The sequence below is a fragment of the uncultured Marivirga sp. genome, from assembly GCF_963974845.1.
In the GTDB taxonomy this organism is placed as follows: Bacteria; Bacteroidota; Bacteroidia; order Cytophagales; family Cyclobacteriaceae; genus Marivirga; species Marivirga harenae.
Map to the genome: position 1 here is coordinate 173,015 of NZ_CAXBEQ010000006.1, position 57,671 is coordinate 230,685.

54 protein-coding genes (2 of these 54 running past the window's edge) are annotated in these 57,671 nt (G+C 35.8%); 25 read left to right on the plus strand and 29 right to left on the minus strand.

Annotated elements, in window-relative coordinates; translation table 11 throughout:
• The 4 genes from AAC601_RS14400 to AAC601_RS14415 form a co-directional block, all read right to left on the minus strand.
• On the minus strand, positions 1–2,689 hold the beginning of the coding sequence (locus tag AAC601_RS14400; protein ID WP_340153657.1) for a choice-of-anchor D domain-containing protein. 4,553 nt of this gene lie to the left of the window's left edge; the window shows 2,689 of its 7,242 coding nt (coding positions 1–2,689); the start codon lies at positions 2,687–2,689; its stop codon lies off the left edge, out of view.
• 664 nt (positions 2,690–3,353) lie between these two features.
• Positions 3,354–4,013, minus strand: a complete 660-nt coding sequence (gene nth / locus AAC601_RS14405) for an endonuclease III (protein WP_303271544.1) — start codon at positions 4,011–4,013, stop codon at positions 3,354–3,356.
• A 3-nt stretch (positions 4,014–4,016) separates the two neighbouring features.
• Positions 4,017–4,256 (minus strand): hypothetical protein, encoded by a 240-nt coding sequence (locus tag AAC601_RS14410; RefSeq protein ID WP_303271545.1) that lies wholly within the window; start codon positions 4,254–4,256, stop codon positions 4,017–4,019.
• Entirely contained in the window at positions 4,234–4,836 is a 603-nt protein-coding gene (locus tag AAC601_RS14415) for a sigma-70 family RNA polymerase sigma factor (RefSeq protein ID WP_303271546.1), read from the minus strand. The genes AAC601_RS14410 and AAC601_RS14415 overlap by 23 nt, the downstream gene beginning before the upstream one ends.
• Before the next feature lie 370 nt (positions 4,837–5,206).
• On the opposite strand from AAC601_RS14415, the gene AAC601_RS14420 reads away from it, so the two are divergent.
• The 4 genes from AAC601_RS14420 to AAC601_RS14435 all read left to right on the plus strand — a co-directional run bounded on the left by AAC601_RS14420 (position 5,207) and on the right by AAC601_RS14435 (position 10,517).
• A complete protein-coding gene (locus AAC601_RS14420; protein ID WP_303271547.1) occupies positions 5,207–5,785 on the plus strand; it encodes an ECF-type sigma factor in 579 nt (192 codons plus the stop codon).
• Positions 5,786–5,791: 6 nt separating this feature from the next.
• Positions 5,792–8,293: a serine/threonine-protein kinase gene (locus AAC601_RS14425; RefSeq protein WP_340153658.1), complete on the plus strand. Its 2,502-nt coding sequence runs from the start codon at positions 5,792–5,794 to the stop codon at positions 8,291–8,293.
• Between the two features lie 83 nt (positions 8,294–8,376).
• The gene (crtD, locus tag AAC601_RS14430; protein WP_303271549.1) at positions 8,377–9,840 is read left to right on the plus strand and encodes a 1-hydroxycarotenoid 3,4-desaturase CrtD; all 1,464 of its coding nucleotides are present in this window, start codon (positions 8,377–8,379) and stop codon (positions 9,838–9,840) included.
• On the plus strand, positions 9,840–10,517 hold the full coding sequence (locus AAC601_RS14435; protein ID WP_303271551.1) for a carotenoid biosynthesis protein: 678 nt from the start codon (positions 9,840–9,842) through the stop codon (positions 10,515–10,517). Before crtD ends, AAC601_RS14435 begins: the two co-directional genes overlap by 1 nt.
• Positions 10,518–10,552: 35 nt before the next feature.
• Here AAC601_RS14435 and AAC601_RS14440 read toward each other — a convergent pair whose 3' ends face one another.
• Positions 10,553–10,780, minus strand: a complete 228-nt coding sequence (locus tag AAC601_RS14440; RefSeq protein ID WP_303271552.1) for a hypothetical protein — start codon at positions 10,778–10,780, stop codon at positions 10,553–10,555.
• A 266-nt stretch (positions 10,781–11,046) separates the two neighbouring features.
• On the opposite strand from AAC601_RS14440, the gene AAC601_RS14445 reads away from it, so the two are divergent.
• A complete protein-coding gene (locus AAC601_RS14445; RefSeq protein WP_303271553.1) occupies positions 11,047–12,825 on the plus strand; it encodes a chloride channel protein in 1,779 nt (592 codons plus the stop codon).
• A gap of 476 nt (positions 12,826–13,301) precedes the next feature.
• Here AAC601_RS14445 and AAC601_RS14450 read toward each other — a convergent pair whose 3' ends face one another.
• From AAC601_RS14450 to AAC601_RS14465, 4 genes are read right to left on the minus strand one after another with little or no spacing between them, the layout of a single operon-like run.
• Complete coding sequence (locus tag AAC601_RS14450; RefSeq protein WP_303271554.1) at positions 13,302–14,369, minus strand: S41 family peptidase; 1,068 nt, start codon at positions 14,367–14,369, stop codon at positions 13,302–13,304.
• A complete protein-coding gene (locus AAC601_RS14455) occupies positions 14,366–15,181 on the minus strand; it encodes a hypothetical protein (RefSeq protein WP_303271555.1) in 816 nt (271 codons plus the stop codon). The genes AAC601_RS14450 and AAC601_RS14455 overlap by 4 nt, the downstream gene beginning before the upstream one ends.
• Complete coding sequence (gene lysA / locus AAC601_RS14460) at positions 15,174–16,382, minus strand: diaminopimelate decarboxylase (protein ID WP_303271556.1); 1,209 nt, start codon at positions 16,380–16,382, stop codon at positions 15,174–15,176. Before lysA ends, AAC601_RS14455 begins: the two co-directional genes overlap by 8 nt.
• Positions 16,383–16,423: 41 nt before the next feature.
• On the minus strand, positions 16,424–18,454 hold the full coding sequence (locus AAC601_RS14465; RefSeq protein ID WP_303271557.1) for a cation:proton antiporter: 2,031 nt from the start codon (positions 18,452–18,454) through the stop codon (positions 16,424–16,426).
• Between the two features lie 234 nt (positions 18,455–18,688).
• Here AAC601_RS14465 and AAC601_RS14470 point away from each other — a divergent pair, with 234 nt between their 5' ends.
• The 5 genes from AAC601_RS14470 to AAC601_RS14490 all read left to right on the plus strand — a co-directional run bounded on the left by AAC601_RS14470 (position 18,689) and on the right by AAC601_RS14490 (position 23,909).
• The gene (locus tag AAC601_RS14470; RefSeq protein ID WP_303271558.1) at positions 18,689–21,076 is read left to right on the plus strand and encodes a TonB-dependent receptor; all 2,388 of its coding nucleotides are present in this window, start codon (positions 18,689–18,691) and stop codon (positions 21,074–21,076) included.
• 179 nt (positions 21,077–21,255) lie between these two features.
• Entirely contained in the window at positions 21,256–21,390 is a 135-nt protein-coding gene (locus AAC601_RS14475) for a hypothetical protein (protein WP_303271559.1), read from the plus strand.
• A gap of 8 nt (positions 21,391–21,398) precedes the next feature.
• Complete coding sequence (locus AAC601_RS14480) at positions 21,399–22,400, plus strand: histidine kinase (protein WP_303271560.1); 1,002 nt, start codon at positions 21,399–21,401, stop codon at positions 22,398–22,400.
• A 97-nt stretch (positions 22,401–22,497) separates the two neighbouring features.
• On the plus strand, positions 22,498–23,157 hold the full coding sequence (locus AAC601_RS14485) for a hypothetical protein (RefSeq protein ID WP_303271561.1): 660 nt from the start codon (positions 22,498–22,500) through the stop codon (positions 23,155–23,157).
• Entirely contained in the window at positions 23,154–23,909 is a 756-nt protein-coding gene (locus AAC601_RS14490) for a LytTR family DNA-binding domain-containing protein (RefSeq protein ID WP_303271562.1), read from the plus strand. The genes AAC601_RS14485 and AAC601_RS14490 overlap by 4 nt, the downstream gene beginning before the upstream one ends.
• A 39-nt stretch (positions 23,910–23,948) precedes the next feature.
• Here the strand turns inward: AAC601_RS14490 and AAC601_RS14495 are convergent, their stop codons facing one another.
• A complete protein-coding gene (locus AAC601_RS14495; RefSeq protein ID WP_303271563.1) occupies positions 23,949–24,707 on the minus strand; it encodes an SDR family NAD(P)-dependent oxidoreductase in 759 nt (252 codons plus the stop codon).
• Between the two features lie 195 nt (positions 24,708–24,902).
• On the opposite strand from AAC601_RS14495, the gene AAC601_RS14500 reads away from it, so the two are divergent.
• Both AAC601_RS14500 and AAC601_RS14505 read left to right on the plus strand, forming a co-directional pair.
• The gene (locus AAC601_RS14500) at positions 24,903–26,549 is read left to right on the plus strand and encodes a pseudouridine synthase (RefSeq protein ID WP_303271564.1); all 1,647 of its coding nucleotides are present in this window, start codon (positions 24,903–24,905) and stop codon (positions 26,547–26,549) included.
• Between the two features lie 55 nt (positions 26,550–26,604).
• Positions 26,605–27,063: a DUF6438 domain-containing protein gene (locus AAC601_RS14505; protein WP_303271565.1), complete on the plus strand. Its 459-nt coding sequence runs from the start codon at positions 26,605–26,607 to the stop codon at positions 27,061–27,063.
• On the opposite strand, the gene AAC601_RS14510 is transcribed toward AAC601_RS14505, so the two are convergent.
• Positions 27,064–27,585, minus strand: a complete 522-nt coding sequence (locus tag AAC601_RS14510) for a hypothetical protein (protein ID WP_303271566.1) — start codon at positions 27,583–27,585, stop codon at positions 27,064–27,066.
• Positions 27,578–28,114, minus strand: coding sequence for a helix-turn-helix transcriptional regulator (locus tag AAC601_RS14515; protein WP_303271567.1), 537 nt, complete (start codon positions 28,112–28,114; stop codon positions 27,578–27,580). The genes AAC601_RS14510 and AAC601_RS14515 overlap by 8 nt, the downstream gene beginning before the upstream one ends.
• A 113-nt stretch (positions 28,115–28,227) precedes the next feature.
• Here AAC601_RS14515 and AAC601_RS14520 point away from each other — a divergent pair, with 113 nt between their 5' ends.
• From AAC601_RS14520 to AAC601_RS14535, 4 genes are all read left to right on the plus strand, one after another.
• Positions 28,228–28,485 carry a YtxH domain-containing protein gene (locus AAC601_RS14520; protein ID WP_303271568.1) on the plus strand — a complete coding sequence of 86 codons (258 nt, stop codon included), beginning with the start codon at positions 28,228–28,230 and terminating at the stop codon, positions 28,483–28,485.
• Between the two features lie 59 nt (positions 28,486–28,544).
• Positions 28,545–29,036 carry a DNA starvation/stationary phase protection protein gene (locus AAC601_RS14525; protein ID WP_303271569.1) on the plus strand — a complete coding sequence of 164 codons (492 nt, stop codon included), beginning with the start codon at positions 28,545–28,547 and terminating at the stop codon, positions 29,034–29,036.
• A 157-nt stretch (positions 29,037–29,193) separates the two neighbouring features.
• Complete coding sequence (locus tag AAC601_RS14530) at positions 29,194–29,970, plus strand: UDP-2,3-diacylglucosamine diphosphatase (protein ID WP_303271570.1); 777 nt, start codon at positions 29,194–29,196, stop codon at positions 29,968–29,970.
• A gap of 17 nt (positions 29,971–29,987) precedes the next feature.
• Positions 29,988–30,380: a hypothetical protein gene (locus AAC601_RS14535; protein WP_303271571.1), complete on the plus strand. Its 393-nt coding sequence runs from the start codon at positions 29,988–29,990 to the stop codon at positions 30,378–30,380.
• Between the two features lie 86 nt (positions 30,381–30,466).
• Here AAC601_RS14535 and gcvP read toward each other — a convergent pair whose 3' ends face one another.
• Positions 30,467–33,379, minus strand: coding sequence for an aminomethyl-transferring glycine dehydrogenase (gene gcvP, locus AAC601_RS14540; RefSeq protein WP_303271572.1), 2,913 nt, complete (start codon positions 33,377–33,379; stop codon positions 30,467–30,469).
• A 136-nt stretch (positions 33,380–33,515) separates the two neighbouring features.
• Between gcvP and AAC601_RS14545 the strand changes: the two genes are divergently transcribed.
• The 3 genes from AAC601_RS14545 to AAC601_RS14555 all read left to right on the plus strand — a co-directional run bounded on the left by AAC601_RS14545 (position 33,516) and on the right by AAC601_RS14555 (position 36,237).
• Positions 33,516–34,976: a M28 family peptidase gene (locus AAC601_RS14545; RefSeq protein ID WP_303271573.1), complete on the plus strand. Its 1,461-nt coding sequence runs from the start codon at positions 33,516–33,518 to the stop codon at positions 34,974–34,976.
• Positions 34,977–34,983: 7 nt separating this feature from the next.
• Positions 34,984–35,184 carry a hypothetical protein gene (locus tag AAC601_RS14550; protein ID WP_303271574.1) on the plus strand — a complete coding sequence of 67 codons (201 nt, stop codon included), beginning with the start codon at positions 34,984–34,986 and terminating at the stop codon, positions 35,182–35,184.
• A 255-nt stretch (positions 35,185–35,439) separates the two neighbouring features.
• Positions 35,440–36,237: an FkbM family methyltransferase gene (locus tag AAC601_RS14555; RefSeq protein ID WP_303271575.1), complete on the plus strand. Its 798-nt coding sequence runs from the start codon at positions 35,440–35,442 to the stop codon at positions 36,235–36,237.
• Between the two features lie 564 nt (positions 36,238–36,801).
• Here AAC601_RS14555 and AAC601_RS14560 read toward each other — a convergent pair.
• The 13 genes from AAC601_RS14560 to AAC601_RS14620 all read right to left on the minus strand — a co-directional run bounded on the left by AAC601_RS14560 (position 36,802) and on the right by AAC601_RS14620 (position 48,831).
• Positions 36,802–37,311, minus strand: a complete 510-nt coding sequence (locus tag AAC601_RS14560) for a hypothetical protein (RefSeq protein ID WP_303271576.1) — start codon at positions 37,309–37,311, stop codon at positions 36,802–36,804.
• A 32-nt stretch (positions 37,312–37,343) separates the two neighbouring features.
• Positions 37,344–37,844 (minus strand): hypothetical protein, encoded by a 501-nt coding sequence (locus tag AAC601_RS14565; protein ID WP_303271577.1) that lies wholly within the window; start codon positions 37,842–37,844, stop codon positions 37,344–37,346.
• Positions 37,826–38,626, minus strand: a complete 801-nt coding sequence (locus tag AAC601_RS14570) for an inositol monophosphatase family protein (RefSeq protein ID WP_303271578.1) — start codon at positions 38,624–38,626, stop codon at positions 37,826–37,828. The genes AAC601_RS14565 and AAC601_RS14570 overlap by 19 nt, the downstream gene beginning before the upstream one ends.
• Complete coding sequence (locus tag AAC601_RS14575; RefSeq protein WP_303271579.1) at positions 38,626–39,789, minus strand: DUF4105 domain-containing protein; 1,164 nt, start codon at positions 39,787–39,789, stop codon at positions 38,626–38,628. Before AAC601_RS14575 ends, AAC601_RS14570 begins: the two co-directional genes overlap by 1 nt.
• Positions 39,786–40,469: a 16S rRNA (cytidine(1402)-2'-O)-methyltransferase gene (rsmI, locus tag AAC601_RS14580; RefSeq protein ID WP_303271580.1), complete on the minus strand. Its 684-nt coding sequence runs from the start codon at positions 40,467–40,469 to the stop codon at positions 39,786–39,788. The genes AAC601_RS14575 and rsmI overlap by 4 nt, the downstream gene beginning before the upstream one ends.
• 20 nt (positions 40,470–40,489) lie before the next feature.
• Positions 40,490–40,738: a 4a-hydroxytetrahydrobiopterin dehydratase gene (locus AAC601_RS14585; protein WP_303272093.1), complete on the minus strand. Its 249-nt coding sequence runs from the start codon at positions 40,736–40,738 to the stop codon at positions 40,490–40,492.
• Positions 40,739–40,778: 40 nt separating this feature from the next.
• A complete protein-coding gene (locus AAC601_RS14590; RefSeq protein ID WP_303271581.1) occupies positions 40,779–41,045 on the minus strand; it encodes a DUF493 domain-containing protein in 267 nt (88 codons plus the stop codon).
• Between the two features lie 70 nt (positions 41,046–41,115).
• Positions 41,116–43,227: a SurA N-terminal domain-containing protein gene (locus tag AAC601_RS14595; protein WP_303271582.1), complete on the minus strand. Its 2,112-nt coding sequence runs from the start codon at positions 43,225–43,227 to the stop codon at positions 41,116–41,118.
• A gap of 77 nt (positions 43,228–43,304) precedes the next feature.
• On the minus strand, positions 43,305–44,579 hold the full coding sequence (locus AAC601_RS14600) for a hemolysin family protein (RefSeq protein WP_303271583.1): 1,275 nt from the start codon (positions 44,577–44,579) through the stop codon (positions 43,305–43,307).
• A gap of 199 nt (positions 44,580–44,778) precedes the next feature.
• On the minus strand, positions 44,779–45,447 hold the full coding sequence (gene lptC, locus AAC601_RS14605; protein WP_303271584.1) for an LPS export ABC transporter periplasmic protein LptC: 669 nt from the start codon (positions 45,445–45,447) through the stop codon (positions 44,779–44,781).
• Positions 45,448–45,515: 68 nt separating this feature from the next.
• The gene (locus tag AAC601_RS14610; protein ID WP_303271585.1) at positions 45,516–46,820 is read right to left on the minus strand and encodes a hypothetical protein; all 1,305 of its coding nucleotides are present in this window, start codon (positions 46,818–46,820) and stop codon (positions 45,516–45,518) included.
• Positions 46,821–46,832: 12 nt separating this feature from the next.
• Positions 46,833–48,053 (minus strand): hypothetical protein, encoded by a 1,221-nt coding sequence (locus tag AAC601_RS14615; protein ID WP_303271586.1) that lies wholly within the window; start codon positions 48,051–48,053, stop codon positions 46,833–46,835.
• A 61-nt stretch (positions 48,054–48,114) separates the two neighbouring features.
• The gene (locus AAC601_RS14620) at positions 48,115–48,831 is read right to left on the minus strand and encodes a type III pantothenate kinase (RefSeq protein ID WP_303271587.1); all 717 of its coding nucleotides are present in this window, start codon (positions 48,829–48,831) and stop codon (positions 48,115–48,117) included.
• 36 nt (positions 48,832–48,867) lie between these two features.
• Between AAC601_RS14620 and AAC601_RS14625 the strand changes: the two genes are divergently transcribed.
• From AAC601_RS14625 to AAC601_RS14635, 3 genes are all read left to right on the plus strand, one after another.
• Complete coding sequence (locus AAC601_RS14625) at positions 48,868–49,950, plus strand: anhydro-N-acetylmuramic acid kinase (RefSeq protein WP_303271588.1); 1,083 nt, start codon at positions 48,868–48,870, stop codon at positions 49,948–49,950.
• Between the two features lie 85 nt (positions 49,951–50,035).
• A complete protein-coding gene (locus tag AAC601_RS14630) occupies positions 50,036–51,262 on the plus strand; it encodes a Glu/Leu/Phe/Val dehydrogenase dimerization domain-containing protein (protein ID WP_303271589.1) in 1,227 nt (408 codons plus the stop codon).
• 76 nt (positions 51,263–51,338) lie between these two features.
• Complete coding sequence (locus tag AAC601_RS14635; RefSeq protein ID WP_340153659.1) at positions 51,339–52,829, plus strand: sodium:proton antiporter; 1,491 nt, start codon at positions 51,339–51,341, stop codon at positions 52,827–52,829.
• Positions 52,830–52,886: 57 nt separating this feature from the next.
• On the opposite strand, the gene hemE is transcribed toward AAC601_RS14635, so the two are convergent.
• Positions 52,887–53,918 (minus strand): uroporphyrinogen decarboxylase, encoded by a 1,032-nt coding sequence (hemE, locus tag AAC601_RS14640; RefSeq protein ID WP_303271591.1) that lies wholly within the window; start codon positions 53,916–53,918, stop codon positions 52,887–52,889.
• A 98-nt stretch (positions 53,919–54,016) separates the two neighbouring features.
• On the opposite strand from hemE, the gene sdaAA reads away from it, so the two are divergent.
• The gene (gene sdaAA, locus AAC601_RS14645) at positions 54,017–54,925 is read left to right on the plus strand and encodes an L-serine ammonia-lyase, iron-sulfur-dependent, subunit alpha (RefSeq protein WP_303271592.1); all 909 of its coding nucleotides are present in this window, start codon (positions 54,017–54,019) and stop codon (positions 54,923–54,925) included.
• A gap of 5 nt (positions 54,926–54,930) precedes the next feature.
• Here the strand turns inward: sdaAA and AAC601_RS14650 are convergent, their stop codons facing one another.
• Together AAC601_RS14650 and upp are read right to left on the minus strand one after the other, a co-directional pair.
• Entirely contained in the window at positions 54,931–55,887 is a 957-nt protein-coding gene (locus AAC601_RS14650; protein WP_303271593.1) for a calcium/sodium antiporter, read from the minus strand.
• 3 nt (positions 55,888–55,890) lie between these two features.
• Positions 55,891–56,541 (minus strand): uracil phosphoribosyltransferase, encoded by a 651-nt coding sequence (gene upp, locus AAC601_RS14655; protein WP_340153660.1) that lies wholly within the window; start codon positions 56,539–56,541, stop codon positions 55,891–55,893.
• A 133-nt stretch (positions 56,542–56,674) separates the two neighbouring features.
• Here upp and AAC601_RS14660 point away from each other — a divergent pair, with 133 nt between their 5' ends.
• The gene (locus tag AAC601_RS14660; RefSeq protein ID WP_340153661.1) at positions 56,675–57,595 is read left to right on the plus strand and encodes a M20/M25/M40 family metallo-hydrolase; all 921 of its coding nucleotides are present in this window, start codon (positions 56,675–56,677) and stop codon (positions 57,593–57,595) included.
• 1 nt (position 57,596) lies between these two features.
• On the plus strand, positions 57,597–57,671 hold the start of the coding sequence (gene hpt, locus AAC601_RS14665) for a hypoxanthine phosphoribosyltransferase (protein ID WP_303271596.1). Its footprint extends 453 nt past the window's final position; only the first 75 of its 528 coding nucleotides appear in the window; the start codon lies at positions 57,597–57,599; its stop codon lies off the right edge, out of view.

The window sequence follows — 57,671 nt, forward strand, 5'->3', positions numbered from 1 at the left end:
TCAAAACTTTAGCTTTGATACCTGCTGATTTTTCCTCCGATCCGGCTGTGTTTCCTACGCCATAGAGGCTCATATCCAAATCAGCTATCTTAATGGAGCTGGTATTTGCAGCAGGAGTGAAGGTTGTTCCACTTAATGCAGTACTAAACTCTAAAGTGCTTTCTCCACTGTTTGAAATAGTAAAGATTTCTGTGGCTGTTGCTGGGTCATCAACGGCAACATCAATTGCAGCAGTGATTTGATCAGGATTTACAGAAATAACTGCTGGCTGTACTACGGACAAACTAACTGGCACTTCAACAACAGCATTTTCAGTGTCATTGCTGTTGATTGTGATTGTTGCAGTGTAATCGCCCGGTAATAAGGATCTGGCATCAAATCTTACTTCAGCAGTTAATGAAGAACCAAATGGTACAATTCCTTCAAGAGGAGTTACCGTAATAAATGGACTGTTGGCATCACCATCAATAATTTCAAAGTTATCGATGTCGATTGAACTTCCTATTGTTTCCATTGCAGAGAGAACAACGACTTGCTCAATTTCTCCTGCAAATCCCTGACCGGAAAATACCATTTCATCATCGAAGTAAACAGAGAATGTAAAATCCTCTTTGTCTACAACAATTCTTAGATCAAAATATCCTTCCGGAATTTCTGCATCCACAGATACAAAATCTGGATTCACTAAAGCACTAATGGTTCCGTCCCCATTAAATCGAAGACGGGTAACTACTGATCCAGCAGCCGGTGATTGAGGAATGATTTCCCAGGTAACACCTTCTCCTTGAATATTTACTCTTGAAGAATACACCATGAACGCTTCGTCTCCTGGAACTACAGTAGGAGATATTGCCAATACAGATCCTGGCCTGTCAGCACCAAGACCATCAGAAATACCTCTAAAATGTAAATTTCCTTCAAACGGATTGCTGTCAGATATTACCCAATTATTTTCAAATTGACTTACCCATCCATTTTTTCCATTAACATCCCCTAAAGTGAAATCTTCAAAGTCGGTAGAGTACAAGCTTGTGATGATTTTGGTGTACTGATTGCTTTCAGTTTTTAAAAGAGCACTTTTACTACTCCCCTCTGTATAGGGATAAGAAGCAGAAATAAAACCATCTTTGTCAATGGCATTTTTGGTTTTCTTTACATTAGATGTGAATTGATCTAAAGAGTCACCATCAACTGAAATATTAAATGTTAAATCGGCATTTCCAGTATTAGTAATCATTAACTCTTCAGATCTCACTTTAAACTGTTCTATTACTTCAGTGAAAGCGGTAGGGGAAAGCTCAATAATAGGTGATTCTGTCCCATCTAAAACTCTTATTTCGACAGGGATACTGATCAATGCCGAAGAATTGATCACATCAATAAGAATAGTATCACTATAAATACCAGCCTGTATATTGGTAGCATTAAATTTAATTTCAAATGATTCTTCTCCCGATGCTTGGATACTTAGGGAAGAAGGGTTAATAGAATTAATTAAAGGAATGGACTGAGCAGAACTTATAGAAATATCTAAAGCAGAGTCTGCCAGATTGGTTAAAGTGATGGTAGCAAAAAGGGAATCATTGACATTCAGTTCTTCCGTGATCGAATTAATATTAGACACAACAGGAGAAGCCTCAGCCTCATTTATTTGCCATCCCATATCTTTAAATAGGCCTCTTGTAATATCTCCTATGTCAAAGTTAGATTCAGCAGATCCTACTTGAGGTGTCATTAAAGAATTCAGATCTCCTGCAGGGAATGCAGCCTCATCCCAATGTGCAATACTGGAACCACCTTGAAAATTAGCAGGTGCGTAAAGTTCAGGTCGCTGTCCATTTAAAGCAGACACAGCAAAATTACCACCCATGAAAATATCTCCTCCTGTAAAAGCATCTCCTACTTCAGTGGAAGGGTCTGGAAAATCCAGCAGTAGATTACCATCTCCATCTTCGATGAATAGTCCGTAAACCGCTGGGTTTCCGTTGGACCGTAAAGACCCAACGCCTCCACTAAATGAACGAACCGTTGTGAATCCTAAACCATGTCCGGCTTCGTGCAAAGCGACAGTAACGAAATCATATTGACCCGCGGGCGTATTTCCATCTAATCCAAAATACCAAGGTATTCCGTTTCCTAAATTTACAATGAGATCGAAATCTTCATCTGGAAATAATACTTCTCCTGCTAAAGCATTGGCCAATGCAGCCGGATATAGTGTGTTTTGCTCGGGGGCACCTGGGAAGTTTAGAACATTGTAGGCAGGTCCTGCTGACGCTAAAACACCAGTGCCTAAATTAGCAAACTCTGCATATATTTTGATAGGCACTGACGACACAATTTGAGTAGCCCAGATGTCAAGTGCATATTCGAAAGCTGCCATTGCATCAGGATTAGCTTGTGCTCCTGGTCCAAAGGTAATTTCAAATTCAGCCGTGGCATTATTCTGTGCAATCCGTTGAAATTCTCCACTGGATTCCGGTATGTTGATTCTAGTAAACATATCCTGATCTTTTGCCGGACATATAATGGGTTCGGCAGGGCGCTTTTCAGCTCCTTGTGCTACTAAGGATTCGGCAGTCCAAAGCGACAGAAAAAGCAATAAAATGCTTGTAATAAATAGTCGATTTTTTACGGTAAATTTGTGACCGGTGCTGAAGATTTGGTGAATGTAGTGATTTTCTCTCATGGCTATTTGGGGTTAGTTTTAAATAGTTGATCGATGAAATTAGGTTTAATGACCTGAAAATCAAAACAAAACGATTAAAATAAACTGTTTATCGAAAAAATAAACTTAATATTTAGTCCTTATGAAATTTGATTTTTCCACTACAAATATCCTCTGATGTCTGATATCAGTATGTAATATATAATGATATATAGAAAAATTATGTATGAAATATTTTTATATTAAATGGTCGGATTTGTCTTGAGTTGCTATTAATAATTGATGATTGGAAAATCTATTTTAGATTAATTTGACCTCTAGTTTATGGAAGGAAGTTTTGGTTGTCATATTGAATTGTATGTCTATTTTTTAGCAGCTTTTTTCATTAGTGGTATAAAAAGAGATCTCCAAAATTTCACATGATCACTTTCCCACCTAAATTGTATGTCATTTTTCTGTAGTCGCTTTGATTTTGTTTTCAGGATCAATTATGGCGGATGGATGGGAATTATCTTATATGAAAGAACTAGGCTAAGGCTTTGCTAATGTATTATATAAAAAACGTAGTAGATCTAACTCCTCATTTTTGGAGGTATTACTGAATTTGGAATCAGCAATTTTGAATTATAGGGGAAAGTAGAGAGTCTAATACCAAGTATTTCAAAAATGGCTTTTTGAGGCATCTTTAGAGTTGTTTTTCCAAAGGCTTATTTTTCTCAAAATACCTACAAATATGTGTGATTTTGCATTCTTCACATTTAGGCCTTCTCGCTACACAAACATATCTACCATGCAAAATCAACCAATGATGGGCTACATGCACGTATTCAGAGGGAATGTGTTTGATTAAAGTTTTTTCAACTTCCAGAGGTGTTTTCGCATTTTGATTGACCAAGCCCAGTCTTTTGGAAACACGAAAAACATGGGTGTCCACAGCCATGGCAGGCTGATTGTAGATAACGGAAGCAATCACGTTGGCTGTTTTTCTGCCTACGCCTGGCATTTTTTGCAAATCATCTATGGATTCCGGCACTACAGAATCAAAATCCTCTACTAATATTTTAGCCATGCCCAGTAAATGCTTGGTTTTATTATTCATGAAGGAGATGCTTTTGATGTAGGGTAATACCTCATCAAAATGAGAATTGGCTAAATGCTCTGGCGTGGGAAAGGCTTCAAAAAGGGCTGGCGTGACAATATTCACTCTTTTATCTGTGCATTGGGCGGATAAAATAACAGCCACAAGCAGCTGGTACGGATTTTCATAATGTAATTCCGTCTCTGCTTGTGGCTGATTTTTAGAAAAATAATCTAAAAAAGCTTCGTAGCGTTCTTTTCTTGTCATTTGCTATTCCTTTACAGGATGCAAATTAACAGCTTTTGAGTATTCTAAAATACTGTTGATGGTTTTTTCTGAAGGGTTCATCAATCCCCCGTCCATTTGCTTTCTCAGCCAAAGGAGTTCATGGTATTGTTCTAAAAGTTCCATGTCCTCACTTAAGGCCAGTTCGATTTGCCGATTTTCGTCCGGCTCTGTTTCTGAATAAACATATCGGATTAAATCGTCATGAGTAAAAATTTTGGTCATAGGCTATATTATATTGTTGCATCTTTTTCCTCAAATTAATGAGGGCATAGCGCATTCGACCTAATGCAGTATTGATGCTCACTCCGGTTTGATCCGAAATTTCCTTAAAGCTCATGTCCATATAATGGCGCATGATCAGCACTTGCTTTTGTGCTTCAGGTAATTCCGCTATCAATTTGCGAAGCGATTTATGCACATCTTTCTTCATTTGAATGTCCTCAAAATTGCCTTCAGCAAATTCGAGGGTTTCGAATACACTATTTCCATCATCCATAACGATGGTAGGGTATCTTTTATTTTTCCGGAACCTATCAATTGCTAAATTATGTGCAATTCTCAAAATCCAGGGCAAAAATTTACCTTCCTCGTTATAACGACCAGATTTCAAAGTTCGTATAGCCTTAATGAAAACTTCTTGCATTAGATCCTCAGCTACATAATGATCTTTAACAATCATGTAGATAGTAGTGAAAATTCTTGACTTGTGGCGGTTTACTAATTCTTCAAACGCTACTTCATTACCATTGATATACTGACCGACCAATTGGCTGTCGTCCAGCATTGTTTTTTGATTATTCATCTTAAAACACCTTGTTTAGTTTGGTAAAAGTTTATTCTATAGCGTCAAAATTTAGAGGTAAAACATTCTTTTATAGCTTCGAAAGTATTCAAATGATTTTAAATCACAAAAATATTTTTCGATTTATTTTATAGTGACAGGAGAAATGTAAAAAAGGTTGGAATTAGTAAAATAAACTTTTTTCTTCCTCGTTTAATTGCATTTTTTTTTACCTGATTTTAAAAAGTAATTTTTTCAAAATATCATTTTTTTAAAGTATTTAAAAGAAATGTATATTGAGTCAGTTTCCTTAAGCTTTTTTAATAAATCTTTATTTTATCTTAAAAAATAGTAGATTTATACAGTTTTGTTAGTATATTTATCGAATATTATGGTAAATCACGGAGAGATAACACAGTTACTGGTTCAAGTAAATCAAGGGGATATCAATGCCTATAATAAGATATTTCCTGTTATTTACAGCGAACTACGTCATATTGCCCACAGGATTCGATTTCAGTATTTCGGGATAGAGACTTTGAATACCACTGCGATAGTGCACGAAGCTTACCTGAAAATAATAAATTCAGAAGCCAGCTGGAATAGTCGGGCGCATTTCTATGGCGTGGCCGGAAAGGCAATGAGACATATTTTGCTAAATGCAGCTCGAAGAAAGAATGCTATTAAACGTGGACGGGATGCACAACACATTTGCTTTGAAGAGTGGGAAGAAAAGATTAACTTATCAGATGATTGTTCAGATGAATTGTTGAAATTGGATGAAGTATTGAATGAACTCGAAAAGAAAGACAGCAAGCATGTGAAAATAGTGGAGTGTAGGTTTTTTGCCAATATGACTATTGAAGAAACAGCAACAGTACTTGACGTATCACCATCCACTGTTAAAAGAAATTGGCAGGTAATAAAAGCCTGGATATATAGTCAGATCCAAGCTAAGAAAACGGCTTAACTTGAAATGGGATATTCTTGGAGTGAATTGGAAGATATCTTCCAAAATGCATTGAAAATGCCTGCTTCAGAGCGGGAAATTTATGTAAAAAATCATGCTAATGATAATCAGCGATTGGAGCAAACCGTCCTGATGATGCTAAGAGATGCAGAAAATGCAGATCAATATTTTGATAAACTTCAGAAAGGTATAGCTGACGGCTTAGAGGAGAAACAGGAAGATATTTATCAAGCTGGTGATAAAATTGATAAATATAAGATTATCGAACCCATAGGCCGAGGTGGTATGGGACAGGTTTTTTTAGCCGAAAGAAATGACCGTCAATTTGAACAAAAAGTTGCTATTAAATGCTTCTCTGCTGATGAGGTCAAAGATAATTTCTTCGAGAATTTCCGAAATGAACAGCAATTTTTAGCCAATCTTAATCATGCTGCTATTGCTCACATTTTAGATGGCGGGGTTACTGATGAAGGCATCCATTATATCATTATGGAATATGTCGATGGCTTACCTGTTAATGAATACCTAAAATCATCTTCTTTAAACACAGGTGAAAGACTTCAACTTTTTATTAAAATATGTGATGCTATTAATTATGCTCATAATAGGCTGATTCTACATTTAGATATAAAACCATCAAATATTTTAATTAATGAAGAAGGACATGTTAAGCTATTAGACTTTGGGATTGCCCAAAAGATTGGCAATAGACTGCAAAAACAGGTGCAAAAAGCTACACCCTTTTATGCGGCTCCTGAGCAGCTTAAATTGGGAGACATCACGATAGCAACTGATATCTTTCAGTTAGGAATTTTATTACATATTATTATTTCCGCTGAAAATCCGTTAAAGCCTAGTGAAGATAATCCTTATGATCGCAAGGTCAAACTATCACAATCCATTGATCAGGAATTGCTAGCTATCATTAATGTTTGTTTAAGTGAGTCCTCCGAATGTCGATATGTTTCAGTCTCTGCTTTAATAGAGGATGTCAAGAATTACCTGAATAAGTTTCCGGTTAAGGTTTATTCTAAGAAATGGTCTTATCGGGCCAAAAAGTTTACTGACAGAAATAAGATTAAAATTACACTTTCTGCCTTATTAGTTATATCGTTGCTATCGGGGCTTATTATTTCTTCTTATCAGTCTAAGATAGCACAAGAAAACGAACAAAAAGCGCTTAAAACAAGCGAATTTCTATTGGATATTTTTAGAAATGCTGACCCCGTTCAAACAGAGGGAGGGTTGACTGTAAAAGATATTTTAGATAATAGTAGCAAGAGTGTTGAGTTGAAGTTTGACGACAAAGAATTTAAGCTTGATCTCTATGATAGGTTAATAAATATTTATACCAATGTTTACCTATGGAACGATTCTAAGAAACTTGCGGAAAAAGTTTTAAGAGATTACAAAGATATCAATACAAAAAGTAAATTGAATATTATGAGTACCCTTGCCGGCAATTATCGTGAATTGTCGGAGTATCAAAAGGCAGATTCAGTTTTTGGATTGTTACTGTCGAAAATTCAGGACCCAAAAGAAAATTTACCATTAGATTTTAAAATAGAAAATATCTTAGCCCTTGCAAAGTCGCAGCAAATTCAAGGTAAATATGATTCTGCTCTGCATTTTATCCATCAAGCAAATAGTTTGATAAATGACGATATGTTTGATAAGGATAAAGCTGATATATTCAATCATTATGCATCTGTCTATAAAGATTTATCGAAATTAGATACAGCGGCCTTTTATCAAAAAAATGCAATCCGTATTTTAGAGGCGCACCATACACCTGAGCACCAAACTGCACTTGCTGTTTACTACAATAATCAGGGAAATTTATTTAAAGATATGTCTCTGTATGATTCAGCAATTGCTTCCTTTGAACATTCCCTAAGTCTCAAAAGAAAAATAGCTTCGAAAGCAAATCTTGACATAGCAATTACCTATAGTAATTTAGGAGGGGTACATTACAAGAAGAAGAATTATGACAGCGCCTCTTCTTACCTGAACAGAGCAATAGAAATCTTTAGTACTCAGTTAGAACCGAGTAATAATTTTATAATATCCACACGATATAGTTTAGCGAATATATATTATAATCAAAGGAACTTTCAAAAGGCGTTATTTGAATACCAGGAAGTACTAGCAGCAGATACTGCAAATTTCGGCTTGGATCATCCCTATATCGCGGATGATTATATTTCCTTATCAAATTGTTATATAGGTTTGAAGCAGATGGATAAGGCATTTGGGTTGCTCAAAAAAGCGGAAGGTATTATTGAGGCTAAATTTGATAAGAGTCATCAGAAGACTTCTTATTTATACAATAAATTCGGGCAGTTTTATGAGGAGCAGAAAAATTACGCTATGGCTCAAATGTATTTTCAGGAATCGTATACTTTAGCCGAACAGTATTTGGGAGAGGATCATCGCTATACTAAGCTGTACAAAAAAGATGTCGAGCGAATTACTAAGCTAATGATTGGTAAAATTGAAAATCTTTAAATTAAGTCTACATGTTTTAAGTGTGTTTTTAAAACTTTTGTTCTACAAAGACATTTACTTGTAATAATAAATTTGATTCAAGTATGAAAGCAGTTATTGTTGGTGCTGGAATAGGTGGGTTAGCCACCTCAATTCGGTTAGCAAAAAAGGGGTATGAGGTAGAAGTCTTTGAGCAGAACAACTATCTTGGCGGAAAGCTATCAGTCTTTGAACAAGAGGGGTTTCGATTTGATGCTGGTCCTTCTTTGTTTACCTTACCAGAGTTAGTTGATGATTTGGTTGCGTTACAAAGCGAGGAAAGCACTATTAAGTTTCCCTACAAAAAACTAGATGAATCTTGCAGGTATTTTTGGGAAGACGGGAAGCGACTTACTGCCTATACAAGTCCTAAGAAATTTGCATTAGAAGTTGAGCAAGTCTTAGGGGTACCCGTAAAAGTAGTAACAGATTATATCAAAAATGCTGAGTTTAAATATGAAAAATCAGCCAAGATATTCTTAGAAAAATCTTTACATAAGCGCTCAACATTTCTCTCGAAAGAGATCCTGCCGGCATTACTAAGCATATATAAGTTTGGCTTGTTTGAGAGTATGAATCAAGTGAATGAATCCAAATTAAAGCATCCGAAATTGGTTCAGTTATTCAATAGATTTGCAACCTATAATGGCTCAAGTCCTTATCAGGCGCCTGGTATCTTGACTTCTATTGCTAATTTGGAATTAAATAGAGGTACTTTTTATCCTGAAAATGGAATGTATCAGATAACGCATACACTTGCTCAGGTGGCGGAAAGCTTAGGCGTAAAAATCCATTTTAATGCGGGTGTTGAGAAAATTCTTGTTGAAAATAAAGTAGCCAAAGGAATTGTAGTCAATGGAAAGATAAGTTCTGCAGACTTGGTGGTGAGTAATATGGACATTTACCCTACCTACAAAAAGCTGCTAAGTGATCAAAAACAACCTGAAAATATCCTGAATCAGGAAAGAAGTAGTTCTGCTTTAATTTTTTATTGGGGTATTGAAAAGGAATTTGGAGAGCTTGGTCTGCACAATATTTTCTTTAGTGATGATTATCATCAGGAATTCCACAATATTTTCAAGACGAAGACGATAGCTCCCGACCCTACTATTTATGTCAACATAACTTCCAAACATACTCCTTCTGATGCCCCAGACGGAATGGAGAATTGGTTTGTCATGGTGAACGTACCTTCCAACAGTGGACAAGATTGGGATCAATTGATCCCTGAGATCAAGAAGTCAGTCTTGAAAAAACTCAAAAGAATGCTAGGCATTGATATAGCTCAGTACATTAAAACGGAAAGTATTCTTGAGCCGCGAACAATAGAAAGTAAAACCTCTTCTTATCAAGGAGCCTTATATGGAAGCAGTTCTAATAATCGATATTCTGCCTTTTTGCGACATCCTAATTTTCATCCCAAAATAAAAGGACTATATTTTTCTGGTGGAAGTGTACATCCGGGTGGAGGAATTCCATTATGTTTGCTGTCAGCTAAGATAATTGATGATTTAAGTCCTTCAGTTTGATGAAAAAAGCAGTTTTAAGTGTGGTAGCAAATTTGAAATCCAAACCGATAGTTGGGATTATTATAATTTCTGCCTTCTATTTTTTTGGGGTAATCGGAATTCTGTCTGCTAACAGAGAGTGGTTTGTTGAGAAAACGGCCTTTAACTTATCCTTGTCTTTTGTAGTACTTATCATGTATCAGAATCACTACAAGTTTTCTTTAATTTGGGCTTTTGTATTTTGTTATGTGGTTGGCTTCTTAGCAGAATACCTAGGAGTTAACTTTGGATTGATATTCGGTGATTACTATTACCCTAAAACCTTGGGGCCACAATTAGGTGGTGTGCCCGTGATAATCGGTATCAATTGGTTTCTCATAACTTTTTGCGTAGCATCATTAATATTTCCCCTTAAAACTAATGTATTCTTAAAAATATTATTAGCCACTATTACAACAGTCATAATTGACGTTCTAATTGAACCTGTAGCTATGGAATTGAATTTTTGGAATTGGGAAAATAATGAGGTGCCGTTACAGAATTACGTAGGATGGGCGATAGTTTCGTTCTTAATTTTCAGTTTTTATTTCCTCATTAAGATTCCACTAAGGAATAAAATGTCTATCGTCTTATTATTTTGGCAGGTGGTCTTTTTTGTGGTTTTAAATCTGTTTTTAGTAAAAAATTATTGGGCATAAAAAAACCAGCTTCAGGGCTGGCTTTATTTGTTGATTCAAGCAGAATTTTGAACATAATGTTTCTCTTCTCTCAATTCGAAATATTCCTCAAACAGAGATTTTGAGATTAATTTACTTTCTGTTCCTGAGCCCCATTTAGCATTTAATTCAAATAAGCCGTTGTACGCTCTCCCTTCATAATTCTCACCCACTTTAAAACCTCTCAAACCGGTTTTTTGGTCAGGTAATTTATTACAAACAAAATTTATTCTATACCTATCCATGTCTAAAAGTTTTTGTAAAACTATGTACTAAAGACCAAGATGCGTGCCAAAAGGTTGGGATTTGTAAAAAAAATATCGACCAAATGCCGAATTTTTAGGATGAGTGGCCTAACTACAAATATAGGATACTTAAATTTCAATGAACTACTGGGAATTGATTTCATTAAGTAGTCAAAATCGTTAAGTATTTTAAAATATGCCCAAAATGTAGGAAATAACATATATTTCAATCTTGTATAGCTTGATATTTATTTACCTTTGCACGCATGAATTTTAAAGGCCTTTTGCTTAAGTTTCTCATTTGGCGCGTAAAGCATGTCAGCACCACCAACTTTGTAATCATTACAAGTGGTGTGATTGGGATTATAGCTGGATTAGCAGCTGTAACACTTAAGGAAAGTGTGCATATTCTTCAAAATTTCTTGACCCGGGATTTTCAACAGGAATTTGGAAATTATTTGTACTTAAGTTACCCGCTTGTGGGGATTGTTTTGACGCTCCTTTTATCAAAGTATATTCTTAAAGAAAAGCTAGGGCATGGAATAACTGATATTCTTTATTCGATTTCCAAGAAGTCAAGTATTGTAAAGCGGACCAAAACATTTTCAAGAATGCTGACAAGTACTTTGACTGTAGGATTTGGGGGATCTGTGGGCTTAGAGGCACCTATTGTAGTGACAGGATCTGCTATTGGGTCTAATATTGGTAGATTAGTTCATTTGAATTATAAGCAGCGAACACTTTTGATTGGCTGTGGCTCCGCGGGTGCAATATCAGCTATATTTAATTCGCCTATTGCCGGTGTCATCTTTAGCATTGAAGTAATTTTGGCAGAGGTGACAATTAGTTCATTCATCCCGCTTTTAATTGCTTCCGTTTGTGGAGCCTTGGTTTCTTTAACTTTATTAGGTGATGATGTTTTATTCTCATTCAATCTGACTGATGAATTTATTGCGGCTGACACCCCCTTTTATATTTTTTTAGGGATTTTTACGGGGATGGTAGCCCTCTATTTTACAAAAGTTGTTGGTAAAGTGGAAGGCTTGATTAAGAATGTAAAAGGTGATTTAAATAGGGCGATTTTGGGTGGTGTTGCTTTAGGTTTTTTGATTTTTATACTTCCACCCTTATATGGTGAGGGGTATGATACTATAACTAAGCTATTGGATGGTAATGCTCAAAGCATTCTGAACAATAGCTTATTTTTTGATGAGGTGGAATCATTCTTTCTATTGGTTTTATTTGCGGCAGGAATTATATTAGTAAAGCCTGTAGCCACAGCTCTGACCATTGGTTCAGGTGGAAGTGGAGGGATATTTGCCCCTTCTTTGTTCTTAGGGGGGGTAACTGGATTTTTATTTGCTTATTTGATTAATAAACTAGGAATTACAGACCCAATCAGTTTGAGCAATTTTACTCTAGTTGGAATGAGTGGAGTAATGAGTGGAGTTTTGCATGCCCCACTAACAGCTATTTTCCTGATTGCAGAAATTACTAGTGGTTATACCTTATTTGTTCCGTTAATGATTGTTTCCGCAATCTCATACAGTACAATCTCGTATTTTGAAAAATATTCGATGTACACCAAACCATTAGTAGAAAAGGGAGATTTGATTTATCATGATAAGGATAGACAGGTTTTAAGTTTGATAGATTTGAAAAAAGTCATTGAAACAGATCTCTTAACTATAGACCCAGATGCCACCCTGGGAGAATTGGTAGATTTAGTAAGGTTCTCTAAAAGAAATATTTTTCCTGTGGTTAATAAGGATCGGGAATTAATGGGGATTGTTACTTTGGATGATATTCGTGAGATTATGTTTGATGAGGAATCTCGAAAAAATATTATTGTTAATACCCTAATGCACAGCCCACCTACCTTTGTTACCGGAAAGGAAAGTATGCGTTCTGTAATGATGAAGTTTGAAAAAACAGGTGCTTGGAACTTACCTGTACTGGAAGATGGCCAGTATGAAGGATTCGTTTCTAAATCTAGAATTTTCAATGCCTACCGTAAAAAGTTGATTAGACAACAGATAGAATAGTTTGCGAAAATAAAATATTACATCTATTAATAGGATAGTTGTTGAACCCTGTTTATTTCGGTAAGTTGTTGACTTTCTGGTGCTTGTCCACAATTTCCAGATTATTAATTTTATTGTAATAACCATAAAGCCAGGCAGTTATAGATTTAATGTGGATAAATGTGGATAACTTGTCTAATTTGTGGATAAAAAAACAAAAGATAATTTGAATCTTATTTTTGTTAAAAATTAGATGAATTTTAGGCTCTTAATGTAAGGTTTAATATAAATTAATATTGTTATAACATTTCTAATTTACATTAAACAAAAACTAACTGATCAGAAATACTTAAGTTAATATTACCTCATTTTTTACTGTATGAATTAAATGTTTACTTTAAGTTAACTAAATTTAAATTCGAATGTGTGGAAGTTTAGTTTGATTTAAGTAGTAAAGTCAAATTCAGTAGTCAGGGCGAATATTGGAAAAGTACATTTTACTGATTTTTGATATAATCGATGGCTTCTTCAATTAACCTATCTGTACCATTATTGAAATCAGTGGAATCCAACGCAATGGCAATGTCTGGCTGAACACCAAATTCAATGTTGTTTCCATTTGCATCAATTGTTTTAGTTGAAGAAAACCTGTATCTCCAGCCATTCGGAAGTTCATTATTGATGGGGAGTCCTCCGCCTCCGCCAGTTCGATCTCCCATCAAGGTTACATTGGGTAAAAAGCTCATCATACTAGCGAAAAAATTTGCAGAACTATAACTACTTCTATTGATCAATACCACAATGGGTTTATTGAATTTATAGTCTTCATCTCCATCAAATTCTAAAAATTTTTCTTCCGCCTTGGTGAAATCGTCATGTCCAGGCCCATTTTTATAAAACCAATCTGCAATTTTAATGCGCTCATTTGCAAATCTATTAGCAATAGTAAATGCATTACTAATACTACCACCACCATTATTTCTGATATCAATGATTAGACCTGCTACAGGCCCCTCTAAACTGTTGATTTGGAAACTGCCTTCTCTTTCGTTGATTAGGAATTTGAGTACTAAATAATCCATCAGTGAGGTACTAACATTGCTGGAAAAACTTTCATAGTACATATATCCTACCGAATCAATAATAGTATTGTGAATTGGTCCTGAAATCTGATAATCTTTACTAGGCACTAGGTAGTTTCTTTCAATAACATCAAAATTGAAATTGGTCGGATATTCTAAATACCAATCCCAGTTGCGTGAAACATCAATTCCTGCAGAAATATTTACATGACCATCTTCCAAAATAAACAGCATATCAGCCAAAATATTAAAGAGTTCAATACTGTTCCTGGCATTTATTGCTTTTGGTCTAAATACATCCTTTGCTGAATCCCAGTCAATATTTTTATCGGAAAAAAAGGAGTATTTTTCATCAACGGTTTGCCATAAGTGGTCAAATACTTTTGCATTTTCTGGTTCAGGATCTTCTTCCATAAAGAGCCTTTCACAAGAATAAAGACTAGCTGAGATTACGAGCAATATGGCGAAGAGACTTTGTTTCATATCTTAAAGAAAGTGCTGATTAGTATAGAATGTTCGCCTGTTCTAATCCGATTTTGTGAATTGTAGCTTTCGTAGCTCCAAAAATAATCTAGTCTTAATCCATTTCCATTTTTTAGCGGGTAATATAAATAATATTGAGCCGACCATTTAAAGTAACTACCCAAGCTGATGATTTCACCACCTTTCACATAGTCAAAAAACTCAACTTCCTCCTTATTGACGGAAGCTGGAAAGCGAGTTGAGGCAAATAGTGGACGAGTGGCATATGTAATCAATGGCGTGCTAGTGAATAATCCTAATTCTAAAGTTCTGCTCCAAAGATTGAATGGTCTTGCTATCATTACAGCAGGAGCCGCTGAAAATCTGGTTTCAATATGCTGACTATTGTTCGTAAAGCTTAGATGTTGCCTTAAGGCCCATTTAGCAGACAGATCAATTCCTGGTCTGATTTTTAGTTTTTTGTTTTCAAGATTAGGTGGTTTCCAATATTGCTGAAAATGGCCTTCAAGCCTGAATGTGTACATTTCTGCATTACTGATGCTACTTGAGGGATTATTGAAATCAAATTTTGCTCTGGATGTATTGATGATTCTTTCTTTTTCGTGAAAATGACCGAGAATAACTGCACCCCCAATACCCTTGTAAAGTAAGGGTGAAATACCTTCATCAATTACATTTACATAACTCCCCCCAATTCCTGTTATGAAGTGAGTTTGCTTTTTAAAACCAATGGCTTTTTGTCCTTGTCCCAAACTAGGAAAGCCAAGTGCAAAAACCGTTAGAAAAAATCCTACAATATATAGCTTATTCAAAGTCAACTATTACTTGGTTTCTTAATAAGTCATCCAAAGATTCTCTTTTTCTGATCAACTGATCCTTACCATCATATACCATTACTTCGGCAGGTCGATAGCGTGAATTATAGTTGGAAGCCATTGAAAATCCATATGCCCCTGCATTTTTGATGGCAATAATGTCTCCTTGCTTTACTTCTGAAAGCCTTCTGTCGGTTCCAAATGTATCAGTTTCACAAATATAACCCACTACCGTGTACACTCTCTGCGTATCGGATGGATTAGAAATATTTTCAATTTGGTGATAAGCATCGTACATCATTGGTCGCAATAAATGGTTCATGCCAGTGTCCAAGCCTACAAAAACTGTTGCTGGAGTTGTTTTGATTACATTTACTTTTGATAGAAAGTATCCTGCTTCTGAAACTAAGAATTTCCCAGGTTCAAACCATAGTTCTAAATCCTTTCCTCTTTTTTTGCAAAACTCTTTAAATCTCTTACTTACTTCTTTTCCTAGTTCTTCTATATCAGTGGTGATATCCCCATCTTTATATGCTACTTTAAAACCACTTCCAAAATCGATAAAGTCAATATTAGGGAAGTCTTCTGCAGCCTCAAAAATTAAGTCAGTACCTCTTAAAAACACCTCTGAATCAAGAATATCGGATCCAGTATGAATATGTAAACCTATAACATTGATATTATAATTCTCAATTACTCTTAGCAAATGGCGCATTTGTAGAATAGAGATGCCGAACTTAGAATCAATATGTCCAGTAGAGATTTTTGAATTTCCACCAGCCATGATGTGTGGGTTTAATCTGATACAAACAGGCACACTGTTGTGGTAACGATGACCAAATTGCTCTAATATCGCGATATTATCGATGTTGATCATCAAACCGAGATCAACTGCTTCTACTATTTCATCAATGGAAACACAGTTTGGCGTATAAAGTATATCCTTAGGCTCAAACCCTGCTTTCAAACCCAGATAAGCTTCTTGAATGGAAACAACATCAAGTCCTGTTCCATGTTTTTTCATCCACTTCAAAACAGAAACGTTGCTCAAAGCCTTAGTGGCATATTTCAATTTCAAATTAATACCAGCAAAGGCATCGTTTAATCTTTTAATTTGAGACGCTATTTTATCTGCATCATAAACATATAATGGTGTGCCGTATTTTTTGGCGAGTGATGTTAAAACTGTATTCTCCACTGAGTATTCTTAATTAAATTGTTGATTTTCACTAATTCTTATCAAATGCTGATTTTTTCGTAAAATTGTTCCAAATCTTCGGGTTTACCAAATACAAAAATTGTATCTCCTTTTCTTGGAGTAGTTTCAGGTCCAATTTGGGTGGTTAAGTTCCCATCTCTTTTCAAACCTATCACTGTAACACCAAATTTATGACGAATGTTAGTTTCCGCAATCGGTTTGTCTGTAATTTCACTATGATCTTTTTCAATTTCATAGCAAGCTGTTGTTAAATTAGGAAATTCTTCAGTTAATTTTTGCATCGGTGACCTTTTTAGAACTCCTCTAAGCATTTCATAATTGTCTGCCCGTACATTTCTCACAAATTCTTTGATTTTCTTCTGCGGAATAAAGTATTGATTTAATACTCTTGTAAAAATCTCCACAGAAGTTTCGAATTCTTCCGGAATGACTTCATCTGCTCCTAATCGCAGATTTTCTTCTGTTTCAGTTATAAATCTGGTTCTCACAATAATATGGATAGTATTACTAATGGACCGTATTTGGGTGACAATCCGCTTAGTAGCTAGCGGGTCGGAAATAGCGATTACCACTACTTTGGCTTTGTATACTCCCAAACCTTTTAGTACCTCTGGTTGAATTGCATCACCATAATGGATAGGTTCACCCAGCGCTTTATATTTTTTGATGGTATCGGGATTCATTTCACATATAACATATGGAATGCCCGCACTTTTAGCGGCCTTAGCTACATTTTGTCCATTAAGTCCAAAGCCTATAATCACAATATGCTTATCCAGTTGTTCTTCTGGTATTTCATTGATTTCCTCGGGAGTGTCAGGAAAGGAAAAAAACATTCTCTGTGTTTTATTCCCTATTTTCGAAGCGAGCTTACTAGAAGCCAATTTATCAGCGAGCTTCGGGGAAATACTCATCATAAATGGAGTAATGCCCATCGTAAACAATGATACAGATAGAAAGTATTGGTAGGTAAGGTCTGAAATCACGGCATAAGTGATACCAACTGTTGATAGAATAAAAGCAAATTCACCTACTTGAAATATTGAAAAACCTATCCGATAGGAAGTCCTGCCCGGGTATCCTAGAAATGCTCCTGCTAAGGTGGCAATTAATGATTTTCCAATAACAGTAGCTACCATTAATCCCACAATAATAATGAAGTGGTCTGCCACGAAGAAAATATCCAAAAGCATCCCAATTGAGACAAAGAAAAATGAAGTAAACAACTCATGGAATGGTAAAATATTGCTTGCTGCTTGGTGGCTATATTCAGATTCAGAAACAATCAATCCCGCCAAGAATGCACCCAAAGCAAGTGAAAGACCTAGTGCTGCACTTAACCAAGCTATTGAAAAACATATTAAGACAATCACCAGAATGAAAAGCTCTTTACTTCTCGTTTTTGCAATTTGGTAGAATAACCACGGGACAATGTAACGTGCACTAACGAGAACAAAGGCAATTAGTAGAGCAGCTTTTAGTACCATCATCAGTATTTCCATCCATATATTTTGAGATTCTCCTGCCAATAGCGGTGTAAATAGCATCATGGGTACAACTATGATGTCTTGAAAGATCAGAATGGCTAGGATAGTTTTTCCGTGAGGCGTAGTGGTTTCTCCTTTGTCCTGTATGATTTTCAATACAATGGCAGTACTACTTAAGGAAAACAAAAAGCCTAGGAAAATAGCTGCACTTAAATCAAAATTAGTATTTAATGCAATCAGCATAACTAGTAAAATAGTCCCGACTACTTGCACCGTACCCCCGATGAAAACAGCCCTTTTAATGGAAATTAAACTCTTTATAGAGAATTCAATACCAATGATGAAAAGTAAAAGGATTACTCCAATTTCGGCAAAGACTTTTACCCCTTCAGTTGCCTCTATTAACTGAAAACCGTACGGGCCAGCAATTATACCGGTTATCAAGAAACCGATAATAGGTGGGACCTTCAATTTTCTAAAAAGCAGAATTACAAAAATTGAAAGTCCTAAAATGATGACAATGTCACTTAAGATCGGGATATCTACGCTTGCGGCTAAAATCATTAGGTATTTTATTAAGCTTCAAAAATAAACATATATACTAAACTTTTTAGGTGATTAGTCAACTCAATTGGGAAATCTTTTAATTTACCTGATTGACTGGGTAATGACATGAAAATTCAATTGCTATTTTTACTAGTTCATCCTTAATTTTTTCGCGTTGGGTAGGTTTTATTATTTTGAAAACCGGATTGACCCTTTATTTGCCTTCATAAATCAACAGAAATTATGCAAGCCATGAGAAAGTTTGTAATAACAATTCTACTATCGATGGCAGTATCCATCGGAATTTCCCAAGAAAAAGAAAGGGAAGTCACGTATACGCAAAATGTTAGAGGTATAATCGTAGACAAAGTGACCCAATCACCTTTACCGGGGGCCAGCGTCAAGATTGTGAACAGCGACCCATTGAAAGGAGCGACAGCTGATGTAAACGGACAATTTTTATTAGAAGATGTGGAAATTGGTAGAGTCAGCTTGGAGGTTTCCTATATTGGATATGAAACCATTGCAATTAATCAATTACAAGTTAATACAGGCAAAGAATTAGTCTTGAATATTGAATTACAAGAGAATATTGAAGAATTATCGGAAGTGACTGTTAAAGCCAACCAGAACCCACAAAATGCTTCTAACGATCTGGCATTGGTCAGCGCCCGAGGATTTGATATGGAAGAAACAAACAGATATGCTGGGGCTAGAAATGACCCTGCTAGAATGGCTCAAAACTTTGCAGGAGTTAGTGGAGCCAATGATTCAAGAAATGATATTGTCATCAGGGGAAACTCTCCCAGTGGTGTTTTATGGAGATTAGAAGGAGTTGACATCCCTAATCCCAACCATTTTGGAGCATTAGGCACCACCGGTGGCCCCGTAAGTATTTTAAATAATAACCTTTTGGCCAAGAGTGATTTTATGACTAGTGTCTTTCCATCCGAATATGGAAATGCTACTGCAGGGGTGTTTGATTTGAAAATGAGGAAAGGGAATTCTTTTAAAAGGGAGCATATTTTTCAAGTGGGCTTCAATGGGTTTGAACTAGGTACTGAAGGTCCAATAGGCACGGAAGGGGGTGCTTCTTATTTACTGAACTACAGGTACTCAACTTTAGCGTTGATGGATGAAGTTGGATTATCTCCTGGCACGGGAAATGCAGTGCCTTATTATCAAGATTTTTCAGCTAAAATAGACGTGCCTACTAAAAAGCTAGGAAAGTTCAGCCTATTCGCCATTGGTGGCAAAAGCAATATAGATTTAGTAGGGACAGAAACAGACACCACCGAAACAGATTTGTATTCTGATATCTCTCAAAACATCTATAATTCAGCCAAAATGGGGGTGATAGGGCTTTCCAATACTCAATATTACAATAATGACACTTATGGCATTTTCACTCTTTCAGCGGACTATACCTTTACCGGTAATATAGTAGATTCCTTAAGCACTGAAAACCGAATTCCTCAGCCATTCTACAGGAGCAATTATGGATTGACTAAATATCGGGCGCAATACCATTTTCATCAGAAAGTCAATGCCAAGCATAATTATGTCACTGGTTTTAATTATGATGTTTATTCATTCAACTTGCAGGACAGTATTTATAGAGCTTCAACTGATGATTTTAGAAATTTACGAGATGAACAAGGAGTTTCAGGCTTGGCGCAGGGCTTCTTTCAATGGCAATATAGGATAACTGAAAAACTGGATGCTACGGCTGGCTTACATTACCAGTATTTCGCCTTCAATGGCTCACAACAAATAGAACCACGACTAGGGGTAAACTATCAGCTTAATAAGCAAAACAGCTTGAAGTTTGGTTATGGATTGCATAGTCAGCTTCAAGTAATGCCCATCTATTTCTTAGAAACTCAACAAGCTGGAAATGGAAAAATCAGAACGAATGAAAATCTGGATTTTACAAAATCACATCATTTTGTAGCTGGGTTTAATCATCTATTTACGAGAGATTTCAAGTTAAGCACAGAGGTATACTACCAACACTTATACGATGTTGCAGTGGAAAGGAGAAGTAGCTCTTTCTCAATGCTCAATGCAGGAGCTGATTTTGGCGTTCCGAATGTCGATAGCTTGGTTAATACAGGTATCGGCACAAATTATGGTTTCGAATTGACAATGGAAAAAAGCTTTAGCAATAATTATTATTTCCTTGCCACGGCTTCCATCTTTGAATCAAAATATCAGGGCAGTGACGGTAAATGGCGAAATACTGCCTTTAATAGCCAATACGTGCTGAATGGTCTATTAGGAAGAGAATTTGAATTAGGTTCTAAGAACAGAGTTTTGGCCATAGATCTTAAAAGTACCTATGCTGGAGGACAATATGTAACGCCAATAGATTTGGAAGCTTCGAGACTAGCTAAAGAAATGGTATTAGATAGTAAAAATGCATATTCAGTAAAAAATCCGGACTATTTCAGAACGGATTTTAAAATAAGTTTTAGGATGAACAGTAAAAAATTAACCCATGAATGGGCCTTGGATATTCAAAATGTATTTAATACCCAAAACCTTTTCCGAAGAACTTACAATCCTGAAACAGAACAAATAGTGAAAAACAATCAATTAGGGATATACCCTATCCCGCAATATAGGTTGACATTTTAAACAGGACACAAAACTTTTCCAAAGTTTTACCTAGTGAAAGATGAAGGATTATTTTAAATAGTTGGAAATCTGTCAATTATCAACTTTGGAAAAGTTATACAATAAAGTAATACTGAAGTCAGATTTTTAAACAATAATCAAATTACAAATTGTCAAAACTTCAAAATTTAGAAGAAATCATGAGAAAGAAATGGAATAATCTCAGCAAATTAGAAGCAACAATTTTTAAGATTCTCATTGTGTTGGTGTTAGGTTTATTCATTTTTACAATGGGTGTAGAAGCAGGAAATACAATTTATAAAGCCATTAATTAAGGTTGAAAATGATAATAAAGGAGCCATACGATCGATATTTAATGATGCTCGGGTTAGCAACTGTTTTGACAGTTACTAATCCTAAAGGCCCTTTTTTGACTGTTTTTTTTATCACCTTAGCCTTTACTTTTGCCTATTGGGAAGGCAATTATCATATCGTGAGCTGGGTAAGAATCAAATTTCCAGCGCTAAAAGACACCAAAAAGAGGATATTCACTCAAGTTGGCTGGTCATTTCTATATACCATCGGAATAGCTAGCTTCTTGGTACTCATGTTGCATTTTTTAGGATTTGTGCCTTATAGCAAACAATATCATTTTTATAATATCGCATTAGGCTTGGGAATTACCATCATAATTTCAATCATTTATGAAACCATCTGCTATTTCCAGCTCTGGAAAGATGCACTTTTAGAAAGTGAAAGGTTGAAAAAAGTAGAAGCTCGGTTACAGTATGAAAGCTTGAAGAACCAAGTCAATCCACATTTTCTTTTCAACAGTTTAAATACGCTGTCTTCCTTGATTTCAGTTAACCCTGAAAAGGCAGAATTATTTGTTCAGGAATTTTCTAAAATTTATCGTTATGTTTTGGAGGTAAGAGACAAAAGCTTTGTGCCTCTCAGACAGGAGCTGGATTTTGTGGATTCTTATATTTTTTTACAAAAAATTCGCTTTGATGACCATTTACATTTTGAAAAAAGCATTCAAGATGAAAAAAATGATTTGTTTATCCCACCATTGATTCTTCAGAACCTGGTTGAGAATTGCATCAAGCATAATACTATCAATCAGAGAAACCCACTTAAAATTAAAGTTGAAATAGTAGACGGAAGATTGTTGGTAATTAACAATTTGCAAGAAAGAAAAGAGGACTATACATCAACCAAAACGGGGCTATATAATATCGAGCAAAGGTTTAAACTACTAAATGGTGAGGCACCGAAATTTTATCAGGAAAATGGGCAATTCATTGCGGAGATTAAGCTTCAAACATTAAGTGTAGACCCTTGAAAGGCAAATAGGCTAAGCACTTTTTCGGCAATGAAACCTTGCAGTTTTTAGAACCACAGATACAGTAGCAATTAAATAGAACTAAATCCTTATAAGAATGGAGAATACATATCAAACCCTTTTAATAATTCACATTATCGCAGGATTTACTGGTCTGATAAGTGGCTTACTCAATATGCTTATGAAGAAGGGAGGTAAAACTCACCGAATAGTAGGCAAAGTGTTTGTGGTCGGAATGATACTTTCATCCATCATAGCATTGACTATGGCAAGCATCAAAACGAACTATTTTCTATTCGTGGTGGGTGTATTTACCATTTATTTGGTTGGGACTGGTAATCGGTACATTTACCTCAAGCTGCTAGGAAAAACACAGAATCCAAAAATCTTAGATTGGGTGCTTTCTGGGGGTATGTTTTTCATGAGTATTGCTTTTGTTTTTCTCGGAGTAACACTGTTGAAAGATCAACAAAATTCATTTGGTATTGTCCCAATAGTGTTCGCTTTCGTTGGTTTCGGAAGTGTGCGAGTAGATTTATTAAATTATACTGGTAGAATTAAATCTTCGCAATTTTGGCTTAAAGCTCATATTTCAAGAATGTCAGGCGGATTTATTGCCGCTTCAACTGCATTTTTAGCCGTGAATGGACCTAAAATTCCGTTGGAAATCCCAACATTTGTTTATTGGTTGTTACCAACAATATTGATCACCCCTTTAATTACAAAATGGAGTAGAAAATTAAGAATGAAGAAATGAATGCTGTAATAATTGAAGATGAGAAATTAGCTGCTCAGAAGCTGGAGTCTATGTTGTCTAAAATACAACCTAGCTTAAAAATAATTAAACTGATGGGAAGCATTGAAGAGGCGGTTGAGTTCTTTCAAAATGAAGTTCAAGTAGACTTAGTTTTTCTAGATATTCATTTATCCGATGGAAGTAGTTTTAATATTTTTGATCAAGTAGAAATTACAGCTCCAATCATTTTCACTACTGCTTATGATGAATATGCACTGAAAGCATTTAAGGTGAACAGTATTGATTATTTACTGAAACCCATTGCACAAAGCGATTTAAGAGCCGCTTTGGATAAATTAATGAACATTTCAGCCAATGGTAGCAGCAATGATATCGAAAAACTTATTACTGCATTCAGAACAAATCAAGCAGCACACAAGCAAAGGTTTTTGCTGACCTATGGAAGCCAAATAAAATCCATCAGAACAGAAGATACTGCATATTTTTATGCGGACAATAAGATGGTATTTTTAGTGAATCAAGATGGTCATAAATATGTGACGGATGAAACGATGGATCAAATAGAAGCGGTACTAGATCCAATGGAATTTTTTCGCGTAAATAGAACATTTTTGATTGGCATAAATTCAATTACGAAAATGAACACTTATTCCCGTAGTAGAATAAAAATTGATTTGGTTCCTGCATGTGAGAAAGAATGCATTGTGAGCACTGAAAAATGTGCTGACTTTAAAAGATGGTTGGGTAAATAAGGAGGCTATTCTTAGTAATGTAAGAATAGCTTTCCAAGATTAGGCCGTCATGCCACCATCAACAGGATTTACTGTTCCTGTGATAAAGCTACTCTCATCACTTCCTAAAAATAACATTAGTTTTGCTACGTCTTCATTGGTTGCATAGCGTTGCAATGGGATACTTTGTTCAAATCCTTTTTTGGCTTCTGCTCCTGCACCTGGCGCAAAGCCTTCTTCCAAAGAGCGCATCATTCTGTTGTCAACAGGTGATGGGTTTACAGTATTTACTCGGATTTTATGAGGAGCTCCTTCCAAAGCAGCGGATTTCATCATTCCAATCACAGCATGTTTGCTGGTTACATAAGGTAAAACATTTGGGGTTCCCATCAAGCCAGCAACGGAGGAAGTAATTACAATACTACCACCCTCTTTATTATTTTTCATCACTGGAAAAACATGTCTCAATCCATAAAAAACACCCTTTATATTTACGTTCAGTACTTGATCAAATACTTCTAAAGGATATTCATCCAAGGGAGCTACTTTACCTTCGACTCCTGCATTATTGTAGAAAATATCGATACCTCCCATTTTTTCCACTGCGTATTGTACATATTTTAATACCTCGTTTTCTTGGCTAACGTCTGCTTTGTAAATAAAAAGCTTTTCAGAAGCTAATTCCTCTTTCGTTTTTTCTAAATCTGTATCCTTTAGATCAGTAATGAGTACCATGGCTCCTTTAGCTAATAATTCTTTTGCTAGCGCCTTTCCAATAGCGCCACTTCCCCCTGTGATAACAATTCTTTTATTTTTCATAATTGTAAGTTTAAGTTCTAATAATGAGAACGTTATGTCTTGATAGAGGTTAGTGAGTTTAATTATAAAATATGATGATTTATATCACTTAATTTGATTCTGATAATCGAATTATAGTATTGAGCTAAGCTTATATTTACTTAATTTTGTTTCTCTAAATAATTACAGCCTCAGGCATTTCATATTTCCCAACCTATGCAGGACACTCACTTCATAAACTTCAATTCTGACATTTCTAATTTTACTTTGCCTAAGAGATTCACTTTCCCATTTTCTTATGAACCCCATCCACTTACGGAACTTGCCGCAAATGAGCTACAAGAAGTCTTGAAGTCTGCTAAAATACGCAATGAAATAAGTGGCAAAATGTACGGTGTTTTAGTAGTCAAAAACCAGAAGGGAGAATTAGGGTATTTATGTTCCTTTTCAGGGCAAGACTATCAAGGGACACCTCCCATCAACTTTGTGCCACCAATTTATAACAGATTGGAAATTGAGGGCTTCTATAAAAAAGGGGAACAAGAATTAGATAGCATCAATAACAAAATTAAGTTGCTCGAAGAAGATCCAAACTTCATCCACTTAATGGATCAGCTCAAATTACAGAGTAAGAGATCAAATGTCGAATTAAAATTGGAGCAGGAAAAAAAGCAAAAGTTGAAGGCAATTAGAAAGGAAAAGAGGGAAGAGGGAATGATTGAATTGAGTCCAAATGCCTTTGATAAGCTGGACGAGAAGCTACGAAAAGAAAGTAGAAACGAAGATTATGACTACAAAAAGCTTCTTAAGAAGTGGAAGAAAAAAATAGCAACGATCCAATCAAAAGTAGCGACATATGAATCTCAAATTCAACAATTAAAAAAGGAAAGGAAAAAGAAATCAACTCAACTTCAAAAGCAGATTTTCGATCAATATCAATTTTTAAATGTCAAGGGAAATAGGAAGGGTTTAGAAGAAGTATTTGAAGAATTTGGCTATCCTCCATCCGGTGCTGGCGATTGTGCATTACCCAAATTATTACAATACGCTTTTGAAAATCATTATAAACCTTTGGCAATGGGCGAATTTTGGTGGGGGAACGCTCCTAAATCTGAATTACGGAAAGAGGGAAGATTTTATCCTGCTTGCAGTGGAAAATGCAAACCTGTTTTAGGACATATGCTCACAGGCCTGCAGCTAGAACAAGATCCCCTTTTGCTGTACACTGCGGAAGATAAAGTAGTCGAAACTTTGTATGAAGACAAACAGATTGTGGTGATTGTAAAGCCTGCTGGCTTGCTAAGTATTCCTTCCAAAGAGATCAAGGATTCCGTACTGATCAGAATGCAAAAAAAGTATCCCAAAGCCTCTGGTCCATTGTTAGCTCACCGTTTAGATAAAATGACTTCAGGGATCATGTTAATCAGCAAAGATTTAGAAAGCCATAAGTATTTGCAAAAGCAATTTATGGATAAAACTATCCAAAAGAGATATTCTGCTGTTTTGGAGGGAGCATTGTCAAAGCAAGAAGGAGAAATCAGTTTACCCTTAGCGGTGGATGAGGATAATCGTCCCATGCAGAAGGTAGATTTTGAAGCAGGTAGGAAAGCACTGACTCAATGGAAATTAATCAAACAGACTGAAAATAGATGTGAAGTTGTATTTTTTCCAATAACGGGAAGAACACATCAACTTAGGGTTCACGCAGCGCATCCTCAAGGACTAGATGCGCCCATAGTTGGAGATACACTTTATGGTAAAAAAGATGAAAGGCTTATGTTGCATGCTGGATACATTCAATTTAAGCACCCCAAAACTGAAGAATTATTGGAATTTGAAAACAAGGCAGATTTTGGATTGTAACTAAATGAGTTCATTTCTGTATAAACAATAGGTTCAAGTATAAATTAAACCAACTATGTTAAAGATAACAAGATCAATAGCAGCAGCAATAATTGTTTTTTCATTAGTATCATGTTCTAATAGTAAAAGTCTAAGCTCTAAAAATGTAGAGGAAATCTTTAGTTTAAATTCTGCACCTTGTCAAACTTCATGTCCCGCATTTGAATTGTCTCTATATGGAGATAAAACCTTGATATTTATAGGGGAAGAAAACACAGCATTGAATGGAAGACATAAACAAACCCTTACTGATGAGCAATTTGAAGCATTACTTGGAATTATTGAAACTGCTGACTGGGCAACTTTGAATGATAATTATCAATCTAAAGTGCAAAACCTACCAACACAAAAATTTACATATAATCGCAATGGTATCAATAAAAGAGTATCAAGGTTTGGAGGAGGTCCTGAATCGATTTCAAATCTTTCCGATGCAATCCTGAAATTTGTTGAAGTGCAGGTGTTTAATAAGTAATCAGTTCTTTTTTAAGTACTTTTTCGGAAGTTTTTTATCAGCAGATTCATTGCTCCAAAAGACCGACATTATGTACCATCTGTCCTCTCCTTTCAATAATTGAATACTATTAATCCCTCTTCTCTCAATTGGGCCATCTTCTGAGGTGCGTACTGCATAGGTGCTAAAACAGTGTGCAATATTACCGAAAGATTCAGTGATTCTGAAAAGTTCCTGTTCATAGAAAGCTGTTCCACCCCTGTTCGTTTGGTACATTTTAACATACTCCTCTGGAGTCCAATAATTGTAGCTGACTTCGCCAGTTTCTGATTTTTGAGTTGGGATTAATTTCGCATCAGCAGAAAACAGATATTTAAATCTTTCCCAATCTCTTTCTTCCTCAGCAGGTCCAGAAATCACGGCTGTTAAAGCAGACATTATAGCATCAACAGATTGAACATCCTGATCGTAATTTTGTGCAAATGTCAAATTGCAAGAGAAAAATAATGGTAGTAGGAATGCGATTTTTGTTAAATTATTCATGGTTTTTGTCTAGAATTTTAATTAAATCAGTGTTGCTTCTTAATACAGTCAACAGAATATCTAATAAGTTCTCATAGTCACCTGACAACTTTTTATTCAACTCTTCAGCATCAGTACTAGATTCCACCCTCATCTTATGAAATGCCCTAAACCCTTCAACCACTTTGTGGATATCCTTGTTTTGATCTTTCAGTTTTTTGATTTTTTCATCTGGATTATGATTCCCTTTAAGAGCATTCACTCTGTCTTTTAATCCTTGTATAGGAAACCTTTCTTCAAAAATTTTAAATGGACTTTTTTCGGACGGGATTTTTTTAGGAGAAAATTGTAAATCTTCATTTACGATCTGGTGGATATCTATTCCAAAGAAATCTGCAATTTTGACCAAGTTTTCTATACTTGGCTGTGCAAGTTCTTTTTCATACGAAGCAATATTACCTCTTTTCAGTCCAACAGCCTCAGCCATTGCTGTTTGACTCAAGCCCTTTTGGGTCCTGAGATATTTTATATTGTTTGCTATTTTTGTCATTTGTCAACAATATTAACATTTATCGAGGAAAAATGTCAATATATGTAACATTTTTTTGATCTGCAGGTTAATATAGATAGAAATTAATCAATAAACATAAAATTATAATCGCTATGAATAACGGAGTAAAAATTTTGACAGGATTTAGTTTAGGATTGTTAACAGGAGCAGTAGCAGGTCTTCTTTATGCGCCAGAAAAAGGTGATAAAACCAGAAAGAAATTAAAAAAGAATGTCGATAAATCATATAAAGATTCAATGAAAAAAATTGATGAACTGAAATCGACATTAAATAAGGAGATTGATAGTGTTTCATCTAAAGGAAAAGAAACTATCGATCAATTGAAGGAGTCAGTCAATTATAAAAATTGATAACTGGTTTGATATTAAAATGTTAACCACGTTTAATACAAGTTAAAAAAATAATTTTTATGAGTACAACAGTTGATAAAAGATATAGAAAATTAGGTTTCGACAAGTCAGAAACTGACAAATTGGTAGAAGTGATGAATGCATTGCTTGCAAATTATCACATGCATTATCAAAAATTACGAAACTTTCATTGGAATGTGAAAGGCGCGGATTTCTTTGATTTGCATGAACAATTTGAGGAAAGGTATGATATAGCCAAAGAAAGTATTGATGAAATAGCAGAGAGAATTAGGGTGTTTGGACATACGCCTCTCAGTAACTTAAGTGATTACATAGAGCATTCAAATATTAAAGAGTCTCCATCCGATTTACCTGCGGAGGAAATGGTTCAAGAAATTTTAAATGACTATCAGATATTATTATCCTTTTTAACAGATGCAATGAATGCAGCTATTGATATAGGAGATGTAGGTACTGAAGATATGTTAAACACTTTTATCCAAGATATGGAAAAGCATCACTGGATGTTAAGTTCATTTTTGGGTAAATAAGGTTTTTTCCATCATGAAAAAAAAGCTGGGTTTTTAAAGCTCAGCTTTTTTTGTTTCTGGCCATGTGTTGGTTCTTTGGTTCATTTTAAAAGATTTTATTGTTAAATGAAAAATATAGTTAGGATTTAGTATGCTTTTTTTAGCTTTGTAGCCGATCATGAAAACCCTAAAACTGGACATACCGGCCTCTAAAAAAATATACTTTGCGTCAGACTTTCATTTGGGTGCCCCTAATTCAGAAGAGAGCCATAAACGAGAACAAAGAATAGTGCGGTGGATGAATCATATACAAAAAGATGCATCAGCTTTATTTTTAGTTGGAGATATATTTGATTTTTGGCATGAATATAAAACAGTTGTTCCCAAAGGATTTGTTCGCTTTCAAGGAAAACTAGCTGAATTGGCAGATGGTGGATTACCGATCTATTTTTTTACCGGAAATCACGATATGTGGATGTTTGGTTATTTTAAAGAAGAATTAGGTATTGATTTATTTAGAGAACCCTTAACATTATTGGCTAATGATAAGAAGTTTTTAATTGGGCATGGAGATGGATTAGGGCCAGGTGATAGGCAATATAAATTTCTCAAAAAAGTATTTGCTAATAAATTATGTCAATGGCTTTTTAGACAAATTCATCCAGATTTGGGAATCAGAATTGCTAATAGTTGGTCAGCAAGTAGCAGAATAAGTAGTAGTACTGTTGAGACAGAAAAGTTTTTAGGTGAAGGGGAGTGGCTCTGGACTTACGCAAAAGAGATTGAAAAGCATACTCATTACGATTATTTTGTCTTCGGGCATAGGCATTTACCGCTCGATTTAGAAGTAGCAGAAAATTCTCGTTACATAAATTTAGGGGAATGGGTGAATTATAATACTTTTGCATCTTTTAATGGCAAAGATTTTGTGTTAGAAAAATTTGAGGATGATTAATTACTGCCCAAAATAATATGATAAGAGTTTTACTATTACTTACATTTTTATGTCTTTCGCTCTCTGCTTCCCTTGCTCAAAACAAATCGAGGGATAGCGTAGAAGTTGAAAGTATTGAAAAAGATGGGAGAGTTAGTTATCCAAAAAAATTATTGGTTAATCCTGAGTTTGATTTTAAATTAAAGAAGACAGAAACTGGGAAATTCACAATCAGTTTTTATAAAGAAGATGATAAAGCCGTGAAAATCAAGATTTATGATTTGATTGGCAATTTGATAAAACAGGAAACCATTTCTAAATCTGGTTTATATACAAAGGAATACGATTTGTCTTATTATAATCCAAAGTTTTTCATTGTGGAGGCAGGTAGTTCTCAATACAATAAAACGAAGTCTATTATCGTAGAATAAACCTTACTACTAAAGAGTTTTTAATCAAAAAACCCTCTCAGCATTCAATCTGAGAGGGTTTTTATTTGAAATTTTAATACCGGAGCTTAAGCTAATGCTTCTTCTGGTTTTTCCTCATATTCTGAAACCGGAATACAGCTACACATTAAGTTTCTATCTCCATATGCACTATCAATTCTACTGACGCTAGGCCAGAATTTATTGTGGCGAATAGATTCTAACGGGAATACAGCTTTTTCTCTGGTATATGGAAGCTCCCACTTTTCTGCTAATGCTACAGACATAGTATGTGGTGCATTCTTTAGGACATTTTCATTTTTATCGGCTTTTCCATCGGCAACTTCCTGAATTTCCTTTCTAATAGAAATCATGGCTGTGCAAAATTTATCTAGTTCCATTTTGCTTTCACTTTCTGTAGGCTCTATCATCATAGTTCCAGGAACAGGGAATGATAAAGTTGGAGAGTGATAACCATAGTCCATTAATCGTTTAGAAATATCTTCCGCTTCAATGCCAAAATCTTTAAAGCCTCTGCAATCAATTATCATTTCATGAGCAGCCCTACCTTTTTGGTTAGTGTAAAGGACTGGATAATGATCAGCTAGCCTTTCTTTAATGTAATTTGCATTTAAAATGGCAATTTGAGTTGCTGCTTTGAGTCCTTTAGCACCCATCATGCAAATATAAGCGTAACTAATAGCTAATATACTTGCACTTCCCCAAGGGGCTGCAGAGATTGCTGAAATAGCCTGATTGCCTCCGGTTGGAATTAATGGGTTACCTGGTAAGAAATCCTGCAAATGTTCAGCAACGCAGATTGGCCCCATACCTGGTCCACCTCCACCGTGAGGAATACAGAATGTTTTGTGAAGATTTAAATGGCAAACATCAGCACCGATGTTTGCTGGAGAAGTTAAACCTACTTGAGCATTCATATTGGCACCATCCATGTAAACCTGCCCACCATTGTCATGAATTACCTGACAGATTTCCTGAATACTTTCTTCAAATACACCATGTGTAGAAGGATAGGTTACCATTAGGGCAGCTAAATTATTTTTGTATTCTTCTGCCTTAGCTTTTAGATCATCTAAATCAATATTTCCTTTGTCATCGCATTTCGTGATTACGACTTTCATTCCTGCCATTACTGCACTAGCAGGGTTTGTTCCATGAGCTGAGGAAGGAACGATAGTCACGTTCCTGTGATCTTCCCCTCTGCTTTGATGAAAAGCTCTTATTACCATTAAACCTGCATATTCACCTTGAGCTCCTGAGTTGGGTTGTAAAGATGTTGCCGCAAAACCTGTAATTTCAGTTAGCATGTTTTCTAGCTTAATAAACATTTCTCTATAACCCAAAGCCTGTTCCTTTGGTGCATAAGGGTGGATATGAGCTAACTTTGGCCAAGAAACAGGAATCATTTCTGCTGTGGCATTTAATTTCATTGTGCATGATCCTAATGAAATCATGGAATGAACGAGCGAAAGATCTTTATTTTCTAATCTTTTGATGTAGCGAAGCATTTCATGCTCGGCATGGAATTGATTGAATACAGGATGCTCCATGAAATTGCTTTCACGAATCAATTGCTTAGGCCAATCTAAATCTAATTGATCAACTTTATCATCAACATTATATTTATTGGCATCTTCATCAACCACAAGTGCGAATATTTCCAACAATTCTTTTACGTCATGAATTCTAGTTGTCTCATTCAAAGCGATTGAAACTGTATGAGTTCCGCTAAGATTTAAATTGATTTTCCGCTCGTACAATAACGAATGGAGTTTTTCTCTTAGTTTTTCTGATTCTAGTTGGATTGTGATTGTATCAAAGAAATTCTTATTATCAATCTCATAACCAAGGGTTGTTAATCCATTAGCTAATAATTTTGCTAGTGAATGAGTTCGTATAGCAATTTTCTTCAATCCCATAGGGCCATGATAAACCGCATACATTCCAGACATGATAGCTAATAGTACTTGCGCTGTGCAAATATTTGAAGTAGCTTTTTCCTTCTTGATATGCTGCTCTCTAGTTTGCAGTGCCATACGGTAGGCCTTATTGCCGTGTTTATCTATGGAAACACCAATAATTCTCCCTGGTATTTGTCTTTTATATTTGTCTCTGGTTGCAAAATATGCTGCATGAGGGCCCCCATAGCCTAATGGAATGCCAAATCTTTGAGAAGTTCCTACCACGCAGTCAGCACCCATTTCACCAGGAGGTGTTAATAATGCTAAGGATAATAAGTCTGCCGCTATTGTTGAAAATACATTATTTTCTAAAGCCGCTTCAATATAAGGTTTAAGATCTAATACTTCTCCCTTGACATTGATCTGCTGAGCGTAGAAACCGAATATTTCTGGGTCATTCACATCTAACTGCGTGAGATCAGCAAATCGTAATTCTATACCAAGCGGATTGGCCCTTGTTTTAAGCAAGTCGATAGTTTGAGGGAACGTATTTTCGTCTACAAAGAAAACTTTTGCGTCTTTCTTTTTACCTTTCCTTAATCCGAAAAACATACTCATCGCTTCTGCTGCTGCTGTACCTTCATCTAACAACGAAGCATTTGCGATTTCCATACCGGTTAGATCGATGACCATTGTTTGGAAGTTAACCAATGCCTCTAATCTTCCTTGCGCGATTTCTGCTTGATAAGGAGTGTAAGCAGTGTACCAACCTGGATTCTCCAAGATGTTTCTTTGAATCACACCGGGTGTATGAGTATTATAATAACCTAATCCTATGTAAGATCTGAAAATCTGATTTTTATCAGCTACATCTCTAAAAGATTCTAAGAATTCAAATTCGGTTTGCGCCTCAGGGAGGTTCAAATCCTTCTTCAATTGGATCGCTTTAGGAATGGTTTCATCAATGAGATGTTCTAAAGAATCGGCTTTTACCGTTTTCAGCATCTCCGATATTTGCTGATTATCCGGTGCATTATGCCTTACATCAAATCTTTCTTGGTACAGAGGGTTTAATTTCATAATATTTGAAAGTATCTTTAATAAATATTTTAGATATTACGGACTGTTTCGTGCCACAAAAGTACAATATATTATTTAGGAATTTTGTTCACATAACAGTAAAAATTTTAAATAAATTTACCTTAAACCCTTAATTATGAAGACTTTTTTTTCAACTCTAACCATGAGTTTATTGGCAGTTACTTTACTGTCAGCCCAAGTAATGGAAAAGCAAGCAAAAAAATATGCTAAAACCATTACAGATGAAGATTTAACAAGACACTTAACCCTATTGGCCTCAGATTCGCTTGAAGGCAGAGAAACAGGGAAAAAAGGGCAAAAGATAGCTGCTGAATATATAAAAAATCATTTTGAATCATTAGGCCTAAAAGCCCCTGTCGATGGTTCTTATTTTCAAAAATTCAATTTATACCAAACCTATAGAGGTGAAGCGGAGATGGTGGTGAATGATAAAACCATTAAAAACCTTGATCAAATGGTTTATTGGGCAAATACGCCAGTCGAAAACCAAGAAATTGAAATAGTATTCGTTAATAAGGCTACTGAAGAGGATTTAGAGGGTGTTGAAGCAGAAGGAAAATTTCTGGCTTTTCAAGCAGAAGGACAATTTACTCCAACCTTAAAGACAATTGAAGAATTAGGAGCAAAAGGGGCATTGGTTTTTGCTGAAGATAGTAGCAGAATGAATATGGTGTTAAGGTATGGAAGATATTATGCTACACACGGTTCTTTATCCAGAGAGAAACCTTCTAAGGAAGGATTAGCTAGTGTTGTCGTTTATAATGAATTAGCAGAAGAGTTTTTCGGTAAACCACTTTCTGAATTAAAAATTGGTGATAGAGCATCTGCTAAGCTTTTTGCAGAAATCAATACTGAAATCATGGAGACGGAAAATGTATTAGGTTATTTGGAAGGAACTGAAAAGCCGGAAGAGTTAATTATTTTAACTGCACATTACGACCACGTTGGGGTTCAAGATGGAAAAGTCTATAATGGTGCAGACGATGATGCCTCTGGAACTACTGCAGTATTAGAAATAGCTGAAGCTTTTGTAAAAGCCAAAAAAGCAGGTCATGGCCCAAAAAGAAGTGTTTTGTTCATGCCCGTTACAGGTGAAGAGAAAGGTTTATTAGGCTCGGCCCATTATGCTGAAAACCCTGTATTCCCTTTAGAAAATACGGTTACAAACCTTAATATTGATATGATTGGCAGAGTAGATTCTGCGCATATGGATAATCGGGAGTTTGTGTATTTGATTGGATCGAACAGAATTTCTACAGAGCTACATGAAATTAGTGAAGCAATGAACGAAAATTATACAAAATTGGAACTGGATTATACTTACAATGCAGAAGACCATCCTGATAGAATTTACTATCGATCAGATCACTGGAATTTTGCAAAAAATGGTGTTCCAATTATTTTCTACTTTAATGGTACTCATCCTGATTATCATCAGCATACGGACACAGTAGATAAGATTGAATTTGATGTATTGAAAAAGAGAACCGATTTAGTTTTTTATACTGCTTGGGAAATAGCCAATAGAGAAAATCGTTTGACTATAGATGAAGTAGAAGAAGAAACTACAGAATAGAGTAATTATGAAAAAGCTGGCAACCCTTATTTTGATTTTGATGATTTCCGCCTGTGGGCTAGTGGAAGTTTGTGTGGTTTGTACCGAAGCCAATACTGGCGTTGAAGAGGATTATTGCGGTTCACCTGACGAAGTGCAAGAATTTGAAGATGAGCTAGAGACGACAGGAAATCAATACGGTCAAGATTGGAACTGCAGTGGTGCTTAAAAAAATTAGATAGGAAATCTCACTAAGAAAGCTAAGTTGAATTTTTTCAGCTTAGCTTTTTATTTGGATTTTGATGCAATTTTAGCATTCTTCCTAGTACTTTTGTTTCCTCCGATCAGTGCATTAGCTTCTGATTTTGAGACTAGAGGATGTTTATTATTTGAAAATCAATAGCTTTCAACAGCTTTAATGCGGAGATTATAAAAGTGTCTTGAGCTATTTGTCAAGATGTTAGTTAAATGGTATTAATGAATTATGTCATCAGTAAAGAGAATTTTTAAGAAGAATACGCATAATAGATTATTTAAGGCGCTTGCAGGCTTCGGTAGGGCTTTAAACAGATTATATGAAAACAGGAACCATGATCTGCATTCTAATGGAGAGTATACTATCCTAAAAAAGATATCAAAACTAAACCCCGCAGTGATTATCGATGGGGGAGCCAATATAGGCAAATACTCATTAGTTTGTAAAGAGTTGATGCCCAATACCTTAATATATTCACTTGAGCCTGTGAAAGATACTTTCAAGCTTTTATCACAAAATGTAAGAGCTCATACCAATATGGTGCCTGTTCAAAAAGGACTTTACAAAACCAATACCAGCAAAGAAATTAATATTTTTAATTCCAATACTCATTCTTCATTGGTTGACATACAGGGTCTATCTTACGAATCGACTCAAAAGCAGACAATTGAATTGATTAAAGGAGACGACTTTATGAGAAACCAAAACATTAATGAAGTTGACCTTTTAAAAATTGATGTGGAAGGCGCTGAATTTGATGCCTTGGTAGGTTTCGATGAACATATTTCGAATGGAAAAATAAGGATGATTCAGTTCGAATATGGATATATCAATATTACCACTAAAAAATTGCTGATTGATTTTTACAACTATTTCGAGAGTAAAGGCTACTTACTAGGAAAAATTTTCCCGAAAACGGTTGAGTTTAGAAAATACGAGTTTAAATACGAAGACTTTCTAGGGCCAAATTTTATTGCCGTTAAGAAAACTGAAACTGATTTGATAAATCTTTTGAAGAACAGGTAGGGTGCTCTTGAAAAATGAAAAGTCCCTCTAAAATAGACTAAAGTAGAAATTAGAACATCTTTTTTGAGATTTAATCATGTGTAAAAAATGAAAATTGGTGTTTTTGGGTCAAATCTGAGGTTTAAGTAATATGGGATAGATTTTTTTTTCAAATTGAAGTTTGTGCATATATACCTTTTTTTGCTTCTATATAACTAGACTAAAAACCAGCTAAAGCTGGAAATTTAACCACAATAGAAGCTAAAGAAAACAATAGAGCAGCCAAAGACTGTTTAGCTCACGATGATATCAGCTAGCATGGGAATATTTTGTTATCTCTCTTGAGGTTCAGTTGCCAGACTGCGATGGCTTGGTCAAAAGGAAATTGGCCAGAGACTGACCAGCCTTTGGCTGGGAAAGAATCAAGACAATGATATGCTGCGCCCATATCCCTTGACTGGCCCGCATTTTTGTCCTCCCACCCGGATCTCTCAGATCTAGATTATATTTGGCTTGAAGGTTTTGTGGTATTTATCAAGAGTTCTATACGTTGAGCTAATTTTTTATATTGCAAGCCTATTCAAACTATCTTTTCGATAAATTCTCAACCTTTATCCCTTTTTGAACAGCGATATCTTCAATAGCTCTTTTGATCTTGATAGAGATTTCTTTTCGCGTAGAATAGCGAAAGTATTGTAGCCCTGTTTTACTTTTGATCCCAATTAAGTAGTAGCCTAGCTCTATTTTCTTAACTTCATCCCAGTTAATAAATTCAGAATTTTTGAAAACTCCTGTTTTGATTTTTAGTCGACTTTCGGAAATCAAGAAATGGGGGGCATACTTAGAGGTGGTGGATAATTCAACGTGGGCTTTGAACAAAAACATACTCGCAGTCAAGAAAAATAATACACCTGAAATGATTTTGTAATTAGAATCAGCTCCTTCATATATAAAGCTGATGAAATAGTATAATGAAGATATCATCATCAGTCCACCTGCTACATAGTTTAATTTTCTGGCAGTGTTTTCAGACATACTAATATCACCTGATCCCAAAGTAAATCGTTGACTCTGTTCTATTGACTCTGTTTTCATGGCTAAAATTTGATCAAGCTGGGGTTTAGAGACTATTTCTTTAATAGATTTTCAACTTCTACCCCTTTTTGAGCTGCAATAGCTTCAATTGATCTTTTTAATTCAATAGAAGTTTCTTTTCTAGTTTTGTATGGGAAATACAGAAAGCCCGTTCTGTCTCTAATCCCGATTTTGTAATTTCCTAGTTCTATTTCTTTGATACTGTCCCAGCTGATGAATTCTGACTTTTTAAACACAGCTGTTTTAATTTTAAGTCCTTGTTCAGATACAATGAAATGCGGAGCATATTTTGAGGTAGTAGAAAATTCAAATTGTGCTTTTAACATATACAGAGAGGCTGCTAATAAATATAAAGGACCCATACCCAATCGTGTGAAGTTTCTGGCATCTTCATTTAAAATAAGGCTGAGGCCCATATAGAAGAATAACAACGCTAAAAAGTAAGATAGTTTTCTATTAGCTTTATTTGAGAATTTTAAATTCCCTGATCCTAAATTAATCCTTTGACTTTGTTCTATTGATTGTGTTTCCATTGGTTCTGGAGGATGATTAATAGTTCTTCATATACTTCTGCAGAGCAAGATAATATTTCCCTACCAAAAATGAAATCGTTATCCCCATTAAATCGGCTCACTTTGCCTCCAGCTTGTTGCACAATGAAGGCTCCAGCTGCGACATCCCAAGCATTCAAATTATATTCGAAATAGCCTTCGTATCTGCCGCAGGCAACATAGGCTAAATCTACTGCTGCGCTGCCTAGCCTTCTCAAGCCATGGGTGTTTTGCATCAAATGTTTTAGGATTGATAAATAGTCATCCATTTTATCAAAATCATTGTACGGAAAACCCGTAGCAATTAAACTTTGAGAGAGATCAATATGTTTAGAAACGGAGATAGGCTTTCCATTTAACTTCGACACTTCACCTTGTACTGCCTCAAAACACTCATTTCGGTTAATTTCCAATACTATTCCGGAAACTATTTCATCATTTTCTTGCAATGCTACACTGATTGAAAATACAGGCAAACCATGAACGAAATTAGTGGTTCCGTCCAAAGGATCAATAATCCAATTGTAGGTGTCTCCTTTCTTTTCTGAAGTACCTTCCTCTGCAATAAATCCTGATTCGGGAAGGATTTCACCTAAGCCTTCTACTAATCTTATCTCCGCTTCTTTATCTACATAACTCACCAAATCATTAAAGCCCTTATGCTCTACCGTATCGGTATTGACGTTCTGAGATTCTGCACTGATGAATTTTCCTACTTCCTTTACTAATTTGATCGCTTCTTTGTGGATTGCGTTTAAATTCATCAGACATTCATTTTTTTGGTTCTATATAGTAAGTTAAAGGATTTAAAGGCGAAATATAATACGATGGGCAATACTGCAGTGTGCATAGCTTGAGGCAATGTATAGTAAAATCCTAAGACCATAAATTGAACGATACCAAACACAGCATAAAAAGCAGTATGCCATTTCTTGGCTGGTTTTTTGAACAGTAAAAAGGCTAGGACAACATTTAAGGGGAATGCCCAAATCATATTCCAGTTATTCACCGTAGCCACATGATCGGATAGAAACCATAGAAAGAAGATAAGACAACCAACTAGCCCTGTAATTACAAATAATAACCTATTGAACCAAACATCACTTAATTTTGATTTATGGTGTCTTACGCTTAAGAAAATCCCAAATAGGCAAAGGAACCAGGTGATGTACTCAGGAAGTATTTGAAAGCCAATAGCGGCTTCCTCTTCATCCGCTTCGTAAATAATGATTTTATCCTTTACAATTGGTTTTCCATTATAAGTAGCTTCGTCAAAATGGAACATCAAAAGATCAGGCAAGAACATCTCATTTCTTTTGTCTGCAATTTGGTCTGTAGGTTGTCCCAGGACCAAATCGATACCGAAATCTTGCCAAGGTTTATCAGCTAAATAGATATCTAAATACTCTCTAAAAGTAAGTCCTTCAGCTTCTCTTTCCCAAACTAATCCTTCTCCTAAAACATCTTCCAATAAATCTCTAAATCTGGTAGAGCAATTGTCAAAGAAAAAATCATATTGATAAAATCGATTTTCTGGTCTGATGTTTTCTATCAGAAAGCTATAAATTTCATTTTTCTGTGCATTACTTAGATTAAGCTTCTGCTGGATAACGCTTCTTTTTTCGGCTTTTGCCGAATTGATCAGATAGGATATTCGACCAGCAGAAAGCATGTAGTTAAGTTTGCCACGTACAAATTTCATATAGAAGCCAGGCGTTTCAAAGTCAAAGGTGCCATAATTGAATACCACGCTTAAGCCTTTGCTTTCATCTTCTACCCATAGTGCAGAATGACCAAAACCTGAATAGAGTTCATTACCAGGAGCCACCGTTATTAAACTGATTTCAGCCTTATCTGACAGTGAATTTTGAGCTGTTGCTGATAATGCAGTAAAAGTCAATAATCCAATTAGCAGTTTTTTAATCATGATTTAGCATTTAATACCAGTACAATTTCTCCTTTAGGTGCAGTTTGCTCAAAATGTTCAATCAGCCCCGCTAAGGTATCGGTAATTGTTTCTTCAAATAATTTTGTGAGTTCTCTGGAAACAGAAGCCAAACGGTCTTCTCCCATAGCTTCTGCCAATTGCTTCAATGTTTTGAGCAACCGATGTGGGGATTCATAAAAAATGATGGTTCGATCTTCCGCAACTAAGTTCTCTATTCGTGTTTTTCGACCTTTCTTGTGAGGTAAAAAGCCTTCGAAAACAAATCGGTCGTTTGGAAAACCAGATTTAATAAGAGCGGGAATCAGAGCTGTAGCACCAGGAAGAGATTCCAGTTTGATGTCGTTTTTCAAGGCTTCTCTTGCCAATAAAAAACCCGGATCTGAGATTCCAGGTGTTCCGGCATCTGAAATCAATGCCATGATTTTTCCTGCTTTTAGTCCGTCAATTACCTGCTCCACTTTCTTATGCTCATTATGGATATGAAAACTTTGCAGTGGTTTTTTGATATCATAATGCTTGAGCAATTTACCAGAGGTTCTAGTGTCTTCGGCTAGAATAACATCCACGCTATTGAGGATGTTAACAGCGCGGTATGTCATATCTTCAAGGTTGCCAATGGGGGTGGGCACCAAGTAAAGTTGTGTTTTTGATTCCTCCATCCCCAAAATTAAAGATTTTATTAAACTAATTTATCAATTTCCTCAGCTAGCTTTCTATCTTTCTCAGTTATGGTATTGCCCTCATCGTGAGTGGTCAATTCAAAGCTTACTTTATTGTAAACATTTGACCAATTCGGATGATGACCCATTTTCTCAGCTATAATGGCCACTTGAGCCATGAAACCGAAAGCTTCTGTAAAATCTTTAAATTCAAATGTTCTTTTAAGCGTATTATTTTCTTCTTTCCACATAGTTTCTTCTTTTAGTATATCTAACCACTCTAAAATTGATTTGTTACACTGTGGAAGTCTATAGTGCAATAACCCCTTTTACCTTATTGGTTTCAAGATACTTTTCAATAATCTGCTCAGCAGAATTGGCTAACATTTTTATAGTTAAGCTGACATATTTCCCTTTACTTGAAGGTTTTACCACCACTTCATGGTTTTCAAATATGTCTTTTATTTCATCCTGCTGTTCTGCAGGAACAATAAATTTGAACATATAGAGACTAGGCCATTCGCTAACAGCTTCTAGTTTTTCTTTAAATGATGCGATTTCTTTTTCAGTACTCATTACTTTATTTTTCTTTTTCCACAAAAAAAGGGGCTAAAAAAGCCCCTTTAAATATTAAGTGTTTAATGATTTAAAAGAACTTATATCTTTCATCTACAATATCAGCTTTTTCTTCAATTGCTGCTTTAATTTCAAAAGATACATTATTTCTTCTGCTTTGGGCTATTTGGTTTTTGTATGTATTGTAGTCTGCAATTTCTGGTGCAGGCGTTCTATTCAATACATTTACGATTACTATACCATTATTAGCTTCTAAAGGTTGCGATTGAGTATTCAATTGAAGTCCAAAGATAGCACCAACTACCTCAGGCGCTTGACCAACATTTGGAAGAGAATTTGAAGAGATTTTTAAATCTGTTGTAGAATAAACATTTGCATCGGTACCATAGGCTTCTGCTTTTTCATTTAAGCTACCTGATAAACCAGCTAAGTTTTCCTTAATGATTTCAGCTTTCATTTGTTCTTTCAATTCTCTGGTAACAAATGCTTTTGAATCATTAAAGTTAGCCTCGCCTTTTTCCGTTTCATTTGTTAAAACGGCCACAACGAAATGAGTGTCAGTTTCAAAAACCTCAGATACTTTGCCTTGAGAGGCTTCTGTAAAGGCCCATCTCACAATAGGTCTTGAGGCACCCAAATTTCCAATAGTCCTTTGATTAGGAGACATTTTCCCAGAACTTCTTACACCATAATTATTTTCTTCAGCTGCAGCAGTGAATTCTGCATAACTTCCATTTGTGGCGGCAAATAAATCTGCTTTTCGGTATAAGTCATCTCTTGTGCCTTCAGAAGGTAATATATCTCTGTGGATCGTAGCGATCTTATATGTTTTGGCCGTTTTTTCTTCCGTTACTTTTATAACATGATAGCCATATTGCGTTTTGATTAATTTATTGATTACTCCAGTTCCTGAATAATTGAATACAGCTTCATTGAATTCATCTACCATTTGACCTTCTTTAAACCAGCCTAGATCACCACCTCTTGTTGCAGAAGGACCATCACTATTGTCTTTTGCTAGTTCTGCAAAGTCTTGACCGCTTCTCGCTTTTTGCAATACTTCCTGTGCTTCTCTTTTAGCATTTGCATCAGCCACATCACTATCATCCTCTGCTTCAATTAATATATGACTTGCTTTTACTGAAGAAACTGTATCGTCATAAATCTTAGAAGTTTTGTATAAGATGTAAGCACCATCTTCGATATATGGACCTATCACATCACCTTCTTTCAAAATATTAGTATTAGAAGCTAGTATTTTTGGCAGCTGAGCTATAGGATAAGTTCTAAAGGAATTACTTCTATCAGAATTCATTCTTGCATAAGCTGAATCATCTTCAACTTTTTGAAATTCTTTTTTAAGTTCTTCAACTTCTTCCTTTATGTATGTAGAATCTTTTCCAGACGGCAACAATTCGAAGCTCACGTAACTAATGGTTCTTGAAGCATCAGTTTCGTACTTTTCTTTGTTCTCATTGAAATAACTTTTCAATTCAGCCTCTGAAGGAGATACTAAGGAATCATTTACAGAGTAAAAAGGTACGTATAAGTATTCAACCTCTGCGGATTCATTTTCTTTTTGATAAGCTTTTTGAGCTTCTGCAGTGGTGATATAATTTGTATTCCCTAAAAGTGCATCGTACTTAGTTCTTGCCCTAGCTGGAACCAGTGATGATTCAAAAGAGTACCACTGAGCTTGCTGTTCTGCAGGTGCTTGAGCAATATTTCTGATAATATTTACCACTTGTTCTTTATTGAATTCACCAGTTTCAGGATTTGTAAAGTTTTGCCTTACAATTGGGCTGATGTTATTTCCTTGGACCATGTCCACTAATTCTTCATTAGTAACTTCAAGTCCCAATTCATCATATTCATTTTGAAAAGCTTTCTCGATTATAAGGAAATCCCAAGCTTGCTGACGGATTGAATTCATTTCTTGCTCGCTAGGAGTTCTACCATTCCCAGCTCTGAAGTTGTTCTTAAACTCTTCAATTTTTCGTTGATATTCTGGTAAATTGACAGTTTCTCCAGCAATTTCACCCACATCATTAGATCTTCCGCCACCTAACAGCATTGAGTCTGGCCCAAGTAAGTCGGTTAGCAAGAAGGCTAGAATGGATAATCCTATTAGGGCGATCAATACCGACCCCATTTTTACTCTTAATGTATTAAATACTCCCATGTTTGTTTATTTCAAAGATTCGCAAAATAATAGTATAAATGATTAATATCAAAGTGATTCCATTTATTACTTTTAGCTTAATTTGGGTTTGTGATAATTAATTTTACCAGATTGATTCTGTTTTCTTCCATACTTTCTATCACAAAGCGGAAAGGAGGACTACTTACTTCATCTTTCAGTTGCGGAAAATTTTCTGTGATTGATAATATAAAACCTCCCAAAGTGTCATAGTCGCCTTCAGGGAGATTTAATAAGTACTTATCGTTAATATAATCTATTTCTAAGCGGGCGCTAAAAATGAATGTGTTGGCTGAAACTTGTTCTTCTACTAAATCCTCATCATCATGTTCGTCTTGAATTTCACCGAAAATTTCCTCAATGATATCTTCTAAACTCACTATTCCGGATGTTCCTCCGAACTCATCCACCACCAATGCCAAACTTTTGTGCTCTTGAATGAATTGGATCATTAGCTCATTGGCTGGCATCGTTTCAGGCACAATAATGATAGGAGTCAATATTTCTTTAATTGAGGATGGTTTTTTAAATAAGGCAAGCGAGTGACAATAGCCAATGACATCATCAATAGTATCTTTGTAAATCAGTACTTTAGAGTGCCCACTTTCACTGAATGCATCTTTAAGTTCTTCTGTTGAGTCTTCAATATCCACTGCCACCACTTCTGTTCTGGGGATCATGCACTCCCGTACCTTTATGGTTTTAAATTCTAGCGCATTATTGAATATTTTTTTATCCAATTCCACCTTACTTTCCTGATGGTCAAGTTGTACCGTGTTTTTTACAAAATGATCCAGATCCGTTAATCCAAAAACAGGCTTGTCTTCCTCGTAATTCAGCCTTAAAACGTATTTGATGAATGTTTTAGATAAGCTGACGATGAAAAAAACAATAGGATAAGTAATATAATAAATGAGCCAAAGTGGAATAGCAAAGAATGATAATAGTCCATTTGGATTAAGTAAGAAGATACTTTTAGGAGTAAACTCTGCAACAAAGAGTACAAATATAGTAGCAATAAAGGTTTGCGCTAGTAGAATAAAGATATCGTTTTGAAAGAACAGGGGTAGATTTGCAATTAAAACAGGTTCAACCATTTTAGCCATGTAAATACCATATACTACTAAGGAAATTGTATTACCAATTAAAGTGGTTCCGATGAAGGAAGATGGTTTTTCTAAAAATTTTGAAAGTATTTTACCGGAAATAATCCCTTGCTGGCTTTGCAATTCAATATGCAATTTATTGGAGGAAATGAAAGCAATCTCTATCCCTGAAAAGAATGCAGAAAAGAGTAATGAAATGATAATATAAATAAAATAACTGCTTTCCATTTTCTATTTAGAACGGTCTTGTGTTCTGTTTTTTTGTTTGATGTATCTATGTAAAAGTAACAGACTTATAGACAACATAAAAATCCAATAGGAATATTCAAAGCCAACTGTAATTGATTGGTGAATCCCAATCACAAAGAAAGCGAAAGCTAAACCTATTATGATGAAATTAGGTCTAGGACTATGCTTTTCAGAATTCTTATCTTTCTTTAGTTTCTTTTTTTGGCTCATCGGCTCTTTTAATGATTTTTTTGGTCGGCAACTTTTTAGAGCTGTCGCCTTCAATCTGTTTTGTTTTTCTTGGAGTACCTCTCGTTTGATTCTCTTCTTTTGAAGTAGAATCTGGCTCCTCTAAGTAGATGGTTCCACTTGGGTTAAGGATTCTGTAGCTTGAAAAATCTTGTTTTGCTCGCAATCCTGTACCTGTTGATATTTGGTCTTCCGATTGGATTCTCACAAAGGTTTCCGTGTAAATCTCTTCTTTCTCAGGTTCCCAATATAATTCTTCTGAATTAAGCTTCCGAGGTTCTATATACCCAATGACTTCTACATCACCCTCCGCTTTATAAATCTCAGTTTCCTTGGTGTAGTATGCTGAATTTGCTTCTAATGTGGATGACATAGTCCCATCCGGCTCAAAAAACTCTATATAAATATCATTAGGGAATTCTCTGTCACCATTTTCAAATTCATACTGCTTAGTGGCATTTACGATCACTCTCACTTTTGCTGAATCGGAGTAGATAATTTCAATAGTGTCTGCCTCCATGATGGGGCCAGAATACTCTTCAAATTTTTGTTTAGATTCCAGACCAGAAGAGCATGACTGGCCAAGTAGAAGCAGTAATAAAAAATGAAAATGTTTCATATCGCAAAAATAAAAAAAGCGGTCAAGATAATGAACTCTAGACCGCTTTAGTATAATATATTGAGAGATTAATCTCTTATTTTAACATTAACAGTTTCGCCAATCCAACATCCAACTTTTACTTCGTCACCGATTTCGTAATCATAGTTAAAGATGTCTTCATTTGAAGGGAATTGTTCCTTGGCAACGCTCATTCTTGTAGCATCCCCTCCTCTTTGGTACATTTCATATGCGGCAATATAGACTGCTCTGTCCTTCACCACATCATTACCACCTTTACATTCAAGATAGCTATTCAAATATAAATCACCAATTAGTGAGTATGCTTCTTTTCTTGATGGGTCTTCATTCAAGGCATCATAAGCATAACTTCTAGCTTGTGATTTATTCCCCATTTTTGAAGCAATGTCTGCCAATTCGATCTGGACATCTGCTTTTTTAATATTATCTTCTGTCAAGGTTAACGCTTGTTCGAAATATTTCTTGGCCTCGCTCAAGTTTTCATTTGCTTTAGACCTTAGAGCAATGATTCTTGATAAGCCAAATTCGGGTGCATTTTTATTTACCACTTTAGCTGCTCCAAGAAATGAATCCGAGCCAGTACATCCTCCAGCAAGCGAAAATTTAACGATCTTTTCAGCATCTCCCAGCGTTTTACCATCTTCAATAAATTTAGGGTACAATTTTTCATCTATTATTGCACAGTCTATTGTAACAGATGCATTGAATAATTTTTCTACATAATCCCGGGCTCTTTGAATGTTTTGTTCATTCTCTCCATTGGCCAGCATTTCGTCTAATAGGTCTTGAATTTGATCATAGATTTCAATTACATCTACATCAGTTAATGGACCACCAGTTAATTTGTAGCGTCTTACAGCATCCATATAATGGAAAGTGTTAGAGACAAATCCATTTGCCCCCACCATTTCAATAGCCTCTTTGTGGATTTCATATAAATCTTTATATCTATCTTTTCTTTCTTTCCACATATCGTAAGCTCCAGAAGCCTTTCTGTTGGTTACATTTTCTACATCATTGAAATATTCCATTCTCAAATCATATAGTAAAACTACAGAGTCTTGTAGATTTTCCTGCTCCTTCCCAGTGGTAGTTTGAGCTAAATTTTCATATATTTTCACTCCTTGGATATAAATAGAGGGATTAAGATCAGGAGTCTCTTTTAATAACCATTCCAGTGGTGGCTTTGCCGCTTCATATTTTTCTGCTGTAAGCATATCAGAGTACAGCGCATTCTTTTCAACGGCTTTTGCTTTTTTATCTGGATCTTCTGGCCAGTTCCAGCCACTTTGTCCAAGCATTGAAGCTTGAACACCTATTAATACTGCTAATGTTAATAGAATCTTTTTCATCTTTCTTAAAATTTAATCAAACTGTCTTCGTAAAAACCATCTATCGTTAAAAGTAAAACTCAAATTAAAATTTAAATAATTTTCTTGTACCAAATTATTTAAAAGTGTTCCCCTTTGGCCTACTTCAAACGCTAAATTTACGTTTGATATGTTACTTATAGGTAGGGTAGAACCAAAAGTTATGCCAAATGAATTTATTGAGTTGTTATTTATAACCAATGGGCCATTGGAAATGTTAAGTCCTGCTCGGTAAGTAATTCTCTCATAGTACTTTGTGCCAGATTGAGCATCTGGAGTGAATTCCCCTCCAAAATTTAGTTTCATAAGCTCTCCAAAATTATTGTCTGAAACGCCAAAGCTGCTATATTCTGACCAGTCTTGATATGATACATCCGCTAGAATTGCCCATGCATTTAGTTTCAAATAGCTTAATCCAACGCTTATTTTTTGTGGGACTACTGTGGTACCTTCTCTATCTGCCTCTAAAAATGCATTATCTGTATTTTCAGCCCTTAAAGGCGTTTCAGCAAGGCTAAGGAGCTGTAAGAACGAATTTCTGTTTGTTGCTAAATTAGCTTGTACATCATAGGTAGCGCCAAGAGATAAGTAATTATTACCTAGCTTTTTCCTGAAGTTAGTGCCTAGCACAAAGGAAAAATCAGAAAAGTTGTCAGTGTACTCTGCTGAAACTAAATAAGGGATATTTATGGTATCACCTTCATTGATAATATTTTCGTAAATTGTTCTGTCGGTAATATTGCCAAAATTGTAATTAGCTTCTGCCCCAATCGCTATGTTTTCGGTTATATTCCAACCATTTGCTAAGCTAAATTGAGAAATTGCCCCCTCTCCTTCGAATCTAGAAATTGCAGCTTGAGGGTCGCTTATTTGGTCTGAACTTGACCGTTCGATATTATAATTTTTTGAAGATAGTGGCCTCAAAGAAACAGAAAGAGCATATTTTCCTGGTACTATGGGAAATGCTATTGTCGCATATTTTAATCCGCCATTGACTTGAATAAATCTACTGGTTTCATCATTAATATTGTTTTGAGATATGCTAAGCCCAGCTTCAAATGACGTAAAGCGTTGTCCGCCCAATAAGGCTGGGTTCAATACTGGAATAAACCAGGGACTTTGATAAGCAATACCTGCATTACCCATTCCATTATTGGAAACATAAGCTTTTTCTGACATCATGCCGATCCCATATGCGGAGTATGGTGAAGACATCTCCTGAGAATATGATGATGAAATAAAAATTATGGAAAAAATACTGGCAACTAAGCCGGTCTTAAATTGACACATTATATCTTAAAATTGCATTTAAACCCATTAAAACTAATTCAGGGATTGCAAAGATGGAAGCTTTTATTTTAGATTCAAAGAATTTTGCATCTCCTCCCGTAATTATTGTCGTGAGCGGTGAATATTTGCTTTTAACTTCTTGAATGTAAGCGTCTATCTCTGCCTGAATTCCGAATGCAACTCCACTTTGCATAGCACCTATAGTGTTGTCAGCTATGTAAGCAGCAATTGGTTCAGGGTCTATCAACGGCAAACGGGCTGTAAAATTATGCATACTTTTAAATCTCATATGCAAACCAGGCGAAATAGCACCACCATGATAAATATTTCCGTTTTCAAGTACCTCGTAAGTAATGCAAGTACCAAGGTCAATGGTCAAGCTGCTGTCGTTCGGGTGCAGGCTTTGGGCTCCAGCAACTGCAGCTAAACGGTCTAGCCCAATAGTTTCAGATTTATAGTGGTTTTCAAATGGTAGTGGAGTTTTCGTATTTAAGAAGATCGGATTATTAAGATTCTTCAATTCTTTCAAAACATTTTGATAGGAAATATTTACGCTGGAAATAATTGCAGAATCAATTTGATAAGAATCTAAAGAATTATTTAGCTCATACAAAGATTCAAAAGTTTCGGTAGATTCTAAGTGGTCTTCCTTAAAAAGACCTATTTTCGTTTTAGTATTGCCTATATCTATGGCTAAGTTCATATTGCCCTTATTAAAAACCTAAAAGTAAATAAATTTATGGAAAAGCTCGTCTATACTGCAATCGGTCTAATGTCTGGGACTTCTCTAGATGGCTTGGATATTGCACTCTGCCATTTTGAAAAGTCACCAAATAATCACTGGAAATGGGAGATATTGGAGGCTGAAACGAAAAGCTATCCCGACAGAATCAAAACAAATTTAAAGGATGCGATTAGGTTGAGCAGTCTAGATTTACATTTACTAGATGTTGAATTGGGAAAATGGATGGGAAAGGCTGTTGCACAATTTATTGAGCAGCATGATGTGAGTATTGATTTTATTGCATCACATGGACACACTGTTTTTCATTTACCCGAAAAGCAAATGACCTTACAGATAGGAAATCCACATTTTATTCACGCGAATACTCATCTCCCTGTAATTTCTGATTTTAGGAGCTTAGATTTGGCTAAAGGTGGCCAAGGGGCTCCGCTAGTTCCTATTGGGGATGAGTTATTATTTAGTCAATATGATATTTGCGTTAATTTAGGAGGTATTGCTAATTTGTCATTTAAAGATGAAATGAATAAAAGAGTTGCCTATGATGTATGCGTGTGCAATATCTTACTCAATACATTAGCAAATTATAAAGATGTGGAATATGATGACAAAGGATTGATGGCTAAATCAGGAGATTTAATCCCGCAGCTTTTAAATGAATGGGACAATTTTTCATTTTTGAAAAGGGACTTTCCTAAAAGTCTTGGGATCGAGTCAATTGAACCTGAAATTCTTGATAAAATTAATTTTTCTCAATTCAAAGTTGAAGATATGCTGTCCACCGCAGTAGAACATATTGCCACTCATATAAGTAATGCTTTAATTACAGCTAAAAATAGAGGATTGGTTTTGTTAACAGGTGGAGGAGCTTTTAATGACTTCTTGATTGAAACAGTAGAAAGTAAATTGCATCAAGATTTAAAGCTTGAGGTAGCAGATCAGAAATTGGTGAATTATAAAGAAGCATTGATTTTTGCATTTTTAGGAGTTTTAAATGTGAGAAACGAATTTAATACATTGTCTTCAGTAACCGGTGCTCATTCCGACAGTGTATCTGGTCAAAAGCTTGGCAATATTTGAAATATATTTTTGTAGTTTTGGCGTTTTGGAAACTTCGATGAATGGATTCATCAAAATTTTTTGTAAAACGACTAACGCTTGGAATATGAAAGAACTCTTAGAGAAATTTGAGAATAAACGACCTGAAGTAGTATTTGAATGGAATGATCCTGAAACGGAAGCAGAAGGATGGGTAGTTATCAATTCACTGAGAGGTGGTGCTGCAGGAGGTGGAACCCGCATGAGACCAGGACTTGATAAAAGAGAGGTAGAATCTTTAGCCAAAACAATGGAGGTGAAATTTACCGTTTCAGGTCCCGAAATTGGCGGTGCAAAATCTGGAATTAATTTTGACCCCAATGACCCAAGAAAAAAGGGCGTATTGGAAAGATGGTATAAAGCGGTATTTCCATTATTGAAAAATTATTACGGAACAGGAGGAGATCTAAATGTGGACGAAATCCACGAGGTTATTCCTATCACTGAAGAATATGGCCTCTGGCATCCGCAAGAAGGAGTGGTAAATGGACACTATAATGCTACTGAGCCTGAAAAAATAAAAAAATTGGGACAGCTGAGACAGGGCGTCATTAAAGTAATTGAAGCACCCAACTACAGCCCAGATATAAGGAGGAAATATACTGTAGCAGATATGGTTACAGGTTTTGGAGTTTCAAAATCAGTGGAGCACTACTACCATATTTGGGGCGGTAAATTACATAAGAAGCGAGCCATTATCCAGGGATGGGGAAATGTTGGTGCATCAGCAGCCTTCTTCTTGGCACAAGCAGGAGTTAATGTAGTAGGAATAATTGATAGGAATGGAGGGTTAATCAATGAAAATGGATTTTCGTTGGAAGAGATTACACATTTATTCTTGACCAGAAAAGGGAATGAATTGACTGCTGATAACCTAATTCCTTTTGAAGAAATTAACAAAAAGATATGGTCATTAGAGGCAGAGATATTTATACCAGCCGCGGCATCGAGACTTATTACCAAAGATCATGTGGAGGAAATGATTGCCTCGAAATTAGAGGTCATTTCCGCTGGTGCTAACGTCCCTTTTGCCGATAAAGAAATATTTTTTGGGCCGATAGCGGATTTTACTGATAATAAAGTGGCTGTAATTCCTGATTTTATAGCTAATTGTGGCATGGCCAGAGTTTTTGCTTATTTGATGACAACAGATGCCGAAATTACTGATGAAGCTATTTTCGAGGATACTTCAAGAACAATTGAAAGGGCGCTCCGTAAAACATTTGAGGCAAGCAATTCAAATGTGAATATTTCAAAGACTTCTTTTGAAATCGCATTAAGTCAATTAATTTAACATTTAATTAATCAATTCCCCATAAGTATATTAGAAGGAAACTTCCTAAATTGGGGATTCTTGAAAAATCATTTGCATGAGAACATCGATATTTTCTATTTCAGCAATAATTTTGACCTTTTTATTTTCTGTATTCTACACTCCCAAGGTATTTTCCGAGGAAGGAAGAGTAAATACTGAAATTGTAGATGAAGGCAATCAAGACGAGCATGCTAATGAAGTAGAAAATGAAGAAGAAGGACATCATTCTGCGCCTGCGTGGACTGTGATTCCTTTCGTCCTGCTATTATTAATGATAGCAACAGGGCCGTTATTTTATGAGCATTTTTGGCATAAAAACTATCCGAAAATTGCAGTTATTTTAGCAGTTCTGGTGGTGAGTTACTATTTATTTGTAATCCATAATGTACACAGTCCTGTACATGCAGGCTTTGAATACATACAATTTATATCACTTTTAGCTTCTCTCTATATTGCTTCTGGTGGGATTGTAATTAAGGTCAATAAGAAATCAACCCCGATTGTTAATATTGTGATGTTGCTTATCGGAGCCGCAGTTTCCAATTTGATCGGAACTACAGGAGCTTCTATGTTATTAATCAGGCCTTTTATTCGTTTAAATAAGAACAGAATAAAAGCTTATCATATTATATTTTTCATTTTCATGGTCAGTAATATTGGAGGGTCCTTAACCCCAATCGGTGACCCACCACTTTTCTTAGGGTTCTTAAAAGGGGTTCCTTTTTTCTGGACTTTGGAGCACAACTGGCCCGCATGGATCTTTGCCTTGATTATTTTGTCAGTGGTCTTTTATTTTCTTGATAAAAGAAATAAGTCTGGTGCCGAAGAAGATGAAAAAGAGGTTTTTGATAATAAAATTACCATTAATGGGAAAAGAAACTTTCTCTGGTTGACGGTGATCATAATATCTGTTTTTATTGATCCAAACGTATTCTCTTGGGTGCCAGGAATTACCTACGATGGGCAAGAATTTTCCTACATAAGAGAAGTTATCATGCTAAGTGTGACTTATCTGTCTTATAAATTTGCTAAAGAGAAAGTGCATGAGCTTAATGAATTTAGTTTCGAACCCATCAGGGAAGTAGCTTTTATTTTCATAGGAATTTTTGGTACAATGATGCCAGCCTTAGATTTAGTGGGAGATTTTGCTAAATCAGAAACTGGAGCTGCACTAATTACTCACAATACGCTTTATTGGGGAACTGGTCTTTTATCTGGTTTCTTAGATAATGCACCTACATATTTAAATTTCTTGGCAGCTGCCATGGCATCACAGGGTGGAAGTATTTCTGTCTTATCGGAAGTAACGCAATTTGCTAACGGAGGAGTGTATTATGATTCGGTGGCAGACCTGACGGCCATTTCCATTGCAGCTGTATTTTTTGGTGCGATGACCTATATTGGCAATGGACCTAATTTCATGGTGAAATCAATTGCTGAGCAAGTTGGTATTAAGATGCCTTCCTTCTTCGGGTATATTATAAGATACTCTATACCATTTTTACTTCCACTATTACTATTGGTGTGGTTTTTATTCATCAGGTAAAGAAAAGGGCAGGTTTAAATCCTGCCCTTTTCTCTGTCATAAAAATACAACTAGGATTTATTTTTGGCTATATTCCTTTACAGTTTCAATAAACCATTTTACATGATCAGGATTGATGTCTGGGTAAACCCCATGACCTAGATTGGCAATATGCCGCCCACTACCAAATTCTTCCAACATCTTTTTGGTATGTTGCTGAATTGTGGTTTTATCACCATAAAGGACGCACGGGTCTAGATTACCTTGCAGCGTTTTATTTTCACCAACAATACTTCTCACTTCTTTTGGGTTCATGGTCCAGTCCAAACCTATTGTATGGTAATCAAGCGAACTTAAATCTGCAAAGGCGGCATGTGCATCCTTTGCAAAAACCGTTTTAGGTACGTCCTGAATGGCGTCAGCAATTTTCTTTAGATATGGAATAGAGAATTGCTTGTATTGTTCATGCGACAAGATACCAGCCCAACTGTCAAACACCTGTACTAAATCAGCCCCAGCTGAGATTTGCGCTTTTAAATAAGCAATGGTACTGTCTGTGATTTTTTGTAACAGTTGGTGTGATAATTCTGGATCGGTATAAAGCATTGCTTTTGCTTTTGAGAAAGTTTTACTGCCTGAGCCTTCCACCATATAAGCGAAAATAGTCCAAGGAGCACCTGCGAAACCAATTAAAGGTACCCGGCCATTTAATTCCTTTTTAGTGATTTCTATTGCCTTAGTAACATAGGAAAGACTTTCTTCCACATTAGCCACCTTTAATTTTTCAACATCTGCTTTAGATTGAATAGTTTCAGGGAATTTTGGTCCTTTTTTTTCAATCATTTCATAAGGTAATCCCATAGCTTCAGGAATAACCAGGATGTCAGAGAAAATAATGGCAGCATCTACATCCAAAATATCTACCGGTTGAATGGTCACTTCAGCAGCTAATTCAGGAGTTTGAGCCAACTCAATAAAACCACTAACACTCGCTCTCACCTTTCTATATTCAGGTAATATTCTACCCGCCTGTCTCATCAACCAAACAGGAGTTCTTTCTACTTTTTCACCTTTCGCTGCTCTCAACAGCAGATCATTTTTAAATTCCATGCTGCAAATATACATTCATATTATGCTTCTGAATTATAATAATGCTAAACTTTTCTGTTTCTTTGCCGATTAATGCATTAGGCTAAATATATACTGCTATGTCAATACTTTTTAGTGATTTTAAGGAATGGAAAGAATACTGTGAGAAAAAGAATGTTAAGCTTTTTGAGCCAGTATTGGAATACGAAAAAGATCAAAAGGATAAAGATGCTGATTTTGTCTGGGAAAATTTGCAGAAAGCCTACGATGTTATGCGAGATGCGGTTAAGACTGGCCTTGAAGAGGATATGCAGTCACGCTCTGGAATGATAAATAATGGAGCAAAGAAAGTTTACCAAAATCCGTTAACTGTATTAGATCCAAATTTCCAGAAACTAATTGCACGGGCGCTAGCAGCAAAAGAAGTAAATTCCTGTATGGGGAGAGTTGTGGCTGCCCCAACTGCTGGAGCAAGTGGTATTTTGCCTGGCACTATGTTTACCTTGCAAGAAATTCATGGATTGGAAGACAGAAAGATTCTAGAAGGGTTGTTGGTTGGTGCCGGAATAGCTTTAATCATCGAACAGAAGGCATCCTTAGCTGGTGCTGTTGGTGGATGTCAGGCAGAAACAGGAAGTGCTGCAGCAATGGCATCAGGAGCTATTGTTTATTGTTTAGGTGGTGATACTGATCAGGTTTTTAACGCAGTTGCTATAACCATTCAATGTATGTTAGGCTTGGTATGTGACCCGGTTGCAGGTTTAGTTGAGGTTCCATGCGTGGTAAGAAATGCCAGTGCTGCTGCGATAGCTAATTCTTCCGCGCAAATTGCTTTGTCAAATGTAAGTGGCGTTATTCCCGTAGATGAGTGCGTGGACGCTTTGGGAGAAGTAGGACAGAGCATGGAAACTAAATATAAAGAGACAGCGATGGGAGGTTTAGCCATGACATTGACCGGGCAAAACATTTCTAAAAAAGTTTTGATTCAGGATATTGAAATGCTTCCGGATGAAGATGAAAATGATTGACAGCCTTAGGTGATTACATTAATTGTATAGTAAACATATATTCCCAATAGAATTAGGCCTTCATAGCGATCGACTATTTTATTGAGCGCCATAAACGGGAGTATCAGTAAGGTGATGCCCATCATCCATATCATATCGGAATTAATTATGACGTCACTTACTTCAATTTCAGCTATTAAACTAGTGATACCTAAAATTGACAGGATATTGAAGATGTTGGAGCCCATTAAGTTACCTAGGGCCATATCGGTTTCCTTTTTAAAAGCTGCTACTACTGAAGTAACCAATTCTGGTAAACTAGTACCCAATGCCACTACCGTTATCCCCACTATTCGCTCACTAATCCCCATGTAAATCGCTAAATCCTTGGCGCTGTTAACAAACCAATCAGAACCGAAATAAAGTCCTGCTCCTCCAATAAGGATCAAGGATACATCTTTAAGCATGTTTTTTGTTGAGCCAGCAGTAGGCGCTTCAACTTCAATTCCTAAATCTTCCGGACTGATGTGTTTTTTCCTTGACCTACGAATAATAAAGATAACATACAAGGCTAGAAGCAAAATGAATCCTAGACCCTCGTGGTCATTAACAAATCCTTCCTGAACTAGGAAGTAAAGTAGTATTGTGCAGCCCATCGTCATAGGCCAATCAATTTTGATTGAATCAGAATTAACGGGAATAGGTGCTATAAGAGCGGTTACTCCTAGTACTAATGCAAGATTGCAGATGTTTGAGCCTATCACATTGCCCATGGTGATATCAGGGCTCCCAGCTAGTGCTGCTTGAATACTAATTAATAATTCGGGTGAAGATGTTCCAAATGCCACAATAGTTACACCAACAACCAAGGGGGACATTTTGAGCCTCAAAGCAATTCTTGAGGCCCCGCGGACTAATAATTCTCCACCGAGAATTAAAACAGCTAAGCCGACAAAAAGCAATATGGTATTTGACAATGGCATTTACTATTGTGTATGTTTTTGACCAAAACTTAAATCTCCCGCATCTCCTAAACCCGGTAAAATATAGGCTTTTTCATTGAGTTCTCGATCTAATGAGCCTAAATAAATATCATATTCACCTCTAATATTTTCACTGATGAATTTCACTCCTTCTGGCGTTCCAATGGCGGCCGCGATAATAATTCTTTCTGGTCTTGCTAATTTTGTAATGTGCTCTATCGCTGTAATTAGAGATTTTCCTGTAGCAAGCATCGGGTCGGCTAATATTAAAGTCCTGTCATTTAATGGAGGTAGGGCCTCATATCCCATTTCAATTGTGAAATTGTTGCTGTCAGAGTGTTTTCTATATGCTCCTATGAATCCGGAGTCAGAGTGGTCAAAAATATTGAGGAAGCCCTGATGAAAAGGTAATCCTGCTCTCAATACGCTCACTATTACTGGGAAATCGTGCATGAGAGCCACTTGGGTTTCCTCTAAGGGGGTTTGTATTGGCTTTTGCTGAAAGTATAAGGATTTTGATATTTCATATGCTAACAATTCAGCCAGTCTTTCAAGGTTTCTTCTGAATCTATAGCGGTCTTTCTGAATATCGACTTCTCTCAACTCAGCTAAAAAATGGTTCGCAATGCTATTTTCTTTGTCTAAAATGTACATTTGTGCAATTAGGTTGACAATAATTTAAGCAAAAACTAAATATAATTTTATTTTTTAAGAAAAAAATTAAAAAATGGAAATATCCCTTATACTTATTTCTTTTCTGCTCTTAAAAGATTTTAACTTTGCGTGAATGACAGATTATAGACTACTTCAGCAATTGTGTAGTATTCACGCTCCGTCTGGAGAAGAATACATGATAAAGAACTTTTTACTTCAATATATCAAGAAAAACCAAACTGATTGGAAGGTAAAACCGAAAATCTATCAGGGGGAAGATTTCCAAGATTGTTTAGTCTTGGTTTTTGGAGAACCTAGAGCTGCGGTTTTTGCACATATGGATTCTGTTGGTTTTTCTGTAAGGTATGAAAATCAATTAGTTCCTATTGGAGGCCCGGAGGCCAAAAATGGATATAAACTGAAAGGTGAGGATTCACTCGGACCTATTGCGTGTGAAATAGAGATCAATAAAGAAAACCAAACTTTTTACAAATTTGGAAGAGGGATTGATAGAGGGGCAAGTTTGACTTTTGAATGCGATTTTAGAGAAACTGAAGATTATGTTCAATCTTGTTATTTAGATAATAGATTGGGCATTTTCAACTGTCTGAAATTGGCAGAGACTTTAGAAAATGGTATGATCGTATTTTCTGCGTATGAAGAACATGGTGGAGGAACAGTACCTTTTTTAGCCAAGTTTATGGTGGAAAAATATGGTGTTCACCAAGCGCTGATCTCGGACATCACATGGGTAACTGAAGGTGTTAAACACGGAGAAGGAGTTGCTATTTCGATGCGAGATCGCAATGTGCCAAGGCAATCCTTTGTTCAAATGATCATCAACATGGCTGAAAATTCAGATATTCCTTTTCAACTAGAAGTAGAAGCAAGTGGAGGGAGTGATGGCCGCGAGCTCCAAGAATCTCCGTATCCAATCGATTGGTGTTTCGTAGGGGCGCCAGAGGATAATGTGCATTCTCCAGATGAAAAAGTCCACAAAAATGACATTCAGTCAATGTTGTCTATGTATCAATTTCTAATGAGTGAATTATAACATGCTTAAAATTTTAGATAAGGAATTCGTGCCATACATATCTGCTGAGGATATCCAAAGCAGGATTAAAGAAATG

Coding starts and splice junctions, on each gene's coding strand:
- nth (WP_303271544.1), bottom strand. CDS start 4,013: ATGACAAGAAAAGAACGCTACGAAGCTTTTTTAGATTATTTTTCTAAA.
- AAC601_RS14410 (WP_303271545.1), bottom strand. CDS start 4,256: ATGACCAAAATTTTTACTCATGACGATTTAATCCGATATGTTTATTCA.
- AAC601_RS14415 (WP_303271546.1), bottom strand. CDS start 4,836: ATGAATAATCAAAAAACAATGCTGGACGACAGCCAATTGGTCGGTCAG.
- AAC601_RS14420 (WP_303271547.1), top strand. CDS start 5,207: ATGGTAAATCACGGAGAGATAACACAGTTACTGGTTCAAGTAAATCAA.
- AAC601_RS14425 (WP_340153658.1), top strand. CDS start 5,792: ATGGGATATTCTTGGAGTGAATTGGAAGATATCTTCCAAAATGCATTG.
- crtD (WP_303271549.1), top strand. CDS start 8,377: ATGAAAGCAGTTATTGTTGGTGCTGGAATAGGTGGGTTAGCCACCTCA.
- AAC601_RS14435 (WP_303271551.1), top strand. CDS start 9,840: ATGAAAAAAGCAGTTTTAAGTGTGGTAGCAAATTTGAAATCCAAACCG.
- AAC601_RS14440 (WP_303271552.1), bottom strand. CDS start 10,780: ATGGATAGGTATAGAATAAATTTTGTTTGTAATAAATTACCTGACCAA.
- AAC601_RS14445 (WP_303271553.1), top strand. CDS start 11,047: ATGAATTTTAAAGGCCTTTTGCTTAAGTTTCTCATTTGGCGCGTAAAG.
- AAC601_RS14450 (WP_303271554.1), bottom strand. CDS start 14,369: ATGAAACAAAGTCTCTTCGCCATATTGCTCGTAATCTCAGCTAGTCTT.
- AAC601_RS14465 (WP_303271557.1), bottom strand. CDS start 18,454: ATGATTTTAGCCGCAAGCGTAGATATCCCGATCTTAAGTGACATTGTC.
- AAC601_RS14470 (WP_303271558.1), top strand. CDS start 18,689: ATGAGAAAGTTTGTAATAACAATTCTACTATCGATGGCAGTATCCATC.
- AAC601_RS14475 (WP_303271559.1), top strand. CDS start 21,256: ATGAGAAAGAAATGGAATAATCTCAGCAAATTAGAAGCAACAATTTTT.
- AAC601_RS14480 (WP_303271560.1), top strand. CDS start 21,399: ATGATAATAAAGGAGCCATACGATCGATATTTAATGATGCTCGGGTTA.
- AAC601_RS14485 (WP_303271561.1), top strand. CDS start 22,498: ATGGAGAATACATATCAAACCCTTTTAATAATTCACATTATCGCAGGA.
- AAC601_RS14490 (WP_303271562.1), top strand. CDS start 23,154: ATGAATGCTGTAATAATTGAAGATGAGAAATTAGCTGCTCAGAAGCTG.
- AAC601_RS14495 (WP_303271563.1), bottom strand. CDS start 24,707: ATGAAAAATAAAAGAATTGTTATCACAGGGGGAAGTGGCGCTATTGGA.
- AAC601_RS14500 (WP_303271564.1), top strand. CDS start 24,903: ATGCAGGACACTCACTTCATAAACTTCAATTCTGACATTTCTAATTTT.
- AAC601_RS14505 (WP_303271565.1), top strand. CDS start 26,605: ATGTTAAAGATAACAAGATCAATAGCAGCAGCAATAATTGTTTTTTCA.
- AAC601_RS14510 (WP_303271566.1), bottom strand. CDS start 27,585: ATGAATAATTTAACAAAAATCGCATTCCTACTACCATTATTTTTCTCT.
- AAC601_RS14515 (WP_303271567.1), bottom strand. CDS start 28,114: ATGACAAAAATAGCAAACAATATAAAATATCTCAGGACCCAAAAGGGC.
- AAC601_RS14520 (WP_303271568.1), top strand. CDS start 28,228: ATGAATAACGGAGTAAAAATTTTGACAGGATTTAGTTTAGGATTGTTA.
- AAC601_RS14525 (WP_303271569.1), top strand. CDS start 28,545: ATGAGTACAACAGTTGATAAAAGATATAGAAAATTAGGTTTCGACAAG.
- AAC601_RS14530 (WP_303271570.1), top strand. CDS start 29,194: ATGAAAACCCTAAAACTGGACATACCGGCCTCTAAAAAAATATACTTT.
- AAC601_RS14535 (WP_303271571.1), top strand. CDS start 29,988: ATGATAAGAGTTTTACTATTACTTACATTTTTATGTCTTTCGCTCTCT.
- gcvP (WP_303271572.1), bottom strand. CDS start 33,379: ATGAAATTAAACCCTCTGTACCAAGAAAGATTTGATGTAAGGCATAAT.
- AAC601_RS14545 (WP_303271573.1), top strand. CDS start 33,516: ATGAAGACTTTTTTTTCAACTCTAACCATGAGTTTATTGGCAGTTACT.
- AAC601_RS14550 (WP_303271574.1), top strand. CDS start 34,984: ATGAAAAAGCTGGCAACCCTTATTTTGATTTTGATGATTTCCGCCTGT.
- AAC601_RS14555 (WP_303271575.1), top strand. CDS start 35,440: ATGTCATCAGTAAAGAGAATTTTTAAGAAGAATACGCATAATAGATTA.
- AAC601_RS14560 (WP_303271576.1), bottom strand. CDS start 37,311: ATGAAAACAGAGTCAATAGAACAGAGTCAACGATTTACTTTGGGATCA.
- AAC601_RS14565 (WP_303271577.1), bottom strand. CDS start 37,844: ATGGAAACACAATCAATAGAACAAAGTCAAAGGATTAATTTAGGATCA.
- AAC601_RS14570 (WP_303271578.1), bottom strand. CDS start 38,626: ATGAATTTAAACGCAATCCACAAAGAAGCGATCAAATTAGTAAAGGAA.
- AAC601_RS14575 (WP_303271579.1), bottom strand. CDS start 39,789: ATGATTAAAAAACTGCTAATTGGATTATTGACTTTTACTGCATTATCA.
- rsmI (WP_303271580.1), bottom strand. CDS start 40,469: ATGGAGGAATCAAAAACACAACTTTACTTGGTGCCCACCCCCATTGGC.
- AAC601_RS14590 (WP_303271581.1), bottom strand. CDS start 41,045: ATGAGTACTGAAAAAGAAATCGCATCATTTAAAGAAAAACTAGAAGCT.
- AAC601_RS14595 (WP_303271582.1), bottom strand. CDS start 43,227: ATGGGAGTATTTAATACATTAAGAGTAAAAATGGGGTCGGTATTGATC.
- AAC601_RS14600 (WP_303271583.1), bottom strand. CDS start 44,579: ATGGAAAGCAGTTATTTTATTTATATTATCATTTCATTACTCTTTTCT.
- lptC (WP_303271584.1), bottom strand. CDS start 45,447: ATGAAACATTTTCATTTTTTATTACTGCTTCTACTTGGCCAGTCATGC.
- AAC601_RS14610 (WP_303271585.1), bottom strand. CDS start 46,820: ATGAAAAAGATTCTATTAACATTAGCAGTATTAATAGGTGTTCAAGCT.
- AAC601_RS14615 (WP_303271586.1), bottom strand. CDS start 48,053: ATGTCTTCACCATACTCCGCATATGGGATCGGCATGATGTCAGAAAAA.
- AAC601_RS14620 (WP_303271587.1), bottom strand. CDS start 48,831: ATGAACTTAGCCATAGATATAGGCAATACTAAAACGAAAATAGGTCTT.
- AAC601_RS14625 (WP_303271588.1), top strand. CDS start 48,868: ATGGAAAAGCTCGTCTATACTGCAATCGGTCTAATGTCTGGGACTTCT.
- AAC601_RS14630 (WP_303271589.1), top strand. CDS start 50,036: ATGAAAGAACTCTTAGAGAAATTTGAGAATAAACGACCTGAAGTAGTA.
- AAC601_RS14635 (WP_340153659.1), top strand. CDS start 51,339: ATGAGAACATCGATATTTTCTATTTCAGCAATAATTTTGACCTTTTTA.
- hemE (WP_303271591.1), bottom strand. CDS start 53,918: ATGGAATTTAAAAATGATCTGCTGTTGAGAGCAGCGAAAGGTGAAAAA.
- sdaAA (WP_303271592.1), top strand. CDS start 54,017: ATGTCAATACTTTTTAGTGATTTTAAGGAATGGAAAGAATACTGTGAG.
- AAC601_RS14650 (WP_303271593.1), bottom strand. CDS start 55,887: ATGCCATTGTCAAATACCATATTGCTTTTTGTCGGCTTAGCTGTTTTA.
- upp (WP_340153660.1), bottom strand. CDS start 56,541: ATGTACATTTTAGACAAAGAAAATAGCATTGCGAACCATTTTTTAGCT.
- AAC601_RS14660 (WP_340153661.1), top strand. CDS start 56,675: ATGACAGATTATAGACTACTTCAGCAATTGTGTAGTATTCACGCTCCG.